The following is a 57,671-nucleotide window of genomic DNA, read 5'->3' as shown; positions in this document are numbered from 1 at the left end:
GGCGGTGGCGTCAGCTCAAGTCTGTTCAGTGCAAAAATCGCAATTAAGCTGCCAAGCGAAATGGAAATTGAAGATGTCGCTAATGAGCTTGAAGCATTGAGTGAAGATACCCGAGTTATTATAGAAGACTAGTAACCGACTCCGTCTCCCATGAAAAAGAGCAGCCTAAGCTGCTCTTTTTCATTGATATGGTGCAGAAAAGCAGAACGCTTATTTTACGGACCATTGAGATAGTGAACGTTTAAAATCTGAATAATCAAACTCGTTCAGTTTTTGAATCTCGCCATTTGAACGCTCACAGTAAACCGAAGGCATACGCAAACCGTTAAACCAGTTTAGTTTCACCATGGTATAGCCAGCGCTGTCGAGAATATGCAAACGCTGACCGATTTCTAGTGGCTGTTCAAAATTAGCTACACAGAACTGGTCACCAGCAAGGCATGAGCATGAACCAATCACATACTCATGCACACCATTCTCTGAAGCTTCCAGAATAGACGCTGGTTCGTTGTAAATCAGCGTATCAAGACGGTGCGCTTCTGTCGCTGAGTCCACAATAGCCGTTTTCTTCACGTTCTCAACGATATCTACCACAGTAACCACTAGGTCTGTCGTCTTCGTGATGATCGCTTCGCCCGGTTCTAAGTACATTTGCACACCGTGCTTTTCAGAGAAGGCTTTAAGAGCAAGACCCAACTTCTCAATATCGTAGCCAGGCCAGGTAAAGAATACACCTCCGCCCATGCTTACCCAGTCCAGCTTGTTCAGATACTCACCAAACTGTTCTGAGATAGAATCCAGTAAACCGATAAACGCATCCACATCTTTGTTTTCACAGTTCATGTGGAACATCACGCCATCAATATCGTCAAATACTTCAGCTTTGATATGATCAGCTTGTACACCAAGACGTGAGAACTGACGTGCAGGGTTTGCTAAATCCTGACCAGCGTAACTCACACCCGGATTGAGGCGCAGACCAATCGACGCTTTACCTTCTACGATATGACGATGAGCAGCAAGCTGAGACTGAGAGTTAAAGATCATCTTGTCACAGATATCAGCAACTTCACGTACGTCATCTTCACTGTAACCCACGCTGTATGCGTGAGTTTCACCGCCGAAAGTTTCGTAGCCAAGCTTGACTTCGAATGGGCCGGAACTGGTTGTCCCATCCAGGTAAGGTTTGATGATGTCAAAAACACCCCAAGTTGAGAAACACTTCAGTGCCAGCACCAGCTTCACGCCAGAAATCTCTTTTAGCTGTTTCGCTTTCTCTAGGTTCTCTATTAGTTTGTCTTCATTAATCATGAAGTACGGAGTTTTTAGTTCACTGTGTTGCATTTTAATACCTTGAGTCCCCTCGCCTAAACGAGGGCTCGATAAAATCGAACAAAGCCGACGCATTCGCATCGGCTTAGATTTAAGTTAATTCCAGGTTGCTACGAGCTTAGCTACTCATTTTTTAAGCTCGTGGATAACTGGTAACTCTTGAGCTGGTTCCAACTCCTGAACATGCCAGTCCAAGCCGATAGAAGGCATGGTTTCCAGGAACGGATCCGGATCTAGCTGTTCCATGTTGAACACACCTTTATCCGCCCACTTACCACGGAAGAACTGAAGTGCTGCTGTGATCGCCGGTACACCTGTAGTGTATGAGATTGCTTGGTGCTCTACATCTTCGTATGCAACTTCGTGGTCTGCATTATTGTAGATGAACACACTGCGCTCTTTACCGTCTTTCTTACCTTGAACCCATGTACCGATACAAGTCAGGCCTGTATAGCCAGGTGCCAGAGAAGTTGGATCTGGTAGCAACGCTTTTAGCACGTGTAGTGGCTGAACAACTGTGCCATCGTGCAGTGTCAACGGATCAGGGCTCAATAGACCGATATCACGCATTACGTTGAAGTAATTCAGGTAACGATCACCAAATCCCATCCAGAACTCAATGCGTTTAGCTGGGATGAATTCTTTCATTGAACGAACTTCATCGTGCGCCATTGAGTACACTTTGTGCGTACCGCAGTTAGGGAAATCAAACTCAAGCATACGAGAGTGGCAAGGTACTTGTTTCCACTCACCATTTTCCCAGTAGAAAGAGTCGCCCTGAATCTCTAGCATGTTGGTTTCCGGGTCAAAGTTTGTCGCAAACTTCTTACCGTGGTCACCAGCATTCACGTCCATTACGTCGATAGTGTCGATTTCATCGAACAGATGCTTCACCGCGTACGCTGCGAATACAGATACTACGCCTGGATCGAAACCTGCGCCTAGGATACCTGTGATGCCCGCTTCTGCGAACTTTTCGCGGTAGCCCCACTGCCAGTCATAAGCTTGTGGTACCTGCTGACCTTCAGAACATAAGTCAACCGCTACTGATGTATCTAAGTAAGAAACTTTAGCTTGGTAACACGCTTCCATGATTGGCATGTTTACCCATGGAGGACCTGCGTTAATAACCAGGTCAGGCTTCACTTCTTTAATCAGAGCAACAAGAGAATCTACGTCGTCAGCATTTACTGCTCTAGCTTCTAATTTCTTAGTTGAATCTTTCAGATTGTTTTTCTTCTGAATTGATTCGATGATTTTCTCACACTTACCTACGGTACGTGATGCGATTGTGATATCACCCAGAACGTCGTTGTTTTGTGCTGCTTTGTGTGCAACTACCCAGCCAACGCCGCCTGCACCAATCTGTAGAATTGCCATAGTTTTCCGTTACCTTTGTTAAACTAGCTCAACTGCTAGCATATGGATTTTTGAGAGCAACGATTCAAAGTCCGATGTCGTCAGACACGGGTTTAAAATCGTAAATTTAAGCGCGGTTTTACCGTCAACAATGGTCTCTCCCAATACTGCGGTTCCACGAGTCAGCGCCTCTAAACGCAACGCTTTATTCAGTTCATCAAGATCTGCTGATTCGTGTGTAGCACGGAACAGCACTGTCGATAATGATGGTTCCGCTAACAACTCAAAGTGGTCGTTATCACGGATCATATCTGCTACTTCCAGAGTCTGGTTTAGCAGATGGTCATACATATCACCTAAGGCTCTCGGCCCTACGCTCTGCATGGTCATAAACACTTTTAAAGCATCAAAGCGTTTAGTAGTCGCGATAGACTTATCAACCAGGTTTGGTAATTCGTCATGTTCGCGGTTCAAGTAATCTGCATGATGCAGCAGGAACTTAAAGTTCGATTTGTCATTGACAAGAAGAGCACCACAGCTGATTGTCTGGTAGAACAATTTGTGGAAGTCAACGCTGATAGACTGAGCACGTTCAACACCTTTCAGGCGTGCTTTTTGGCTGCTCAGGATCAACGCGCCACCGTAAGCGCCGTCAACATGCATCCACATGTCATGTTTTGCTGCCATGTCTGCAATAAAGTCTAGATCATCAATAGCGCCATGATCAGTCGTACCCGCCGTACCAACGATAGCAAATGGAATTAAACCTTCTGCTTTTGCTTGTGTTAGCACGTCATCCAACTTTGTCACGTCCATCGTGCCATCTGGATTCGCATCAACGGTCATTACTGCTTTTTCGCCAAGACCCATCCACGATGCTGACTTTTGAACCGTAAAGTGTGATTTCTTAGAACACACAATACGCAGTTTGTCCGCATACTCAGGAAGACCGAGTTTCTGGATTGAGTGAGCACTTAGCTTATCTGCGATCCAGTCACGCGCCAGCATTAAGCCCATTTGGTTACTTTGCGTACCGCCGCTAGTGAAGATGCCGTCAGCTTGCGCACCCAGTTCGTACTTATCGCACAACCAGTTCACGACTTTTTGTTCAACATAAGTCGCAGATGACGCCTGATCCCAAGAGTCCATCGACTGGTTCAGAGCTGCAATCATAGCTTCTGCAGCAATCGCTGGCATCAGCGGTGGAGTGTGTAAATGCGCAATGCAGTCTGGGTGCTGAGTGAAGATAGCGTTCTTTGCTACCAGTTCTGCTGCGTCATCGATTACCGATTTAAGAGGCGCGTTTTTGTTGTCTAGATCGACAGCATTGATCGCCGCTTCTAACGCTTTAGGATCCATACCTGAATATGGCGCACTAACCTGCTCAAACACAGATTTCATTGCCGCTGTCGTATGGTTCATTACTGACGCAAATTCAGCACTGCCGTATTCACCAGTGTGAACAAAGTGCTTTTTCCACTCTTCTTGTGGTGCTGCTTCAACGTGGCTACCACCAGCAGCAATGATCGCGTCTTCAAGCACGCGCAGAGCGAAATCAATTTGTTCAAACGAGATGATAAGTGGTGGAAGGAAACGAATCACAGAGCCGTCACGACCCCCCTTCTCTACCATCAAACCACGCTCTAGTGCTGCGCGTTGAATCGCTAGCGTCAGTTGACCGTCAGAAGCAGGCTCGCCGAATTTGTTCGATTCGCCGTTAGGGTTCTTGATTTCAACGCCCAGCATCAGACCTTTACCACGAACTTCCGCGATACAGTCCACACGCTTTTGGATGCCTTCCAAACCGAAACGTAGGTATTGGCCAGCTATATTAGCGTGCTCAACAAGGTTGTCACGTTGGATGATTTCAAGTGCTTTAGCACCACTTACCATTGCTAACTGGTTGCCACGGAAAGTGCCTGTGTGCTCACCTGGCTTCCATGTATCATGCTGTTTATTAATAACAAGAAGCGACATTGGCATACCACCACCGATCGCTTTAGACAAACACAATACGTCTGGAACGATGCCTGATTCTTCGAAAGCAAAGTTATAGCCAGTTTTACCAACACCACATTGAATTTCATCGAATATCAGCAGAATACCGTGATCATCACAGATACGGCGCAGCTCACGTAGCCAGAATGCTGGGGCTGGGATTACACCGCCCTCGCCTTGTACTGGTTCAACAAAAATTGCAGCAGGCTTCATGATGCCCGCTTCATCATCATTTAGCAGACGTTCGATGTAACGGATACTCGCTTTGGCGCCTTCATCACCACCGAGACCAAACGGACAACGTAAGTTGTACGGGAACGGCATGAAGTGCACATCTGACATAAGCCCAGTACGGCGAGCTTTAGTACCCAGGTTGCCCATCATACCCATCGTGCCGTTAGTCATACCATGGTAAGCACCACGGAACGCAAACACGGTATTACGGCCTGTTGTCTGTTTCGCTAGTTTGATCGCAGCTTCCACGGCATCAGCACCAGATGGACCACAGAACTGAATAACACAGTTGTCACCCAACTCTTGAGGAAGAAACGACTTTACAGACTGGATAAAGTTAGTTTTTGCTGATGTTGCAATATCTAGCGTCTGATAAGGCAAACCTGAGTCCAGTTGGTCTTTTAACGCTTGATTGATTTCTGGGTGGTTGTAACCCAAAGCCAGCGTACCCGCACCAGCAAGACAATCTAGAAAGATCTGACCGCGAGTGTCTTCTACCAGGCAGCCAAATGCTTGTTTGATAGCAATTGGCAAGCGACGAGGATAAGAACGAACCTCAGATTCGTGCTGAGCCTGATCAAGTAATACTTGGTCTGGTGTCAGGTCATACGTTCCCTCAACAACAGGAACCTGTGATGAAAAAGTGTTTGCGATAGTATTATCGACTTCAAAGGCGGTGGTCATGCTAGGTAATACCTTGAATTATAAAATAATTTCATCCTGATTTAATAATCTAATGATTTATACTGCAGGAGAAATAAGTAAACCTCCGTATTTGCCATAGCTTGAATGACAAATACAGAAAATCCTGTCACAACATTCGTGACTTCTATATGCGCTGGATGCGCTGAGACGTAATCAAGGTTCCGTAATGCACCCGTTTTGTAAAACAGGACATTTCGGTAATATGAAGCTGATTAGTGTGTGTTTATTCAAAGGTTTCAATGTTGGGTTTCCCATTAATATGCTGCGCTTACAGCATTAGTATCCCGTCTACCAACAAAAGGCTTTGTTGGTACCTACCCTACGTAGTGTCACAATCAGCCTGAATGTTCACTACGCGTATCCCCCAGAGATCACACGTTATAAATTACGCTCCGAGATTGCGCGCGAATTTATCACAAAATAAAATCCTCTGGCAACGATTTTTAATCATTGATTTGCTTATTAAGTGGGCTGATTACTAACTTTTCCTGTAACCGATGATCACATGAGGTTTAGGTTTCAGTATAGAGGCTATAAATTGGTCGCTCCAACCGCTTCGGCAGGTAAGTCCGGCAGACAAAATCTTATACAAATCGTAAATAACCCACCTATCACTCTAACTTATTAAAATACTTAATAATTGTTTTAAGAGGCTAGAATTTATAACGCGTAAGAAACGAAAAAGACGTGACCTCAACCTTACCAAGATTGTGTTCTAACCACTGAGCTTCGGTCATTTGGAATGGTAGTGACTCTTACAACATTAAATTATGCCAATCGCAGTAAATAAGTGTTCAGAAATAGCGGAGGAAAATGCTTGAGAACAAGGCACAATTTTTCGATAAGTAGTTATTCTGCAATCAAACTTCTTTATAGACGAAAAGGTAACGCGGTTATCGAGTATTTAACAAGCTAGAATGACCACTTACCTACTACGATTGATATTACATTAAGCACAAATACAAAAACCCAGCACGTGAATGCTGGGTTTTATGTTTGGAGCGACACACGAGGTTCCCTATCCATTAACAAAAAGGCGTGACCTCAACCCTGGCAAGGCTGCGCTCTATCAACTGCGCTTTGACAAATGAAATGGGTAGGACTCTTGCGCCATTAAAATTTCAGCATGCAAAAACACAAAAACCCAGCACGTGAATGCTGGGTTTTAATGTTTGGAGCGACACACGAGGTTCGAACTCGTGACCTCAACCTTGGCAAGGTTGCGCTCTACCAACTGAGCTAGTGTCGCAATAATAAGATGGTGCCCCGGGCCGGACTTGAACCGGCACAGCGCGAACGCCGAGGGATTTTAAATCCCTTGTGTCTACCAATTCCACCACCAGGGCACACAAATATTCTTTGTGATGCCTTTACAGAAAAGTAAAACACCATCTGATACCGCTTAACGCCATATCTTTAAATTTTGGAGCGACACACGAGGTTCGAACTCGTGACCTCAACCTTGGCAAGGTTGCGCTCTACCAACTGAGCTAGTGTCGCATTTATTCTCTAAAAGAATAATGGAGGCGCCTCCCGGAGTCGAACCGAGGTCCACGGATTTGCAATCCGCTGCATAGCCACTCTGCCAAGGCGCCTCATTGCAAGAAAATTTTCTTTTCTTACCACCCTTTTGAGCCGTGCTCTCTTGGGTACGGGATGCATTCTACGGATTCGAGCTAACGAGTCAATACTATTTTTACTTTTTTAAATCGTTTGACTAGAAATTGTGCGAAAGACGGCAAGTTGCTTAGTTTTAATACTAAAAAACGCTCAAATACACTTGTTTATCATGAAATTTTGACTACTTGCCTGCTATAGAAACCGGACAGCCGACCTATATCAACCGTCCATAATTACGTTATTCCCTTCAGCAGTTAGGAAAAGGAAAGAAAAACAAGAGCCAAGTCACATTTATCTATCTTTCAGAATCCGCATAAAAATAAACAGGAGAAATAAAAAAAGCAGGAGAAATAAAAAAAGCAGGCTTGGTTAGCCTGCTTCTTATAAAAGAGTTCTTAATGATGTTCTTCGTTGAGCAAATCGTCTTTTGCTGCAGCAAGATATTGAAACATCGACCAATAGGTTAGGAAGGTCGCAATGTAAAGCGCTGCAAAACCGATCCAAATCATCCAGTCATCATAACGCCAGATCAACACCCACAACGCAAACATCTGAGAGACAGTCTTTACTTTACCGACCCAAGACACTGCTACACTGGCGCGCTTGCCAATTTCTGCCATCCATTCACGCAAAGCAGAAATAATGATTTCACGAGCAATCATAGTGACGGCAGGTATCGTAACCCAAATAGTATGATAATGCTCAGTGATAAGGATTAACGCTGTTGCAACCAGTACTTTATCAGCAACCGGATCAATAAACGCACCAAAACGCGAGGTTTGATCAAGTTTTCGAGCCAACATACCGTCTAGCCAATCGGTAAAACCCGCCACCCAAAACACCATTGCTGCAGCGAATGGTGCCCATGAATAAGGCAGGTAAAAGATGACCATAAAAACTGGAATTAAGAACAGCCTAAGAAGAGACAGAATGTTCGGGATATTCAATCGCATTTTATTATTCTCTTAAACATTGCGTGCTAATGTTGCGGGATTTTCCTTATTCTTTCAATGCTTGGAAAATAATTTCTGCTAAAGAGTGACTAATACCCGGCACTTTGGTTATTTCTTCTACACTTGCACGTTTAAGTTCCTGTAATCCACCCATATATTTTAGCAAAGCTTGTCTCCGCTTAGGACCAACTCCTTCGATCCCCTCTAATGGGCTCGTGCGTCGTGTTTTACCACGTTTCGCTCTGTGTCCAGCGATTGCATGATTATGACTCTCGTCACGAATATGCTGAATCAGGTGAAGCGCAGGAGCATCACTAGGCAGATTAAACTCATCACCATCTACAGTAATTAAGGTCTCAAGTCCGGGTTTACGGGTAACCCCTTTCGCGATCCCTATCATTGCAGGTCGTTTCGGCCAGTCTCCCCAATAGTGAGAGATAATTTCATGTGCTCGGTTTAACTGCCCCTTACCGCCATCAATGAAGATGATATCGGGAATTTTCTCCACATCCAGCTGCTTTGAATACCGGCGCTCCAGTGCTTGTCCCATTGCGGCATAATCATCACCACCCGTAATACCCGTGATGTTGTAACGACGATATTCCTGTTTTACCGGACCTTCATTATTAAACACCACACACGATGCTATTGTGCTTTCTCCCATTGTATGGGAAATATCAAAACACTCCATCCGGGCGATCGAATCCATAGACAATGTTTCCCGCAGAGCATGAAAACGCTGATTGATGGTCATCTTGTGATTGATTTTAGTGGTTATCGCCGTAAGTGCATTCGTATTCGAGAGTTTTAGATAACGCCCTCGCACTCCGGTTGGCGAAGTGTGGAAATGAACCTTACGTCCGGCCACTTCACTCAATGCCTTTTGAATCGGGTCAACATCCGCAGCCAACTCCTGATTAAAAATAACCCTGGCTGGAATAGTACGTGCTTCGTTGTGGCTCAAGTAATACTGAGTTAAGAAGCTATCAAAAACCTCTTGCTGGCTGGTGTTCTGTGGGATTTTAGGAAAATGGCTGCGGCTACCAAGCACCTTACCCTGGCGAATCATCAAAATGTGGACACAAGCGATACCACTTTCCTGCGCAAATCCCAATACATCCATGTCGTCCATACTGTCTTCAGATACATACTGCTGTTCCTGAACTCGACGTATTGCCTGAATTTGGTCACGAAACTTCGCCGCATCTTCAAAACGTAACTGCTGACTGGCATGTTCCATTTTTTCAATCAGTTGCTTTAGTACTTGCTGGTCTTTGCCTTGTAAAAATAGCCGGACAAAGCCTACTAACTCTTCGTATGCTTCATCGGAGATGATTGAACTTACACAAGGTGCAGCGCAACGTCCGATCTGATACATCAGACATGGTCGAGTCCGGTTGGAATAAACAGTGTCTTCACATTGACGTACAGGAAATATTTTTTGCAGTAAATGCAAGGTTTCGCGTACAGCACCCGAGTCAGGATAAGGGCCAAAGTACTCGCCTTTGCGTTTTTTAGCGCCCCTGTGCATCGATAGTCGCGGATGTTTGTGACCGCTTATAAAGATGTAAGGATACGACTTATCATCACGCAGAAGTACGTTGTACTTGGGTAAGTATTGCTTGATGTAATTATGCTCAAGAATAAGAGCTTCTGTCTCGGTATGCGTTACCGTGACATCTATTTTGGCGATATTACTGACAAGTGCGCGCGTTTTCTCACTATCTACTTTTTTGCGGAAGTAACTTGATAAACGCTTCTGAAGGTCTTTGGCTTTTCCGACATATATAACAACAGCTTCGGCGTTGTACATTCTGTAAACGCCGGGCTGATGTGTAACTGTCTTGAGAAAGGAAGCCGAATCAAAGGGAGGATTCACACTAAAGGGTCTCAGTGTCCAGCATTCCATGGCGAATCGCTAAGTGTGTTAACTCAACGTCGCCGTTAATGTCCAACTTGTTAAACAGTCTATAGCGATAGCTGTTCACGGTTTTTGGACTTAGATTAAGTTGCTCAGAAATATCGGTTACTTTCTGGCCTTTCGTGATCATTAACATGATCTGTAATTCACGTTCTGATAAATCTTTAAACGGGTTTTCAGAGGCCGGAGAAAATTGACTCAATGCCATCTGTTGCGCAATCTCTGGTGAGATATAACGCTGCCCGCTGTTTACTACGCGAATAGCATTAACCATTTCATCTGGCCCTGCGCCTTTGGTCAAATAACCAGAAGCACCTGCCTGCATCACTTTAGTAGGAAACGGATTTTCAGTATGTACGGTCAGTACAATGATTTTCACATCTGGGTTTACGCGAAGAATCTTTTTAGTGGCTTCCAAGCCACCGATTCCAGGCATATTCATGTCCATCAAAATGACGTCAGCATGATTACTGCGACACCATTTTACTGCCTCTTCACCGCTGTCAGCTTCTCCTGCTACGTTCATTCCACGGACGTCTTCAATAATACGTCGTATCCCTGTGCGAACCAGCTCGTGATCATCTACAAGGAAAACATTTATCAAGCTTGTATCTCCACACTTTCTATTGGTTCTGCACCCACATGTTGCACAATGTGGATATCAGTATGACTGCCCAATACTACCGTATTTGGCAAAAAATTGCTTTCTATGAATATGTGCTCAAACGCAAACTTTAGCAAGAACTTATTCACAAACTACGTTATTAGCAATACAGAACCGAATGATAATTAGACTTAATTAACTACATTAATTTCAAGAAATCAAGCAACTAGATTTCATATTGTTCAGAGTAGCTCAGTATCAGGTCTAAAACGCTCAATCCGTAGTCGATCACACACATTTTTGATCTTGGTATATAAACCAGCGAATAAAACAAGAATACATACTCCTCGTTTTCTTCCTCTCTCATAGTGCTAGAATACGAACCCTAAGATATGAATAAGGTTTTTCTCATTTGAACATCCAGCAAGGCTTCCTACTTACTCGCCAGGCAAGAGACATCAAAGGTCAAACACAAATTGAGCTTTGGTTATCGACACAAGCTGGACCAACTCAACTTCTTATCAATGGGGAAAAGCCTGTTTTCTTCATCGCACAAGACAATGTGGCACAAGCAAAACTGCTTGCTCAATCCAATAACGTCTGTGTTGATTTTCGTGAGTTAGAGATTAAAACGTTCGAACAAACTCCCCTCGCTGCTTGTTATACACAACTCACCCGAGAGTCTGTTGCCTTTCAAAGTACTCTGACTCATCACGACATCGTGACTTATGAGGGAGATATCCGCCTAGCTGATCGCTATTTGATGGAGCGCTTTATCCGAGGCAGTATTGAGTTCACCGGCTACCAGCAAAACGCCAATGGGTATCAGCGTATTCAAAGTGCAAAATGCCGCTCCGGAGATTACGAGCCTGAACTGCATGTTGTCTCTCTGGATATAGAATGCTCAGAAAAAGGAATTCTCTATTCTATCGGCTTAGATAGCCCAAAGGACTCTCGAGTCATTATGATTGGTGAGCCTGAGGAAGCAGAGACGCCAATCCAGTGGGTAAAAGACGAGAGAGCTTTGCTAGACGCTTTAATAATGTGGTTTAAGCAGTTTGACCCGGACGTAGTCGTCGGCTGGAACGTTATCGACTTCGATTTCCGTTTGCTGCACAAACGAGCAGAGTGGCACACCATGAAGCTCAAGCTAGGAAGAGCCGATCAAGCGAGCTTCTTTCGCAGTTCATCACTGAGCCAGCAAGGCTTTATCTCTATTCCGGGACGAGTTGTGATGGATGGTATCGATACACTCAAAACCGCGACTTACCACTTTCGCTCTTGGTCATTAGAATCCGTTTCCCAGGAACTGTTAGGCGAAGGAAAACAAATTCACAACGTGCATGACCGTATGGATGAAATCAACCGCATGTATCGTTCTGATAAACCTTCTTTAGCTAAATACAACCTGCAAGATTGTGTCCTGGTAAATAAGATTTTTGAGCACACACACCTACTCGCTTTTGCAATAGAACGCTCACGATTAACGGGCGTAGAACTGGACCGAGTTGGGGGCTCAGTAGCCGCATTCACTAATCTCTATTTACCACAGATCCATCGTGCTGGTTACGCCGCCCCAAACTTACACCCGGAAAACTGGATTGCTAGCCCAGGCGGTTACGTGATGGATTCGATTCCGAACCTTTACGATTCAGTCTTAGTCCTGGACTTTAAAAGCCTGTACCCGTCAATCATTCGCTCCTTTTTGATTGATCCAATGGGGCTTGTAGAAGGACTTTTGCTTAAGATTGGCAAAGAAGACAATCAAGCAGTCCCCGGATTTCGTGGCGGCCAGTTTCACCGCACTAAGCACTTCTTGCCAGAGATGATTGAAAAACTTTGGGCAGCTCGTGATGTGGCTAAGCAAAACAACGAAAAAGCTTTTTCTCAGGCAATTAAGATCATCATGAACTCGTTCTACGGCGTATTAGGATCGTCAGGTTGTCGGTTCTTTGATACACGCCTCGCGTCCAGTATTACTATGCGCGGGCACGAGATCATGAAGCAAACAAAAGTGCTGATTGAAGAGCAAGGTTATCAGGTAATTTACGGTGATACTGACTCGACCTTTGTGTCATTAAATCGCAGTTATAGTCAGGCTGAAGCAGATACCGTTGGTAATCAGCTGGTTGAATACATTAATAACTGGTGGCAAGAACATCTTCGCTCCAAATATAACCTTACTTCAATGCTTGAAATCGAATACGAGACGCACTATCGCAAATTCCTGATGCCTACTATCCGCGGAGCAGAAACAGGGTCGAAAAAGCGTTACGCCGGATTGATTGGAGAAGGAGAACAAGAACGCATCATCTTTAAAGGATTGGAGAGTGCTCGTACTGACTGGACACCACTAGCACAGAAATTCCAAAACAAACTTTATGGCATGATCTTTCATGGTGAAGACCCGAGTGAGTATGTTCGGGAAATGGTTGAGAAAACCAACAGCGGTGAGTTTGATGACCAACTGATTTATCAGAAACGTCTGCGCCGTAAGTTACATGAGTACCAAAAGAATATCCCACCACAGGTGCGTGCTGCGCGGTTAGCAGACGAAATCAATGCCAAGCTTGGCCGCCCATTACAGTACCAGAACCGCGGCCGAATTGAGTATGTAATTACCGTCAACGGACCAGAGCCCCATGAGTACCGCAATAGCCCAATCGACTATCAGCATTATGTTGATAAGCAGCTAAAGCCGGTTGCAGATGCTATTTTACCGTTTATCGGCACCGATTTTGAGACACTGTCAGCACCGCAGATGGGCTTGTTTTAACGGCCAGCTTAGCCAATGCGAAACTCTGTCTTTTGATACTGTTTTAGCAGCCAGTTACCAAAAGCGTCCAATAAGCCAATCACAGAGCGTTTGGGAATCAGACGCCCCGACAACAGAATCTCTAGGCGCTCAATCTCCAATTGCTTTTCAGGATGATAGTTCAAAAACACCTGACCACATTCAATTGGATCATCAAACCAACGCTTGTCGCGGTGCATAATCAGTGAATAGGAAGCGCGCAGCAACTTTTTGGCAATAACAGTTTGAGCTTGAATCTGCTCCTCAGCATTTTTTGCCTGTGCGATTTTATTACGATAGACAGAGAGCCACTCTTCTACATCCATGTTCCAGTGCTTGGCTATTTCCCAGCTCGGAACATAGTCTCCGAAGCAGTCCGCCAGATCATCGCCACAAATACACACACAGCAGTGTTTGAGCATAAAGCCCCAGGTAAAAATACTATCGAGATTGGCGACTTCTCTAACTAGTGCAGTGCGCACTGAGACGCCGGTTACTTGCGGATGCCCTTTCTTCGCCCGCCATCTGATGGTGTTTAACAACGTGGCCCGATTTGACTCAAATGGCGCTTTGGTGACAACCACTAAATCGAGGTTCGATTTACCAGACACCGCCGTTTTTCGAGCGACGCTGCCATAAACGTACACACTATGTAAGTTCTGCCCCAGCCCGCCTTTCAAGCACAAAAGCACTTCTCTGATTAGTGGTTCAAACTCAGCTTGAAAAGGCTGCTTACGGTCGATAACAGGGAGAGCCATTGGAATTAACACGATCTCGGCATTAAGAATCAAGGATAATATGATCCACTAGCAAGGAAATTGGATCAAGCCTAAAAACGCACTGATTAATGAGCATTAGGGTAGTTTTCACCAATGAATTTTGATGCCAGGCGACTAACTTGAGGTTATAATCAGCGAGTTTTGCTTAATAAGTGTGAATAGGAAAATACAATGCCAAAGGCAAGTGAAATCAAAAAAGGCTTCGCAATCGAGTCTAATGGTAAAACTCTTCTAGTTAAAGACATCGAAGTAACCACTCCAGGTGGTCGCGGCGGCGCTAAAATCTACAAAATGCGTTGTACTGATCTAACAACAGGTGCACGCGTAGACGAGCGTTACAAGTCTGATGACGTTGTAGAAACCGTTGAGATGAACAAGCGTGCAGTTATGTACTCTTATGCAGACGGCGATGAGCACATCTTCATGGATAACGAAGACTACTCACAATACACATTTAAACACAGTGATGTAGAAGATGACCTGCTGTTCATCAACGAAGATACTCAAGGTATTCACGTTATCCTGGTAGACGGTTCTCCTGTAGGTCTGGAGTTACCTTCTTCTGTTGAGCTGGTAATTGAAGAGACTGACCCGTCAATCAAAGGCGCATCAGCTTCTGCACGTACTAAACCAGCTCGCTTTGCTTCTGGCCTTGTTGTTCAGGTTCCGGAATACATTGCAACAGGTGACCGCGTGATTATCAACACTGCTGAACGTAAATACATGAGCCGAGCATAAGCATGTCTGATTTGATTTCTTACGACGACGTTATCGACGCAGCGTACGACATTTTTCTTGAAATGGCTCCGGATAACCTGGAACCTGCTGATGTGATTCTGTTTACCGCTCAGTTCGAAGATCGTGGAGCTGCAGAGCTTGTCGAAACCGGTGAAGACTGGGTTGAGCATGTGGGCTTCGAGATCGACAAAGAAGTGTATGCAGAAGTCAGAATCGGCCTGGTAAACGAGGAAAATGACGTACTTGATGACGTATTCGCTCGTATGCTAATCAGCCGAGACCCAGAACATAAGTTCTGTCATATGCTTTGGAAGCGCGACTAACGCCTTCCTAACCTGAGAATGAAAATGCCAGCTTTCGTAGCTGGCGTTTTTTTACTTGCTAAACTAGTTTTACTTACCGACTCTGAACTACGTTTCAGATAAGAAAAAGGCTTGCCATTCGGCAAGCCTTTCTAATTTTCTAACACCAGTTAACAATACTTGCTATCTGTGTTTGTTACGAACGCCTTGTTCACCAGCACTTTTCTTTGGCTTACGGCGACTAGGGTTGTTACTGCGGCCTTTAGGTGTATTTACACGCTCTTCGTGGCGCTTAACTGCACGACGAATTTTTTGGCTGCGAGCACGCTCACGCTTACGTGAAGTGTTGTCTTTGTTAAGGTCAAGCATGGTCTCTTTCTCTGGACGAAGTTCTACAAGCTCACGCAAGTAGTTCACTTCTTTCAGATCCAGTTCCATCCAACCGCCACGAGGCAATTTCTTGTCGAGGAAGATATCACCGTAGCGAACACGTTTCAGGCGGCTTACCGTACAGTCTTGTGATTCCCACAGACGACGAACCTCGCGGTTACGGCCTTCATTGATTACAACGTAAAACGTGTGGTTCATACCTTCACCACCCGCATATACAACGTCCTCAAAGCGAGCCATACCATCTTCCAGCTCAACGCCTTTTACTAGATTACGAACTTTTTGTTCAGTTACTTCACCGAACACGCGTACTAGGTATTCACGCTCAACTTGACGACTTGGGTGCATTAGACGGTTTGCCAGTTCACCATCCGTAGTGAAAAGCAACAGACCTGAAGTATTCGCATCCAGACGACCTACTGAAATCCAACGCGAGCCACGAATCTTTGGCAGGCGATCAAAAACGGTACGACGACCCTCTGGATCGTGACGAGTACACAGTTCACCTTCTGGCTTGTAGTATGCAAGCACACGACAGATCACTTCTTCCTGTATCTTCGCAGATACAATATGACCGTCGATACGAATGACACTGCTCTCATCTTCAAGTCTCTCACCAAGTTTAGCTACTACACCGTTCACGCTTACGCGGTTAGATTTAATTAAAGATTCAATCTCACGACGAGAACCGTGACCAGCACGTGCTAATACTTTTTGTAACTTTTCGCTCATTTATCTACCTATGTGTCGTCTTCACAGACGTCTAGACCAGAATTGGTCTGCAATATGCTGACACCCACTTTGATGGGATTTTTTCGGTCGAACATTATAAGTTATTCTCGAGGTTAATGTAAGCTAAATCATCTCTAATATCTGCGTTCAATTTTCCGTGTAATACTGGCACTTTTTCCCCACTTTTCTCCTACTCCAAACGAGATACTTGCCGCAACAACCACACTAATATAGGTCACCGCCTCCCAATAAGACTTTGCTTAAGCTGATAAAATCATTCCGTTTTTTCAAGCAATAATCTATTAGCTTGCTCGCGACGATAATCAAATAAAAGGAATACGAAATGTCGAAGACAGCACATAACCTCAAGTGGATATTTGGTACGTCTGAAGATGACAATATGACTGGAACACAGGGTTCTGAAACGACCGACATCTTTTTAGGGTTTGGTGGGAACGATAAGTTTGTAGGTTTTGGGGGCAATGACTATATTTTCGGCGGCAGAGGAGACGATACACTACTCGGCGGTAGAGGAAATGACTTGATTTCAGGTGGGTCCGGAGATGATTTCTTGTCGGGTGGATTAGGAAATGATTCACTATTTGGTGGATTCGGAGACGACGTCATTTTTGATTATTCAGGTAATAATTTTATCAATGGAGGCTGGGGAAACGACACCATTGTTATCGGAGATGGCCAATCCGTTTTAAGCGGTGGATACGGAGAAGATTCATTTGTGTTTACCAACCGCCTGCCTATTAATGTTACTGAGCTGCAGGTTCCTATTAATGATATTGATGTGAAAGCGGAAATTTTGGACTTCAACATCTTCGCCGATAAATTAGTTTTCGATTTAGGAAGAGACTCAGATGGAGATGGTATTCGCGACACTTTCTTGGATTCGTCAGATGAGCTTACCCTTTCATACAATGATCTTGGCTGGGCCGTTTTTTCTAGCGACGAGTACAATGTTGAAGTGACATTAAACGGAGTGAGTTCAGGTTATATCAATTACGCCGATCAACATGGCATCGACTTGTTCGAATTTTCATAGTTTGATATTTTCTCTGAGCTTAACGCAAAAGGAGGCACAGTGCCTCCTCAATCACCTACAACAATGTTTCTTATTCGAAAGGTGCAGGATCACCAGAACCAAGACGAGCCACTACCGGTTCTCCTTCACTGAAATCGATAACGGTTGTTGGTTGCTCACCTAAGTAACCGCCGTTCAGTATCACGTCAACAGCATGCTCAAGTTTGTCACGAATATCTTCCGGATCGGATTCAGTGATATCACTATTCGGCAAGATCAATGACGTAGACATCAGTGGTTCGCCCAATGCCTCTAACAGATCAAGCGCGATCTTGTTATCAGGCACACGGATACCAATGGTCTTACGTTTTGCATTCATCAAACGACGAGGGACTTCTTTCGTACCTTTGAAGATAAATGTGTAAGGCCCCGGTGTATTGTTTTTCAGTAATCTAAAGGCACTGTTGTCCACTCTTGCATAAAGCGAAAGTTCTGATAAATCACGACACAACAAAGTGAAGTTGTGCTTATCGTCCAAACGACGAATCTGACAGATACGTTCTAACGCCTGTTTATTCTCCAGCTGACAGCCAAGTGCGTAACCCGAATCGGTTGGATATACCACGACACCGCCGTTGCGAATGATTGCTACTGCTTGAGTGATCAAGCGAGCCTGTGGGTTTTCTGGATGAACATAAAAAAACTGGCTCATTATTATTCCTCATTATCGAACCTCTCGGCTCTATATTTTATGGAGTCATATCGTTATGGGGCCTATGCTTCGTTGCTGCTCAACGAAGGATCAATACCCCAATCTTTCCAAACTGGTTCTACGCCTGCTGGCAACCAGAGGTTTCTCCCCAGCTCCATCCAAGGAGACGGGTAATGAAAGTCGCTGCCTTGGGACGCTAATAGTTTGTATTGTATAGCATAATCGGCAAGGTTGCGCCTTTCTTGTTGTGCTTGTTGTGGTTGAGCAACTTCCATTGCGTCGCCATTAGCTTCGACGAATGCAGCCAGAAGACGCTTAACCCATTTAGCAGTCAATTGATAGCGTCCCGGATGTGCTAATACCGCTTGGCCACCAGCGGCGTGTATTGCATCTACGGCGTCTTTCATAGAACACCAGTTTGGTGGCACATAACCCGGGTTGTTACGCGTTAAATACTTTTTGAACACCATTTGCATGTTTTTGGCAAAACCATTATCTACCAGCCACTTAGCAAAATGTGCGCGGGTAATAGGCGCATCGCCCGCAATTTGTTGTACTTCTTCCAACACACCTTCACGGGTCGCTTTCTCCAAACGAGAGGCAATAAGTTCTGAGCGAACCACACGATGTTGTTTTTGTTGCTTGATCAACGTCTTTAACGCAGAGGCATCCGGATCGATATTCAAACCTACGATATGGATATCTTTGTTTTGCCATACCGTTGATATTTCGATGCCGTTAATGATTTTTATTGGTAACTGATTATCTTGCACATACTGTTTCGCCGGTGCTAAACCATCGACGGTGTCATGATCTGTAATCGCCAAAACTTCGATATCAAAACTCAGTGCCCTATCCACTAAATCTTTCGGTTCCAGCCGGCCATCAGAGGCAGTGGTGTGACTATGTAAATCTATTCTCATATTTTTTATCGTTTTAATGCTGTTTTGGGGTTGACTTTTTACCTCCGCACTAGTTAACTAGTACGCAAATACAGAACATTTAATTCAAGGCTCACTATGTTACAAGAACTGAACCAAAACCAGAAAGCGAAAGTTGCGGTTTGTCTTAATAAGACAAACTCGACAGACGTTGCTTGGTGGCGCACTTGGACAAGTTCTTGGTGGGCAAACGTGTACTTCTAGTTTAGAGAATTAAACGTTGTAAAGCCCGCTGTCAGAGCGGGCTTTTTTATTTTATCGCTCTTTTTACGCATAACTGCTTAAACATAATCGCATATCGTAAACTCTTAAGTAGGACAACTACTTGCTTTATGTAACTATGTGCAGCAGGAAGATTAATACAGCTATAAGGAGGTCTTGTGAACAAGGCCATTGAAATCAAGAATATTGGACAACTGGAAGTATTAACAACTTCTGTTCCTTACACTCAAGACCCGACGCGCTTGTTTCACACCCTATGTGAAAACAAGACCGATAGCTTACTTCTGGAATCTGCTGAGATCGATTCTAAACAAGATTTGAAATCTCTTTTGATCGTTGATTCGGCAGTGCGAATTGTTTGCCTGAACCATACTGTAAGCATGCATGCTTTAACCGATAATGGTAAGAATTTACTCGCACATCTGCGCAATAACATTCGAGAAGAAGTTCCTGCCCAGTTTGACGGTGAAACCCTCACATTAGAGTTCGAACAGCCATGCAACACTATCGATGAGGACTCTCGATTACGTGAGGCCTCTTCATTCGATGCTCTGCGTTTGGTTCAGCACAGCTTCAATCTTTCAGATAAAGATAAGCATGCGATTTTCATCGGTGGCTTATTCGCTTACGACCTGGTAGCGAACTTCGAACCTTTGGGTAATGCCGAAGCAACTAACCAATGCCCTGACTACGTTTTTTATGTCGCTGAAACCCTGCTTGTCGTTGATCATCAAACAGAATCCTGCAACCTGCAAGCCACGCTTTTTGTCGATAACTTACAAAAAGAAACGTTAGAGAATCGTATTGCAGAAATCTATTCGCAATGCGTTGCCCCTAAGCATTTACCAAGTGCAACGAAACTCGATAATGTAGAAGTACAGCCAAGTATTTCTGACCAAAATTTCTGCCAGATTGTTCGGGACTTGAAAGAGTACGTGGTGAAAGGCGATATTTTCCAGGTTGTTCCTTCGCGCCGCTTTACTCTTCCTTGCCCTTCTCCGTTAGCCGCTTATAAAGAGCTTAAAAAGAGCAACCCAAGTCCATATATGTTCTATATGCAGGACGAGTTATTCACCCTGTTCGGTGCTTCACCGGAAAGTGCCCTCAAGTATGATACCGACACGAATCAAGTTGAGATCTATCCTATCGCTGGTACTCGTCGTCGTGGTAAACGTCCAGATGGCGAAATCGATTTTGACCTGGATAGCCGTATCGAGCTTGAACTGCGCACCGACATGAAAGAAAACGCTGAGCACATGATGTTAGTAGACCTCGCACGTAATGATGTAGCACGTATCGCTCAAGCAGGAACTCGTCACGTAGCCGACTTACTTAAAGTCGACCGTTACAGCCATGTAATGCACCTGGTTTCCAGAGTTGTTGGCCAGTTGCGAGGAGATTTAGACGCTCTGCATGCGTACCAGGCTTGCATGAACATGGGCACATTAACCGGCGCACCAAAAATTCGCGCCATGCAGCTGATTCGTGACGTAGAAGGCGTAAGACGCGGCAGTTACGGCGGCGCTGTCGGTTATCTGACCGGAGAAGGTACACTCGATGCCTGTATCGTGATCCGATCCGCTTACGTTGAAAACGGTATCGCTCAAGTACAGGCTGGTGCTGGCGTGGTGTTCGATTCCGATCCTCAGGCGGAAGCCGACGAAACCCGAGGCAAGGCGCAAGCCGTTATTTCTGCTATTCAAGCAGCACATTCTCAACCTACAAAGAATGAGGAGTAGCAGACTATGGCTAACATTGTATTTATCGATAACTTTGATTCTTTCACTTACAACCTAGTCGATCAATTTCGCTCACTTGGTCATTCCGTCACCATATACCGGAATAACATCCCGGCAGAAAGCATTGAACAAGCCGTCAATGAGCTTCAAAACCCGGTGGTTCTTCTTTCTCCGGGACCGGGAGTTCCGTCAGAAGCGGGGTCAATGCCAGAACTGATTCAGCGCATCAAAGGTAAAGTACCGATGATTGGAGTTTGTCTTGGTCATCAAGCCATTGTTGAAGCATATGGCGGTACAGTTGCAGGAGCCGGTGAAATCATTCACGGCAAAGTTTCTATGATGGAGCACCAAAATCACGCCACTTACGCTAACTTACCATCGCCACTGGCAATAGCCCGTTACCACTCTTTAGTAGCAACGAAGGTACCAGAGGAATTAACCGTAACTGCGGAAGTCGACGGCTTAACCATGTCAGTTGTACACGAGCGAGATAAAGTGTGCGGATTCCAGTTCCACCCAGAATCAATTATGACCACGTATGGGGCAACCTTATTAGCAAATGCTATTGAATGGGCTCTTGAGAACGGAAACCTTGATATAGAAACAATGGATAAAGCAAACAATGCATAAGGGAAACGGGAGAGAATTTATGGAAGCGATCATCAGCAAACTATATGAGCAAGAATCTCTGACTCAGGAAGAAAGCCAGACTCTGTTCGATACCATTATCCGTGGAGAACTTGACCCAATTTTGATGGCATCAGCCCTGACTGCACTAAAAATTAAAGGCGAGACGCCCGACGAAATTACAGGTGCGGCAAAAGCGCTGCTGGCAAATGCCAACCCGTTTCCCCGTCCTGAGTACGATTTTGCCGATATCGTCGGTACTGGTGGAGATGGCCATGACACCATCAATATCTCAACAACAGCAGCATTCGTAGCCGCAGCTTGTGGTCTGAAAGTTGCCAAACACGGTAACCGCAGCGTATCAAGCAAGTCAGGCTCTTCTGACCTGCTAGACTCTTTCGGTATTAACCTCGCAATGAGCCCGGAAGATACACGTAAAGCCGTCGATGACATCGGTGTCGCCTTCCTGTTTGCACCGCAATACCATGGTGGTGTGCGCCATGCTATGCCAGTGCGTCAGACAATGAAAACGCGTACCATCTTTAATATTCTTGGCCCTTTGATTAACCCAGCTCGCCCTAACATCGAGCTAATGGGTGTTTACAGTGAAGAACTGGTTCGTCCTATTGCAGAAACCATGTTACAAATGGGTATGAAGCGCGCAGCAGTAGTACACGGCAGCGGACTTGATGAAGTCGCTATCCATGGCCCAACTACGGTAGCCGAGATTAAAGATGGCCAGATCATAGAATACACTCTGACGCCAGAAGACTTCGGTTTAAAAACGCACCCGCTTGAAGCAATTAAAGGCGGAGCTCCGGAAGAGAACAAAGCAATCATCACCAATATACTGACCGGAAAAGGAACGGATGCCCAACTTGGTGCTGTCGCAGCCAACGTTGCATTGCTTATGCGTCTTTTCGGCCACGAAGATTTAAAAGCCAATACGCAACAAGCCATCGAGGCAATGAACTCAGGTAAGGCTTATCAATTGGTACAGAAACTAGCCGATTACGCTTAAGGAAAAGATCAAGATGACGGATTTAAACACTCAAAAAGCTGACAACCTTTCTGAGCACGTATCAAAAAAAGAAGCTGAAATGGCAGAAGTGTTGGCTAAAATTGTCCGCGATAAATATCAGTGGGTTGCAGAACGCAAAGCCTCTCAGCATTTGAGTACTTTCCAGCCTGATTTAGAATCTTCGGATCGCAGTTTCTACGATGCTCTAAAGGGTGATAAAACCGTCTTCATCACTGAGTGTAAAAAAGCGTCACCATCTAAAGGGCTGATCAGAGACCATTTCGATCTGGATTACATCGCTTCGGTTTACAATAACCATGCTGATGCAATTTCGGTCTTAACTGACGAAAAATACTTCCAGGGTAGTTTTGAATTTATTCCGCAAGTACGCAGTCAGGTTAAACAACCTGTGCTTTGTAAAGATTTTATGGTGGACACCTACCAGGTTTACTTAGCTCGCCATTACGGCGCTGATGCTGTTCTTCTGATGCTTTCTGTACTTAATGATGAAGAGTACAAAGCGCTGGCAGAAGCCGCACACAGCCTCAATATGGGGATCCTCACAGAAGTAAGTAACGAAGAAGAGCTTCATCGTGCGGTAGAGCTAGGTGCTCTTGTTATTGGTATCAACAACCGTAACTTACGCGACCTAAGTACTGACTTAAACCGCACCAAAGAGCTGGCACCGACGATCAGGACTCTCGCTCCAGAGGCTACTGTTATCTCAGAATCGGGTATTTACACCCATCAGCAAGTTCGCGATCTGGCGAAGTACGCAGACGGGTTCCTTATTGGCAGTTCATTGATGTCTGAAGAGAACCTGGAGCTTGCGGTTCGTAAGGTAACGCTTGGCGAAAATAAGGTCTGTGGTCTAACACACCCTGATGACGCAGCCAAAGCATATAAAGCTGGCGCAGTATTTGGTGGTCTGATCTTTGTAGAACAATCTAAACGCGCCGTCGATTTAGAAACGGCCCGTTTAACAATGAGCGGTGCGCCACTTCAATACGTTGGTGTTTTCCAAAACCATGAGATTGATTTTGTGGCTGCGATAGTCACATCACTTGGCTTAAAAGCGGTTCAGTTACACGGTGCTGAAGATCAAAACTACGTCAACCAGTTAAAAGCAGAGCTCCCTGTGGGCGTCGAAATCTGGAAGGCTTACGGCGTGCAGAGTAAACAACCTGCACTACTGACCGAAAATGTGACGCGTCATTTACTTGATGCCCAGGTCGGTAATCAAACCGGCGGTACTGGAATAGTCTTCGACTGGTCTTTAATTGGCGACCCGAGCCAAATCATGCTGGCCGGAGGTATCTCTCCTGAAAATGCTCAACAAGCAGCGACATTAGGCTGTTTAGGATTAGATTTAAACTCTGGTGTAGAGAGCGCACCAGGCAAAAAAGATATGCAGAAGTTGCAAGCCGCATTTAACGCTATTCGCAACTACTAATTAAGAGATTGAGAAGGATTATCACGATGGCAAAACTGAATGCCTACTTTGGCGAATATGGCGGTCAGTACGTTCCGCAAATTTTGGTTCCGGCGTTGGAGCAACTAGAGCAAGCGTTTATTGACGCACAAGAAGATCCGGAATTCCGCAGTGAGTTCATGACACTACTACAAGAATACGCAGGTCGCCCTACCGCGCTGACACTGACTCGTAACCTGACCAAAGGCACGAAAACCAAACTCTACCTAAAACGAGAAGATTTACTTCATGGCGGTGCGCACAAAACCAACCAAGTACTTGGTCAGGCACTACTGGCAAAACGCATGGGTAAAAACGAAATCATCGCTGAAACTGGAGCTGGTCAGCATGGCGTAGCAACTGCATTGGCGTGTGCCCTGCTTGGTCTGAAATGTCGCGTTTACATGGGTGCAAAAGACGTAGAACGCCAGAGCCCGAACGTATTCCGAATGAAACTCATGGGTGCAGAAGTTATTCCGGTACACTCTGGTTCTGCAACGCTTAAAGATGCATGTAATGAAGCACTCCGTGATTGGTCTGCAACATACGAAGATGCTCACTACCTGCTTGGTACTGCCGCAGGCCCTCACCCGTTCCCGACCATTGTTCGCGAGTTCCAGCGCATGATCGGTGAAGAAACTAAAAACCAGATCCTTGCGCGCGAAGGCCGCCTGCCAGATGCGGTTATTGCTTGTGTAGGCGGTGGTTCTAACGCGATTGGCATGTTCGCAGATTTTATCGACGACGAAAGTGTTCGTCTTATTGGTGTTGAGCCAGCTGGTAAAGGTATTGATACCGACCAACACGGTGCGCCACTCAAACATGGTAAAACTGGTATTTTCTTCGGTATGAAAGCGCCGTTAATGCAAGATGCAGACGGACAGGTGGAAGAGTCCTACTCTGTTTCTGCAGGACTGGACTTCCCTTCCGTAGGTCCTCAGCATGCGTACCTGAACTCGATTGGCAGAGCAGAATACGCCAGTGTGACCGACGACGAAGCTCTTGATGCATTCCAGGAGATCGCACGCAGCGAAGGTATTATTGCCGCACTTGAATCCTCCCATGCCCTTGCTCACGCACTGCATATGGCACGTGAAAACCCTGATAAAGAGCAGCTTTTGGTGGTTAACCTATCTGGCCGTGGTGACAAAGACATCTTCACCGTACACGCCATCTTAGAAGAAAAAGGAGTAATCTAATGAGTCGTTATGAGAAGATGTTTGCTCGCCTGAACGAGAAAAACCAAGGCGCGTTTGTACCGTTCGTAACAGTTTGTGATCCAGATGCAGAGCAATCCTACAAAATTATGGAAACCCTCGTTGAATCGGGTGCCGATGCTCTAGAACTGGGAATCCCGTTTTCAGATCCGCTGGCAGATGGTCCAACTATCCAAGGTGCAAATATTCGTGCATTGAATTCAGGAGCGACACCAGATGTTTGCTTTGAGCAAATTGGTAAGATCCGCGAAAAATATCCCGAGCTTCCAATCGGCCTGCTGATGTACGCGAATCTGGTTTTCTCGCGCGGTATCGAGAACTTCTATGAACGCTGTGCTCAGGCGGGTATCGACTCTGTACTTATTGCAGACGTACCCACTAATGAGAGTGCAGAGTTTGTTGCCGCCGCGGAGAAGTTTGGTATCCACCCAATTTTCATCGCTCCGCCAACGGCAAGTGATGAAACGCTGAAACAAGTCGCCGACCTCAGCGGAGGTTACACTTATCTGCTATCTCGTGCAGGCGTAACTGGAGCGGAAACCAAAGCCAATATGCCTGTGGGTCAGCTGCTGGAAAGACTGAATCAATTTGATGCGCCACCAGCCCTGCTCGGCTTTGGCATCTCTGAGCCGTCACAAGTCAAACAAGCGATAGAGTCCGGTGCAGCAGGCGCAATTTCTGGTTCCGCTGTAGTCAAAATTATTGAGACAAATGTGGACCAGCCACAAACAATGCTCGATAAACTCGGTGAGTTTGTTTCCGCGATGAAAGCAGCGACTCAGAAGTAGCATCGATAAACATACTAAGGAAACGCCCACTAATCACAGATTAATGGGCGTTTTTATTTAAGACTTATATTCACCTTCTCCGCCAATCTCTGCCTTATAGATTCCGATCACAATTTAGTAACATTTACAGATCCAATCTAGTTGGTACCTAGAGAGCATCTATTTATAAAGTGTTAAAATAGACCAGATTAAAGTGCTTCAATTAGGTTTCGACATGGAAGAGATAAAAAAGTTGTTGCGTCAATGCCCCGTGCTATCAGGATTCCCTGAAGAAGGCATCAACGACGCAGTACAGATTGCAAGAACTCGACATTTCGATGAAAAAGCGCTCATCTGCAGTAAAGGAGATAAACATTCCTCCCTAATGGTCATCGCTAAAGGTGCAGTAAGAGTTAACTCTATAAGCACCAAGGGAAAAGAAGTCACGTTAATGATTTTTGATACAGGCGGCTGGTTCGGAGACAATGTGTTTTCTCCAGGCATGCCGAGAATCTTTGGAGCAACAGCTCACTCTGATGTAACCCTATTAGATTTCCCCGGCGATAAATTTCGTCAGTTACTGGCTAAGTACCCACAAAGTTACCCTGTAATACTAGATCTACTAAGCCGAAGACTTTGGTCCGCGATCTCCGTAATTGAAGATGATGCAATCCGAGGCATTGAAGAGCGTATCGGTCGAAGATTGTTATTGCTTGCATCGTATCAGACAAACCAGCCAATTAACGCAGACCCTTGTGTTGTCCGTGTAACGCGAGAACACATCGCAAACATGATGGGCCTAACGCGTCAGAGTGTGCACAAGGTATTAAAAAAGCTTGAAGAGATGGGAATACTCCACCTTAGTTATGGAAGCATTACAATTCCAAACCCTTTGGAGATGGAAGAGTATCTGAAGAGACTGGAATAGCCATCAGACAACGAATTGAGTAAAAAGATGACCCATTCATCTCATTCCAAACTAAAAAGCCAGCTAATAATTAGCTGGCTTTATATACCCAAATAACCTCACACTTCTTTAAGCGACTTTGAGTTCTGCTTTCAGCTCACGCTTCAGAATCTTGCCGGTAGCACTCATCGGCAACTGTTCGCGAATTTCCACAAAACGCGGGTACTTAAAGGCAGCTAACTGTTCACGTCCCCACTTTTGAAGCTCTGCGGCTTCAATGTCTTGGCTTGGTTTAAGCACAACGTATGCTTTGATTTCTTCACCATATTCTTGATGCGGGATACCAATCACCGCAACCATCGCGACTGCAGGGTGTGTCATGAATACTTCTTCAATCTCACGTGGGTAAACGTTAAAGCCACCACGGATAATCAGGTCTTTAATTCGATCCACAATATATAAGTTACCTGCTTCATCGAAGCGGCCAACATCACCTGTATAGAACCAGTCATTTTTCAATACAGCTTCTGTCACTTCAGGACGACCCAAGTAGCCTTTCATCACATTGTGACCACGCACAATGATTTCTCCCTCTTCCCCAACTGGTACAGGATTCCCTTCAAGGTCGACAAGTTTAACTTCGACGCCTTGAACTGGCTGACCAACCGAGCCAGGAACTCGCTCTTGATCCAGGTGGTTAAAGCAGGCGATAGGACTGGTTTCAGACAAGCCGTAACCTTCCAAAATCGGGATGTTAAATTTCTCTTCAAACGCACGGAACACTTCCGTCGGCAAAGACGATCCGCCGCTTACCGCAACTCGAAGAGAAGAAATATCGTAATCATGTTCTGCATGTAGAATACCGATGTACATCGTTGGTACACCAGCAAAAATAGTCACTTTGTGTTTTTCAATCAATTCAAGAATAAGCTTCGGCTCGAATCTAGGTACTAACACTAGAGTCGCACCGCTCAAAACACTTGCATTTAGGTGAACAGTCTGACCAAAAGTGTGGAACAAAGGCAACGTCACCAAATGAACATCGTCAGCTTGAGCCGCCATAATGTTTTGCCCGACAAGCGCGTTCATAACGATATTTTGTTGCGATAGTTCAGCACCCTTTGGCATTCCTGTCGTACCAGACGTATACAGTACAACACAAGTGTCATCTGCGTTACGTGGTACGTAATCAGCAAGAGGCTCAACATCGCGAATAAAGCTATTAAGAGTAGGTACACTACCCCACTCCATTTCCGTTTGCGACATAGTCATCACAACCATGTTTTCACACGACTCAACTTCCTTAAAAGCTTTCACACCTTCTTTCGCCATCGGCAGCTCTGGCGTACCTTCAAAGCAGAAGTAAAATTTAGCATCTGAGTCTTCTAGGTGATACTTGATTTCTCTTGCTTTTAAAAGCACGTTCAGCGGTACGGCAACTGCGCCAGCCTTCTGAATTGCGAAATAAATGAACGCAAAGAAAGGAAGATTAGGACAAGACAATGCTACTCGATCACCCGGCTTAACACCGCTGTTGATCAAAGACGTCGCAATTTTGCCTGCGATTGCATCAAATTGAGAATAAGAAATTTCCAAATCACCGCATATCAACGCTGTCTTATCAGGCTTACTGGCAGCATTTCGCTGCAGTGCAGCAGCAAGATTCATCATAATGACTTCACCTCTAGATTATTGGCATTCACGTTGCTTTTAAGGATTCAACAACAAAATATTAACGAAATAGTGGCTTTATACGGCTCTTCAGGTCTTCAAACCCGCCACTTGTTAACATTATATTTACAAGACTTACACCCTCAAGAATGTAAAATATTTTACATTCACTTAACTCAAATAACTAAAGTGTGAGCTTGCATCCTAATTATTTTCTGAATTATCAAGCAGCAGCCATGACCAAGCCAAGACAAACAACAAAACAATCTGTTAACAAATTTTTAATCTCAAAACATCCACTTCATTAACCAAATTAATAAAAAACCCGACAAAATATTGAAAGAGCAAATGGCAATCGTTTGCTATCGTGCAATAAATTAGCTTTCGTCAATGAAATATCGATCTTTTCATCAATAACCCCAGTCCGGTTATTGCCAATTGTGAATGATACGTGTAAAAAGCAATGTTGAAATTATTCTCCAAGAAATATTGAGAGATTGGTGAGTAATTTTAGGATTTTACATTTTATTAGCACAGAGGTTATGGAAGTGTTAAAAGAGAAGAGTTTACTAAACAACATTGGCGTGCAAGTCGTCATCGCAATGATCGTGGGTACAGCCGCTGGTGCCCTAATGGGTCACGACGCAACAGTATTCGCGCCACTAGGTGCTATCTTTATCAATTTAATCAAGATGCTAGTAATCCCATTGGTTGCTGTCGCTCTGATTTCCGGAGCTGCTGGTCTTGGTAACAGCCAATCTGCTGGTAAAGTTGGCTTAGTTACACTCGGCTATTTTGGTCTGACATCCGCTCTGGCAGTGGCACTTGCCCTGATTATGGGTGAAGTATTCCAACCGGGCATGGGCATCGACGTCTCTGGCGTAGAAGGTATGTTCTCGGCTGAGTACGCTTCTAAAGGTGAACTACCTACTTTCTGGGCCACCATTACTGGTATGATCCCGACTAACGTTTTCCAGTCACTGAACGAAGCAAACATCCTACAGATCTTGGTATTCTGTATGTTCTTCGGTATCGCGATTTCTCAACAAGCTAAAGAACGACGTGAACCAATTCTCAATGGCGTGAACTGCATCGTTGACGCGATGGTTTGGATGATTAACAAGGTAATGATTATTGCACCTATCGGTGTATTCGGCCTGATGGCTGAAGCAGTTGGTACGTTTGGTTTTGGCGCACTAATGGTCGTGTTCAAACTGTTCGTTGTCTACACTGCAGCAATCCTGATTTTTGGCTTCGTTGTATACCCTGCAATGGTTCATATCTTCACTAAGACATCTGCGAAGAAATTCATTTCTTCAATGAAGAAGCCACAAGCAGTCGCTCTTTCTACAGCATCTTCAATGGCAACCCTGCCTGTAACGATGGATACGTGTGAGAAAGACCTTGGTGTCAGAAACTCAACAGCTTCGTTCGTTCTGCCTCTGGGTGCAACGATCAACATGTCTGGTAACGCGATCTACTACGGCTTAGTAGCAATCTTCTTCGCACAGCTGTTTAATATCGACTTAGGCATGGGCGCTTACATCGCTATTATCGTGACTTCTACACTTGGCGCAGTCGGTCAGGCTGGTGTTCCTGGACCATCGTTCCTGGTTGTTGCAGTTCTGCTTGCAGCAGGTATCCCAATTGAAGGTCTGCCTCTTCTGTTTGCTCTTGACCGTATCTTCGACATGATTCGTACCGCACTTAACATTACCGGTGATGCAGCATGTGCAGTTATTGTTGATTCTCTGGTAGAAGAAGAAGTTCAAGTTGAACAAGAAGTTGAACTGAATAAGCAAGAAGCTTAAGCGTTTCTCTGAAATAAAAATCGGCCTCAATATTTGAGGCCGATTTTTTTATATCTAAATAGCTACGTATGTCTAGGGTCTGTTTATCTTTCGTGGTTAATTTTTGTTCGAGATAAAAGCGTTTTAATCGCGGCGAGAGGTTTGTAGCCTAGTCATTCTAAGCAAAAACCTCTCAACAAAGAGTAAAACGCTTTTAGCCGAACCCTTCGGGCAGCGTTTGTGGCTCCTTTCTACTGCGTTATCAGCTTATCAGGTAGAATAACTACATTTCAAAGCCTCTGCCTTGTATAAAGAACCCACAAACTTCTGCAAAAATCAGCTCGAAAGGTCAACAGACCCTAGCTATATCTCTGAACAACCCCACTCCGGATAGTTCTTACGGATATAAGCATTGAGTTCTTTCTCCGCCAATGAGTAATGTCTTACGTCATTTTTAGAACCATCTCCATGAATCGAAAATACCATTCCTGCGCCGACCGTTACATTGGTAAAACGGTCGATAATGATGAAAGAGCCCGTCTGTGGCAACAAAGCATATTCATCAACAGCAACTTTATCTGTAAGCGAAACCGCAGCCAGAGCTATCTCGTTTAACTCCAGAGATTCACTGTTTTCTGCATGGCACTTTAACGTATTAACATCTATCTTGTGTTCTAGGTTTGCGATGCGGCCTGCACAAGATTTTGTCGCAAACTTAAATATGTACTCTTTATGAGTGCGCAGTGGGTTGTCGTCCATCCAAACGATATGAGCACTCAATTTATCTGTCACTTCAGGCTCATGACCAACATGAACTAGCATATCTCCGCGTGAGACATCGATTTCATCATTTAATGTAATCGTGATCGCTTGCCCCGGATAAGCTATATCCAGTTCACCGTCATGAGTGTATATGGATTTTACTGTAGAAGATTTCCTCGATGGTAACGCTTTAACCTCATCACCTGGCTGAACAACACCAGAAGCTAGAGTTCCACAAAAACCCCGGAAATCGAGATTAGGACGATTGACGTACTGGACTGGGAATCGCATTAACTCTGAGTTCTTATCTTGATCCACTTTTACGGTTTCCAAAAGCTTCATCAAGGTCGCCCCTGGATACCAGTCCATGTTCTCACTCGGAGTCACTACATTATCGCCTTTAAGCGCAGAAATAGGCACAAAACGTATATCATCAATATTGAAGTTTTTTGCCATTTCACGGTAATCAGCTTTTATTTTCTGATAAACGTCCTGGCTGTATTCCATTAGATCCATTTTGTTAATAGCAACAATAATGTGCTTGATGCCAAGAAGAGAACAAATATAGCTATGGCGACGAGTTTGCGTCTGTATCCCATATCGAGCATCAACCATAACAATTGCCAAATCACAGGTAGAAGCGCCTGTTACCATATTACGGGTATATTGTTCATGCCCTGGGGTATCTGCGATGATAAATTTGCGTTTATCGGTAGAAAAATAACGATAGGCGACATCGATAGTAATACCCTGCTCACGCTCAGACTGAAGACCATCAACAAGCAGTGCCAAATCGAAAGCCTCGTCAGTTGTATTGAACTTCTGAGAATCTTTTTCAATTGCTGCCATCTGATCTTCATATATCAGCTTACTGTCAAACAAAAGCCGACCAATCAAAGTCGATTTACCATCATCCACGCTGCCGCAGGTAAGGAAACGAAGTAGATCTTTGTTCTCATGTACCTTTAGGTAAGCTTCAATATCTTTCGCAATCAAATCTGATGAATGTGACATTTTCATTCCTTGAATTTAAATGACAAAGTTAAGTTCCTGGTTTGTCTTGAATCAGGAGCTTTAGGGTCGATTGACCTAGTTAGAAGTAACCTTCTCTCTTTTTCTTTTCCATGGAGCCAGAGCTATCATGATCAATTGCCCGGCCTTGCCTTTCAGACGTTTTAGTCAGCAGCATTTCCTGAATAACCTCTGGCAACGTCGTAGCTTGCGACTCCACTGCACCGGTCAGTGGGTAGCAGCCTAATGTACGAAAACGAACCATCTTCTCTTCAATCACTTCTCCTTCTTCCAGCTCCATACGCTCATCATCCACCATGATCAGCATACCGTCGCGCTCAACCACTGGGCGCATTGCAGAAAGGTAAAGGCTCGGGATTTCGATATTTTCCAAGTAGATGTATTGCCAGATATCCAGTTCTGTCCAGTTTGAAAGCGGAAAGACTCGAATACTTTCCCCTTTGTTCACCTTGCCATTGTAGATATTCCATAGTTCTGGTCGCTGGTTTTTAGGATCCCAGCGGTGATGTTCATCCCGGAACGAATACACACGCTCTTTTGCCCGCGATTTTTCCTCATCACGACGTGCACCACCAAAGGCGGCATCAAAGCCATGTTTGTCTAACGCTTGCTTTAGACCCTGAGTTTTCATGATATCGGTATGGGTAGAGCTACCATGAATGAACGGACTAATGCCCATTGCGATTCCTTCAGGGTTTTGGTGAACGATCAACTCCATGCCCAATTTCTGCGCCATATAGTCGCGGAACTTGATCATTTCTTTAAACTTCCACGTCGTATCAATATGCATTAAAGGAAATGGCGGTGTGCCCGGAGCGAAAGCTTTTTTTGCTAAGTGCAGCATCACTGAAGAATCTTTACCTACCGAGTAAAGCATTACCGGATTATCAAATTCGGCTGCGACTTCGCGTATGATATGAATTGACTCAGATTCTAATTGCTTCAAATGAGTCATACGTTCTTGAGAAATTTTCATTCCTATCAATTCCATCTGTTGTCTTTTCCAATAAGAACTTCGTTAAATTTCGCTTCTTTCATACTTTCTTCAATCAAGAAAAGCTGCAATGAATAAAAGCTGCAATGAGTAAACGCATTTAGTGAATATTCTTCCCCCTCAAACTCCATATAGTATAGCTAAGCCAAATACAGTAATAACGCCAAATACAATACTTATGGGTAACCCAACCTTCAAAAAATCAGTGAGTTGATACTGTCCGGCGTTGTAGACCATTAAGTTGGTCTGATAGCCGTAAGGGCTGATAAAGCTGGCACTCGCGCCGAAAGCCACGGCCATAACATAACTGATAGGCTCAACTCCCAGACTGGTAGCTAATCCCATAGCAACAGGAAACATTAATGCCGCTGCTGCGTTATTTGTAACTAACTCGGTTAGCCACCACGTTAAAATATAAACAACGCATAACCCAATGAATGGAGTAAAAAAGGTCTGATACTTTTTGATCACCATATCAATGAGATCAGTCGCATCTGTATTGTTGAGTGCGTAAGAAAGAAGTATAGCAGACGATATAATTAACCAGATTTGTACCGGTAACCGGTGCAGGATCTCATTGGGTTTCAGAGTGCCGCTTAACAGCAACACACCTAAAAATAGTAACAGGCCTTTAAATAATGAAACGGCCTCTATCGCGGAAAGAAAAATGGCCAACAAAAATCCCGTAACCGCCAGCCACTCTTTCCAGCGATTTAACGTTCGTTCAGTCTCTACACCACTAACGAAGAAAAAATTCTTATTAATATTGTGCCGGGATTTAAAGTCTTCACCGACAGCGAGAACGAGGTTATCACCGGGCTTCAGAACTACTTCACCCAGTTTTCCTGATATGTTTTCGCCATCTCGTTTTATCGCGACTACCGCGGCGTCGAACAACGCCCTGAACCCTACTCGCTTTAGCGTCTTGCCAACCAGTGAACTGTCAGGACGAACAATTACTTCCGATAAATTGTCCAGCGGTAATCCATTTTGATTAGCGAAAGATTCAAGGCCTGAGAAATGGTTCAGTAACGTTACTTTTTTAATATCTCCACTGAACAACAATCTGTCACCAACCTGAATAATTTCTGATGGCACAACCGGTGATATGAGCTGTTTACCTCTTTGCAGTTGGACTAAAAACAGTGAGTCGAGGTTTCTCAGACCATTTTCTTCGATAGAACGTCCGATAAGAGCAGAGCCCTCCACCACCTTGGTATCAATAAAGTAATCATCAATCACTTTTAACTGTTGAGGACGATCTGGAAGATACTTGCTAAACACAAATAACGTGATTCCGCATCCCAGTACGAGCAGGCTTCCTATCAGTGTGAAATCGAAGAAATTTAAGGCAGGCATACCAGCCTCTACAACCATCGAATTGACGATCAGGTTGGTTGATGTCCCGACCAAAGTTAGCGTTCCACCTAAGATAGCAGAGTAAGAAAGTGGTATAAGGAGCTTGCTGGCTGAATGGTGGGTATTAGAACGGATTGGAGCCAGCATGGCGGAAACAACGGCGGTGTTATTTAAAACTGCTGACGATAACGAGCTAAAAACAAACAAATTAAGCCATGAAGCTCGGTAGCTGGGCTTAATTACAAAATTAGCCACCAACCGCAAGAGTTTGGTTTTTTCCAGAGCCAGCGAACAAACCATTAATAACACAAGTGTCAGTATCCCCTGATTGGCGAAGCTCTTTACTACCTGTTCATTTGTGACAAAGCCACTTGAGAACAGTACTAGCAACAAGGTTCCAAATACTGCTTCAGGCCTGGACTGAAACTTAATCAACCCAACGATTGTCAATATGAACAAGCCAATCACAATATAGGCTGACTGGTACGTTTCTATATTCATATAAGGATTTAAGACTTGTATGTTTTTAGCTCACTAAAATTGAAAAACTTCAGCACCATCACCTCGAGCTAGAGCCTGATATCTAGATTTGATTCCTGCCTCGGAAATTGCCATCGGTTATTATTCATGTTCGGTAATCCTCACCCTCTAAGAAAATGATTAGTTTAGTTTTGAAGTTTTGTCAGAAACCTCGGATAAAAGGTGGTATCAGGATCATAAACCGCCGCACTCAATATGAATATAGCAGCATACAGAGTCACTGCTTTATTAAGTTGCGCCAAGCAAAAGTACAGGTGTCAATTTTTGTCAAACTTTCTTATTAGGCAAGCCTGAACACCCAAACTGATGGCGTAGATTACCTAACGTGTCATAAGGCGCTTATAAAACATAAAAAGTCGGAACTGGGTTGCTGTATGAATCTAAAGTTGCCTTTAGCTCCTAACTCCATTACAGAACGGTATATTCAAAAAAATCAAATAGTTGCATATGATTAGATTCGTCATATAATTAATAACCACCTGCTGCCGTGTTTAGTTTTTCTTAGCTATAGAGTCGTTAGCTGCGTCGGTAGAATTGCCAATATGCGGGGCATAAAATCTCAAACTTTTTTCTTATTTCTCAAACTCAAAGAGAAACACCATGCTCTACAAGTTAGACTTTAATTTACTGGTGAAACAGAATGTTTGATGTTGGTATAGCAGGCCTGCTTTACCCGAAAGCAATTACATTATATATCACTCTAGCCACCGTTCTGATGTGGCTGCTGTACTATTGCCATCGCCTGAAAGACAGGAAAGAGAGAGTTTGGGGCACGCACCATGCACCCTACATCGCTTACACTTCATGTATCATCATCTGGATTGGCAGTAATGCCTATTTCCATACCGATCTACTAATGATTCTTGGCTCAGACAATGCCGTATTGATGGCCAGGTTAGCGAACCTCGCTTCTTTCTTCTCCTTCGCCTTTGCTTACTACTTTTCATGTCAGCTGCTCGCGGAACAAAACAAAATCCCGGTGGAAAGATGGCAGAATCTGATATTTATCCTGCTATCTGTATATTCCCTATTTATTAACTTACGCTGGGGGCTTACAGTTGCAAATGTCGTTATCAGCGCACCGAGTGAATTTGTCATTAAGTTTGGTTCGCATACCGTTTACTTCTTTAGTGCTGCATTAATTCTGATTGTATTAACCCTTATCAATCTTTTTCGTATGCGGGCCAATTGCAGTAAGCTCGCTTTGGCGAAGAACAACTATATGATTGCCGGGATCCTGGTATTCATGTTTTCAACTACCGCCGTTCATTTGGGGTTAACGTACTTCTTTAATGACTTTTCATTAACCTGGCTACCACCAGCACTCTCCGTAAGTGAAATGTTTTTTGTCGGTTACGCTTTGCTGACTTCTCGCTTCTATAGCCTGAGATACCTTATCTATTTAACACTTACAGCTCTCACTACCTGCGCCATATATGTTGTACCACTCGGGGCACTATTGATCCCTGTTTCAAGTAGTAATCAATGGACTGTTGCTATGCCAGTTTGTCTGCTGGTGGGAGTCACGTGGCTATGGGTGTTTCGACGTGTCAGTCATTTGGTTAGCTACTGTATTTACTTTCATAAGTACACTCCGGTACAGCAGATTCTTGCCTTGGAGAATGAATTTAAGACTTCAATCGATGACGCGATGAATAAGCTGGCTACATTGCTCAAGATTCCCAAGAATCAGTTACAGCTGGTAAGCAGTAATAATTCTGAGTGCCTTTACGAAGACTACCTGCATTCAAACGAAACCGTTCTTCTGGTAGATGAGCTGTCTGAAGATCTCAACTATGCCTCCGAAAGTATCAGCTCATTGAGAGAGCTCTATCGACAAATGTGCTCTAATGAGACGGCATTGGTGATCCCCCTGTTTGGTCAGAGCAAAGATGTCTCAGAGCTACTTATTTCCTCACATAAGAAAGACAATCAACTGTTCTCAAACGAAGAAATTTCAGCCTTACAAAAACTAATGACCCTGGTACAAAGCACAGTTGAGGCAGACAGAAAAATTAGCCAACGTCGAGCCCTTGCCCACTCAATCGCTCATGAAATGCGTAACCCCTTAACTCAGGTACAGTTACTGTTTGAAGAGCTTGCCCAGCATATTGATTCGGGAGCATCGCTAGAGACCCTCAAACGAGACTTAAATAAAGGACAAGCCGCAGTTCAAAGAGGGCGTCAACTAATCGATATCATATTGAGAGAAGTCAGTGATACGTCCCCAGCTCAAGAGCCTCTTGCAATGACTTCTGTGCACAGCGCAGTTACTCATGCGGTTAATCGTTATGGTTTCGAAAACGAAAAGATAATAGAAAGGATCAAACTCCCTCAGCAGCAGGATTTTGTAGCTAATCTCAATGAGACGCTATTTAGCTTTGTCATTTTCAATCTGATTCGCAATGCGGTTTACTACTTTGATTCATACCCTTCCAGTCGCATTGAGATCACCTCTAAAACCGGAACCTACGAAAACTGTTTGATCTTCCGAGATACCGGCCCCGGTATAGACACTAATATCCTAAATAAGATCTTCGATGACTTCTTTTCCTATCAGAAAAGTGGTGGTACTGGCTTAGGTCTGAGCTACTGCCAACGCGTAATGCGTTCATTCGGCGGTCAAATTGAGTGCCAATCGGTTAAGGGAGAGTTCTCTGAATTTTATCTTTACTTTCCTGTTGTTACTAATGCGCCGACAGTGGAATCGTTAAGATCTGAGGATGAGGCGTGGCATACCCCGCAAGTTGATATATCAAGAATGCATGCTCGTCATGAGGTATTGAAGGTAGACACACCCACAGTGCTTGTCGTTGATGATAAAGAAGCACAGCGTACATTAGTTGAACTGTACCTCAAGAAGCTTGGCGTCAATAGCTTACAGGCAAAAAATGGCGCAGCCGCCATTGAGATTGTTAAATCACACGAAATAGATTTGATCTTAATGGATATACAGATGCCGGTGATGAACGGTTTCGAAGCGAGCCGTCGCATCAGGCAAATCGCGCCCGATACTATAATCATCGCTTTTTCAGGAGAGTCAGGAAGCAAAGAGTTAAAACAAATATCGACACTGATGGATGACCGCTTACACAAACCGACCAACTTAGCGGCCCTAAGTAACGCCCTGGATAATTGGCTTTATCAAGACAACCGCGCACCGTCAGAGTCATTGCAAGTTGGCGCTAATTAACGCTCCGGCTAGGAAAGGATAAAAAACACACATACCCAAGCGTTGATTTATCGCCTAAAATTCAACTAAGGTCACAACAGATTTACACTGTTTTAGCGGCAATTTTTGTATCCAATTGTCTCGAAGTATTCACATTGTGTGAGATTCCGCTAGACTGTCTGCAACTCAACAACCAGGTAATATTCTGCGTCATGAAGCAAATTCTTGATTTTATTCCACTCATTGTCTTCTTTGCCCTGTACAAGATGTACGACATTTATGTTGCGACCGGGGCACTTATCGTCGCGACAGCCATTCAGATTGTGCTGACATTTGCGCTTTACAAAAAAGTGGAAAAAATGCAGTTAATCACATTCTTGATGGTTGCGGTATTCGGCGGCATGACAATATTCCTCCATGATGACAACTTCATAAAATGGAAAGTGACTATCGTGTATATGGTGTTCGCTATCGGCCTTGCAGTGAGCCATGCGATGGGTAAATCCGCAATTAAAGGTATGTTGGGTAAAGAGATTTCTCTTCCAGAGCATGTCTGGACAAAAATTAACTGGGCTTGGGTAGGTTTTTTCTCCTTCTGCGCCGGGTTAAACATTTATGTCGCGTACGAGTTGCCACTGGATGTGTGGGTGAACTTTAAAGTATTTGGCCTGTTAATTGCGACGTTCGCCTTTATGATCGCGACAGGTTTCTACATATATAAATACATACCTAAAGAAGAGAAAAATAACTCATCCGATGTGTCAGTAGATGAATAACATCTCAGCTTTGTTATAATCCTATTATTAACAGCGACCTTCGGGTCGCTGTTTTGTTATTATTTGCAACTGATTTTTGCTCTTCTTTAAGAGTTGCTGATTTAGGATGTCACAATGAGCCAAGAATTTAACTCTCCAAAAGGCCAACTTCTTCTTCGTACCCTCGCCATGCCTGCAGACACTAACGCTAACGGCGACATCTTTGGTGGCTGGATAATGTCTCAGCTTGATTTAGCTGGCGCAATTCTCGCAAAAGAAATCTCCTCAGGTCGTGTAGTAACCGTATCTGTGTCCAGTATTACTTTTAAAAAACCGGTGAGCGTTGGTGATGTTGTCTGTTGCTATGGCGTTTGCAGCAAGATTGGCCGCACCTCAATGAGTGTTGATCTGGAAGTATGGGTTAAACCAGTAAAAGTAGACGGCGTCGAAGATCGCTTTATGGTATGTGACGCTACCTTTAACTATGTCGCAATCGACAGTGAAGGTAAGCCTCGCCCGGTTTCGAAATAGCTTCTTTGTGTTCTAATTGCAGGAAAAATCTCACAATTCCGACTGTTAGCTTGTGAGAGACTCAAAAAAGTCGTTAAATGAGAACATCAACCGACCAATTAAGGAACTATGCTATGTGGTACGTCATCTTTTCTCAGGATATCGAGAACTCACTAGAAAAGCGCATGAGCGTTCGCCCTCAACACCTTGAGCGCCTGCAAAAACTTCAGGACGAAGGTCGCCTTTTGACGGCAGGTCCAATGCCAGCAATTGATTCTGATAACCCGGGAGAAGCGGGATTTACCGGCTCCACTGTCATAGCAGAGTTTGATTCTTTGGAAGATGCGAAAGCGTGGGCAGAGCAAGACCCTTATGTATCTGCCGGCGTTTACGAAAATGTGATCGTAAAACCGTTCAAAAAAGTGTTTTAATCTATGAAAAAATTACTGTGTTTTTTCCTGGCAATCGGAGCTCTGGCGGGTTGTTCGTCCAGCGGTGACAAACAACGTGAGCTAGAACTAATGGCATCTAACCGCGCAGGCATGCTTTCTGCCGGGTTACCATTAGAGCAAGGACCACTGCAAATCATGCGAGTTTCTTCTAACAAAAATGTTATAGAAATGATGATGATTTATAACGAGGGTGCTCTAGGTGCAAAACCGGTAAAGCAGGTGATTGGTTCCAGCATCTACACCTACTGCCACACGCCGGATATCCGACAACAGCTCGAGGTGGGTTTGCTGTATCGCATTATGGTTCGCAACTCTCGCGGCCAGCTTGTAGCAGACGAACTTATTTCTGAGCAAACCTGTAACCAGTAAGCACAGTAGCTTCTAAACATAGTCGCTCATTAATAATCGTCAGTCGATATAGCACGAACTCCGGTTAAGTAAAACTAAACAACCAAGATGCAAAAAGCAGGGATTCAATCCCTGCTTTTTATTTACCTGTTATTCAATTTATTCCAGTTCGGCACGCAGCTTTTTCGCTGCGGAGACTAAGTTTGCTAATGCAGCTTCTGTCTCTGCCCAGTTGCGCGTTTTCAATCCGCAATCCGGGTTTACCCATAAACGCTGCACCGGAATCTTTTGCGCCGCTTTCTTAATTAAACCTTCAATCCACTCTTCCGACGGTATGTTTGGCGAGTGAATATCGTACACACCAGGGCCTATTGCATTCGGGTAATTAAACTCTTCAAACGCCTTGAGCAATTCCATATTCGAACGTGATGTTTCTATCGTAATCACGTCCGCATCCAGTGCAGCAACAGAATCGATGATTTCATTGAACTCGCTGTAACACATGTGAGTGTGAATTTGAGTTTCTGGTTTTGCACTTGCTGCCGAAATCTTGAATGCATTCACCGCCCAGTCTAAATACGCTTTGTGGTCACGCTGTTTAAGTGGTAAGCCTTCACGTATCGCAGGCTCGTCAATCTGAATAATGTTGATACCAGCTTCTTGTAAATCCGACACCTCATCACGAAGTGCGAGTGCCAATTGTTGTGCGATTTCCTTCTGGGTAATGTCTTCACGTGGGAAGGTCCAACATAAAATAGTCACCGGCCCTGTCAGCATCCCTTTCATTTGTTTACTTGTCAGAGACTGGGCGTACGTCGACCACTCAACCGTGATTGGTTTTTCACGTTCGATATCCGCGACCACAATTGCTGGTTTCACACAACGTGAACCATAGCTCTGTACCCAACCAAATTTGGTCGTCTGGAAACCGGCAAGATTCTCAGCGAAGTATTCCACCATGTCATTTCGCTCTGCCTCGCCATGTACCAATACATCTAAGTCGAGTGCTTCCTGTCGTTTCACCGCATCTTCGATATGCCCTTTCAGCGCCTGAATATAATCAGACTCAGAAAGCTGACCTGAACGGTAGGCACTTCGCTGAACACGGATCTCGCCAGTCTGAGGGAATGAACCAATGGTTGTGGTTGGTAACAGAGGCAACCCTAACACTTCTGCCTGATGAGCCGCACGCTCTGCATAGGCCGCATTGCGCTGTGTAAGGGACACAGTGATCCCCTTGATACGCGCCTGCACCTGAGGCTTATTAACATGAGTCGCTGTTTTGCGCGCTTTAATTGGTTGGCTGTAAGTATCACACGCCAGAATAGCATTTTGGTCGCCATCTAAAGCTTTACCCAATAGCGCAATTTCTGTCACTTTCTGCTTAGCAAAGGCAAACCAGCTTCTCACTTCTTCGTTAAGCGTTGTTTCAAGATCAAGATCTACTGGGCTGTGCAGTAAAGAACATGAACTCGCAACCCAAAGCTTATCACCTAACTGCTCTTTGACAGGCTGCAATCGTTCTAGCTGTGCGCTTAAATCAGAGCGCCAAACATTACGCCCGTTTACAACACCAGCAGAAAGAACCCAGCCTTGTGGTAACTTAGCTACCACCTCATCTAACTGCTCAGGAGCCGCTGATAAATCCACATGTAAACCGTCAACCGGTAACTGAACTATTTTGTTTAACGTGTCCGTGACTGAGTCGAAATAAGTGGTCAGCAGAACTTTAACGTCACTTCGGATCACCTGGTAAGCGAGTTTAAACGCGTCTGCCCATTCACTTTCCAGCTCAAGCGAAAGAATCGGCTCATCGATTTGCACCCATTCAACGCCCTGACTGGCCAGCTTAGCTAAAATAGCCTGATACGCCGTGAGCAATCTTGGTAGTAATGTGAGTCGATCAAAGCCCTCTTCAACCTCTTTACCCAAGTATAGGTAGCTGAGTGGACCTAACAGAACGGGCTTCACCTTGTGCCCTGCTTTCAACGCCTCGTTCACTTCTTCAAACAGCTGAGGCCAGCTCACTTCAAACGTATCACTTTTACTGAATTCCGGAACGATATAGTGATAGTTAGTATTGAACCACTTCGTCATATCAGAAGCCGCAGAACCAGAGCAGCCACAACCAGCCTGAGACTGACCGCGCCCCACTTTAAATAACGTGTCCAAGTCAGGGAAACCAGTATCATGTCGCTTGGGTACATGCCCCAACAGCAGCGTTGTTGTAAGGACGTGATCGTACCAGGCAAAGTCGCCAGCAGTTGCAAAGCCAAGACCCGCATCAGACTGGACTTGCCAGTTCTTCGCTCGTAAGTCCGATCCAACTTGTTTCAGCTGAGCCTGATCAATCTCACCGCGCCAGTATTTTTCTAATGCAAATTTCAGTTCACGCTTTTCCCCGATGCGCGGATAGCCAAGTATGTGAGTTATTGTTGCCATTTCCCTGTTCCTTATTCAGTTTGTTTGGGTCAGAACATCTAAAACAAATCATTAAGATGTCTGGATGGCTAAACTATCTCTCTCTGTACAAAATTGAGCAAGGTTCAAATATTCAACTTGTTTATTAAAAAAATTCATAATGAAGGGGGGAAGGCGAAATAATCCTAGATCTTAAATAGTGGACGTCTAGACGTTTACATATCCACAATTTAGAGTTAAGTTAAGTAAAGTTCATGGTGAGCATTAAAGGATGAAAGAGATTCATGATAGAGCTAAAACATTTGCGTACCATCACCTCGCTTAGAGACACTGGCTCATTGACAGCAACGGCTACCGCGTTGCACTTAACGCAATCGGCGCTCTCACACCAAATCAAAGATCTCGAATCTCGTATTGGCGGGCAGCTATTCCTCAGAAAAACCCGTCCGGTCAAGTTCACGTCGGAAGGAGAGATTCTGTTGCGTCTGGCAGAAGATATCTTGCCCAAACTGGCAAAGGCGGAGAATGAACTGGCAAGTCTGAAGGAAGACGTCAATGGCCGATTACACATGGCTATCGAGTGTCACTCCTGCTTCCAGTGGCTGATGCCGGCCATTAAAGAGTATCAGCTCGCATGGCCAAGTGTGACACTGGACTTTTCATCCGGCTTCGGCTTCGAACCGTTACCCGCCCTGCTCGCCGGAGAACTGGATCTCGTCATTACTTCCGATATTCAGCCACGCTCAGAAGTGCATTACGAGCCATTGTTTGATTTTGAAATGCGCCTGATCACTGCTACAACTCATCCTCTGGCTGATAAAGCGCTTATTGAGCCAAACGATCTGGCTGACCAGACCATGCTTTCTTATCCGGTGCAAAAACAACGTCTGGACGTGGTGAAACATTTCTTACAACCTGCAGGAGTGGAGCCTGCAAAGTGGAAACAGGCAGACAATACGTTAATGCTGGTACAAATGGTATCCGCAGGATTAGGTGTGGCAGCACTGCCAAACTGGGCAATTTCGGAGTTCTCACGCCAAGGGCTGATTACTAGTAAACCGTTTGGCAACGGCTTATGGCGTCGTCTGTTTGCTGCGGTTCGTAACTCTGAGAAGGATAAACGTTATTTACAAGCTTTCTTTGCCACCGCTAAGCAGCAATGCAAAAGCCACCTTGAAGGAATCAAGATGGCTTAAATTTGATGATAAATGAAACGCAGCGTACAAACTTTATTAACCTCAGCTCGGGATAAGAAAGTCCAAAGAACTCGAAGTTTCACACAATTAATTAAGCTTGTGAGTCAGCGCTGCTATTTTAGATGGATAACAAGGCAAAATCATAAGTCAATAGCGAGTCTATTGCGGTGATTTTAACGCTGTTAGGCGCTAAAAGAGCTGTGCTGACTGGCTTAAATTATCCTGGGCTGAGGTTATTATTAGTACGCTTTGAACTGATTTGTGAGAGGGTCGTACTGGTAGCCAAGCATATCCAACTTACCTACTACCGACTCTGTATCCATTTCGTATGTCGACACCAGCTCATCAAAACTGTCACACTCTAAGCGTAGTTTTTCGTTGACGATGCCTAACAGAATAGTGCTATCCAGATTACCTACGTTGCTTAAATCCATCGCGACACTCCTTTTTATTACACCTATAACCTCAGATGCTCGGTTATATATACAGGGTAGACTTAATTTCGCGATTTTACAGTGAGTCCATTGGAAATCATGAACCCACTTCGAGATGTTAGGCTGTCAGCGTAAACAGACTTTGTAGGCTGGTCATGGAAGCAAGAGCGAGCAGAAAAGCAATGGTCAGCTGCAGTTTTGTCGGTGCTTTATGAGTAAAGATATGCCAGCACCAAGCGACAATCGAAGAGACCAACATAACTAAGGCTATCAGTATCGGCTGAGTTGCCGCCCTTAAAGCCACTTCATCAAGCTGGTATGACGAAAACAGCGTTGCGATCACTAATAGCATCCCGGAGATAATGCCTGTCACAGGTAAAATCCGGTGAAAAGCTTGCAATCGGCTGCGTGCAATCGTAAGTAGCAACTGAGAAAAAGACGCCCCTAAGAAAAAAATCATGAGTGCCATAGCAGCGGCTGCCGGCCAGTTAGGCTGTTCAAAAATTTGGATAACAACATAGGCGAATGCCAGGCCATTGGCTAAGTGCAGTACCCAAAGTGGTCCTTTCTCACGCGTTTTCTTAGTCTGAACCTGAGAGTAGAAATAGAAAATGGCAAACACGACCATAAAGGCTTCAATACGAAGTGATGCGACTGCCAGCCACATTACACCGATAGCAGGTAACATTTTATGAAGACGACCCCGCTGCCCAGGACAGATATCGCCCTTGATTAACAGTAAAGTCAGCAGCGCCTGCGCGCCAAATAACATAGGTGGAAAGGTAACCAGCAATTGTTGAATCATGTTGAGTGCAAGCTCTAAGTCGTTTGGGATGGCGATAATAGCAAATCACCCATCACCAAACCACCATAGGCTCGTCGAAACCTTAATAACCATAAGCCTTTCAAGGTGATATGAGATAAAAAATCATCAATGTTTTACTCAACGTTCAGCGATCCAAATAAATCTCGATGAACTAAGCTTGAATAGACAAGTTTGGTATAGATACCTGATCATCAAATCGCTATAATTCGCGCTCCCTGGAACAGAGAGCAAAATATGACCAACAACATCACTCCTATTCATGAGTACAAAAAATACTGGGCCGAGTGTTTTGGTACGGCACCCTTCTTGCCGACCAGCCGCAAAGAGATGGATGCCCTAGGATGGGATAGCTGTGACATTATCATTGTTACCGGGGATGCCTATGTCGATCACCCGAGCTTTGGTATGGCTATCATTGGTCGTCTGTTAGAAGCTCAAGGTTTCCGCGTTGGTATCATTGCTCAGCCTGAGTGGCAAAATAAAGATGCATTCATGCAGCTTGGCAAACCAAATCTGTTCTTCGGGATCACTGCGGGTAACATGGACTCCATGATCAACCGTTACACCGCGGATAAAAAACTTCGTCACGACGACGCGTACACGCCAAACAATGAAGGTGGTAAGCGCCCTGACCGCGCTACACTGGTTTACTCTCAGCGTTGTCGTGAAGCCTACAAAGAAGTGCCTATTGTACTTGGTGGTATTGAAGCCAGCTTGCGACGCGTTGCGCACTACGACTACTGGTCAGATAAAGTACGTCGCTCTGTACTGTTCGATGCTAAAGCAGACATTCTGCTGTTTGGTAACGCAGAGCGTGCTCTGGTTGAAGTGGCGCACCGCCTGGCGGATGGCGAAGATATTTCAACCATGACCAACGTCCGTGGTACTGCGGTTAATCTGTCGGCAGAGCCAGAAAACTACACCATTATTGATTCGTCTCGTATCGAAAAACCTCGTAAAGAGGCGTTCGTGCCTAAGAACCCTTATGAGGTAGAAACGCAGTGCGAGACTAAAAAGATGAACCAGCAGCGGCACAGCCGATTACTATTCGTCCTTCGCGTCATGATGCAGCAACCACAGCGGTGCGCCTGCCTCATTTCGAAAAACTGAATAACGACCGCATTCTGTATGCGCACGCAAGTCGAGTTATGCACTTGGAGACCAACCCGTATTCAGGTCGTGCATTGATTCAGCGTCACGGTGACCGCGAGCTTTGGGTAAACCAGGCTCCTATCCCATTGACAACTGAAGAGATGGATTTTGTCTTCGATTTACCTTATGCGCGTGTTCCTCACCCGATGTACGGTAAAGCGAAGATCCCTGCATATGACATGATTAAAACCTCGGTCAACATCATGCGCGGCTGTTTTGGTGGTTGTTCTTTCTGTTCGATTACCGAGCATGAAGGCCGCATCATTCAAAACCGTTCTCAAGAATCGATCATCAACGAGATCGAAGAAATTCGCGACAAAGTTCCAGGTTTTACAGGCACAATTTCCGATCTTGGAGGCCCAACCGCGAACATGTACCGCTTAGGATGTAAAGATCCAAAAGCAGAGGCGAACTGTCGTCGCCCTTCTTGTGTATTCCCGGGGATCTGTAACAAGCTGAATACAGACCACAAACACACCATCGATTTGTACCGCGCGGCACGTAAAGTGGAAGGCGTGAAGAAGGTCATGGTAGCTTCAGGTGTGCGTTACGACCTTGCAATCGAATCACCGGAATACGTGAAAGAACTGGTAACTCACCACGTTGGCGGTTATCTGAAGATTGCACCAGAGCACACTGAAAAAGGTCCTCTCGATCTGATGATGAAGCCGGGCATGGGTACGTACGATCGCTTTAAAGAGATGTTCGAGAAGTACAGTGCAGAAGCGGGTAAGAAACAGTACCTGATCCCTTACTTTATCTCTGCTCACCCAGGCACTGAAGACGAAGACATGCTGAATCTTGCGCTCTGGCTTAAGAAGAACAACTTCGAGTGTGATCAGGTTCAGAACTTCTACCCATCACCGATGTGTAACGCAACGTCGATGTACTACTCAGAGACTAACCCTCTTAAACGTGTGAAGTACAAACAGCGTGAAGAGGTTCCGGTAGCTAAAGGCGAACGTCAGCGTCGCCTGCACAAAGCGCTACTTCGATACCATGATCCGGCGAACTGGCCAATGATCCGTGAAGCGTTGATCAGCATGGGTAAAAAACATCTGATCGGTGATAAGTCTACCTGCCTGGTACCGGCTGAAGATGTGGATACACAAACACCCGCTCAACGCCGCAAGTCTGGTCGTCACGGTGCAAACCGCTTTGCGACTAAACACACCAAGAACCAACCTGGTTTCGGCGGGCACCTTGAAAAACGTTCAGAAGGCGGGAATCGCGACGGTAAACCTACCGGTAACCGTAATGGCTCCGGAAAAGGACAAGGTCAACGTGCTAATAACGGCCAGCGTTCAGACGGTTCAAACTCCAATCGCCCAAATAGCGCTAGACCACAAGGTCAGGGTCGTCCACAGGCTCAGGGTAAACCGGCGGGTCAGCGCAAGCCTAAGCGTCGATAACCTCCATACTGTCTAAAGCTTTTCAAGGGCTCCGGAAGCAATTCTGGAGCCCTTTTATTTTGCGTGTTACGCTTTTAATCAGTCACTTATTTTCAAAGAAGCAACATTTTAGTTCGCTGTAGATTGACAACTTTTTCACGCTCCGGGTGAATAATGTACGTTAAGGGCAACCTTCAACCTTGCCGAAATCGGATAACAATAAATGAAACGTGTACTTTTAGTAGAAGATAATCGAGAAATAGCGGGAATGTTGTTCGACTATTTTGAGTGTGCCGGGATGCAGCTTGATTACGCGGACAACGGTGAATTAGGCTTAAAACTCGCGTTAGATAACTCTTTCGACATCATTTTGCTCGATTTGATGCTGCCACGTATGGATGGTTTAACGCTTTGTAACAAACTGCGAGATGCAGGAAACAATACCCCGGTATTAATGCTTACCGCACTCGATAGCCGTGACGACATGTTAAAAGGATTTGCCCACGGTGCAGATGACTATCTGACCAAACCTTTTGACCTGGATATTCTTGAAGCCCGCATGACCGCTCTTATTAAACGTTATCGCGGTACCGTTGCGTCCAGTCAGCTCAAATATGGTGAGGTCACTATCGACCAAAAATCCCATAAGGCTTTTCGTCAGGACAAACAACTTGCTCTCAATCCTACGACTTACACGATTCTCGAGATGCTGGTACAGGCTGCACCAGAGATCGTCACTAGGGAAGAGATCGCTTTTCGTTTATGGCAAGAAAACGAACCAAATAACGATGTGCTAAGAAGCCATATCTATCAGCTTCGCGGCCAACTGGATAAGCCATTCCGGGAGCAACTGCTCATAACCATTCCTAAAGTTGGCTTCCGTTTGGAGCCGGGGGCATGATCCGTCGCCTGCTTGGTAATACGCAGAGTATGGCCGGCCGCCTTGAGCTGTTTTTCCTGATGGTTTCGGTTGTAATAGGTTTACTCTGTTTTGCTCTGGTAAGTGGCTCACTGCTGTGGTCAGAAGATCGGGTTGGAGAGCGACGAATCATCATCGACAAAAATGTTGCTATTGAACATTTTCAACAGTCTCCTGAGGAGAGTGTAGTAAAGCTAGACCTGCTGACAACGGCATACAGCGAGATTGAGCTGATCCCTGAATATTACCGTCGTTACCTGCAAGATAAGCACTATTTTCTCGGTGAAGTGGGCGAAGAACCCAACACCCGCATGATTTACATGAGTACTTACACACAAGATGGTGTCGCGCGCCCTATCGTCTTGATTTCACAGATCGACGAAATTGAAATAACTTGGAGCGAATTCTTTTACGTTATCGGACTGGTACTTGCGGTTGTTCTCGTTCTGTTATTTGTCTTCGGTAGTCTATTAAGCCGCTTGTCACAGCGATTGATCGAACCGATTAACGCATTAAAAGCTCAGCTCGACGAACATCAGGGTGATACAACCAAGAAGTTTGTTGTACCGCGAGGTTCTGCACAGGAGTTTGAAACGCTGGCATCTCAGCTCAATGAATACCGAAACGAGATCAATCAGGTCATTAAACGTGAGCAAGCATTCGCGCGTTACGCCAGCCATGAACTCCGAACTCCACTGACAGTCATGAAAGGGTCCAGTAGTCTGCTGGCCAGAAACTCCAGTACGCCCTTTCAAGAGAGACAGATCAGCCGCATTCAGGATGCCACACAACAAATGTCGACCATGGTCGATGCACTGCTTGGTTTAGTTCGTTATGAGCGAAACAAGGACGATAGCCCTGAACGTAAAATATCGGATCAAGAGTTACACCACATCATTTCTCTTAGTCAGGCACAAGCCGATGAAAAAGCGCTTGAATTTGCAGTTAAGGTGTCCGGAAATCCACTTACGAGTGCGACAACCGCTGTGCTGAACATTGTACTGAGTAATCTTATTCGCAATAGTATAGCCGCGACATCAAAAGGCAAAATTTATATAGAAATGACCGACTCTTGCTTGTCAGTGCGGGATGAAGGAGAAGGTTTTTCTTCCGGCCCGGATGCGGACGGACATGGCCTGGGGTTAATGATCGTAGATGATTTATGTCAGCGCTACGGCTGGCAGTTTACAATAGATACGCATTCTGCTGGTGGGTGTGAAGCCATCATCAATTTAGCAACCGAGCATACCAGCAATAATTAACCATACAAAAATAAAGTTCTTTTATTACCCCCTACTTTTGTTCTGCATGTTTAGGCGGTAAACTGTGCCACCTTTTTAATGACTAGGGTGACACGGTTTACTTCGTCATAACAACATGAAACTCTCAGAAAGCCCAATCACTCAGCACAGCTTTAATGATCAAAAGTTTTATCTAAAACGTGATGACCTTCTTCACTCTCACTTTTCTGGGAATAAAGCGCGTAAGTTCATGATGTTGCTGGAGGAGCAGAACCCACACATTACAACCCTGATCAGTTACGGGTCAGCACAGTCCAATGCCATGTATTCTCTGGCAGCGCTCGCACAAATAAAAGGCTGGTCATTTGAGTTCTATGTCCATCACATCCCTTCATGGTTGAAAAATGCACCTATCGGTAACTATCGCGGTGCTCTTGACCTGGATATGAAAATAACCGCAATGCGGGACGTCGGCAGCGATCTTCACCCAAGTCAGTACATTACGGATATTCGCGGGTTAGACAGTTCAACCCTGCTTATCCCCGAAGGTGGGCGCGCACATATTGCTGAAGAAGGCGTTAAACAACTCTCACGGGAGATTCTGGAATGGACACGTTTTAACACCAAAGAGCAGTTTACTGTAGCACTCCCTTCTGGCACTGGTACTACAGCATTGTATCTGCATAAGCATTTAAGTCCTCATGGCATTGAAGTGCTGACCTGTCCATGTGTCGGCGACAAAAACTACCTGGTAGAACAGTTCAATATGCTTGACGAGCTGAGCCATCCGACGATTTTATCCGTACGCGATAAGCATCATTTCGGCCGCTTGTATAAGGAAGATTATGAAACCTGGAAATCCCTTTGCCAGCAAACAGACCTGGAATTCGATCTCCTTTATGATCCATACATGTGGCAATGTTTAGCGCCTTGGTTGGAGGAGAATCCGGATAAGACTTTGCTCTATATTCACCAGGGAGGATTACTTGGCAACGAGTCTATGCTGCCAAGGTATCAGCGAGAGTTTGATTAAACCAAGCGGTGTTACTTAACCTGAGTTCGGTTTACTTAACCTCGCTCGGGATAAGGAAGTCTATATAAATTTATCTTTCATATAGTTAGTCAAACCAGTGAGTCAGTGCAGCAATTTTAGATGGATAACAAGGAAAAATCACAAGTCAATAGCGAGTCTATTACGGTGATTTTAACGCTGTTAGGCGCTAAAAGAGTTGTGCTGACTGGCTTAAATTATCCCGAGCTGAGGTTACTTAATCAGCGTCAGAATATCTTTAAATTCTGGTGCTCGGCAGTCTTCCACCATTTCGTACAAACACATTTCTAATCCGGTCAAAGCAACACCATTTGCAGTTAACTTGGCCAAAGCAAGCGCTTTATTCGCTGCTGCCCGAGAAGAAACACAATCGGTGACCAGCTCAACCCTATAACCAGACTGACGCAGAGAGAGTGCCGTTTGGTAAACACAAATATGCGCCTCAATCCCGCACACTAGCCAAGTATCAACGTTGGCATTTTTCACTGCTAGCTGAAATCTCTCTTCTTTGCAGCCATCAAAGGTATATTTAGTGATTGGTAAATGGTCTTTTTCTAACACTTCTCGTATTGGATCTGCCGTCAGCCCTAGTCTTTCCGGATTTTGTTCCAGCCACAGTACCGGAAGTTTCAGTGCTTTTGCTCCCTTTACCAGCTTGGTGATATTCTCAATTAACACATCACTTTCGTGCATTAATGTCGCGAGTTTGCCTTGTACGTCAACGACGATCAAACCCGTGTTGTCTTTCGATAACATTCTTATCTCCTCTGCTTGGTAGTTGCCGAAAATTGAATCCAGCTTAGTCTCAATAATCGCTCATTATCCGCTACGAACGGAGCATACAGCATCCAAAGGCTAGGCTTGCTCACACTATTAAGTTCAGACTTAGATATATTTGAACCTAGCGCTGAATAATTCTATCAATAACAAGGCATTATTTAGCAGAAGATGTAGAAGTAATTTAATTCACAAACCACATATCTGCACAATCTTGTAATTCTTCACTGATTGCAGGAAACACGGCATGTGCTTTCATCACCTAAATAGTTTTCAAACAACAGAGTTGCATCCGATTCTTCAACATGGCGAATTGCCACATGTTCAGATTCTATTCTCATAACTATTCAGCCCTGATATACCTTCGGCTTCCAGATTTGCATGAAGTTTTCTACCGGTTCGATAGGACCGAATCCGAACTGCTCGTACAGGCCATGAGCATCGCGGGTTGCTAACATCATACGACGTAACCCTTGTAGTTCACTGTGCGAAACAACCTCCGATATCAACCATTTGCTTACTCCCTTACCTCTGTATTCCTCGACAATAAACACATCGGCGAGGTAAGCGAAAGTTGCCCGATCGGTAACTACTCTGGCAAAGCCAACTTGTTGATTTGATTCATCGAAGACAGCAAAACATAATGAGTTACGCAGCGCTTTTTCGAGAAGTTCTTTTGGAATCCCTTGCGCCCAGTAACTGTTTGAAATGAATTGATAGATAACATTTAAATCCATCTCGTCTAACGAGGTTGTAATACGAAATCCCTGCACAGTGACACCTGTTGATTGGTTAAATTTTTTCAGCGACACAAATAAGCGAATCAGAATCAGGGTCAAACTCTTGTTGCGACCACGAGCGATATTTTGCGATGACTCTGAACCCAGAACACTCAAGAAACGATTATATTTCACCCAACGAACGGTATTTCAAATCGATGCTAGATGGGACACATCTTCCATCTTCTAAATGGCGTTCCTTTTTCAAATACATGATGCTAGTCTCCTGATCATAACGAGCGCACATTCCCATGAATTTCACCTCTCCGAAAGCAGGTGATAAATAGGTTTGCCACAGTGCCATTTCATCATCAATACATAGGTTCTCCGGTGTTGGTAGTCTGGTATCAAAGACAAACCGCCCTCCTTGTCTGAGATGTATTGATAATGAATCCAACACTCCTCTCAGCATGTCATCCTCTAAAAATGCCTGGAAAGCGTTTCCTGTCATGATCGCGAGGTCGAACTGTTTTCCCAAGGAAAATTGCGTCGCATCCTGATGAAAAAATCTTAAGTTATCTCTTCCTATAGCCTAACGCTCAGCGTCTTCTAACATACCTTTGGAGATATCAATACCAACAGTACATTTAAGATTCTCAGAGACTGGAATAGTGACAATGCCAGAGCCACAACAAACATCTAATAAGCTATGTGCATGGATGACCTGAATTTGTCTTTTTATGAATTCGATATCTTCGTCATAGTGCTGGGAATATTGGGCATCGTATTCGATGCCCGAGGAGAACTCCGTTAAATCTTGTGTCTTCAAAAATAATCCTTACAGGTGCTATTAGCTTGAGCATTTTTCAGCTTATGCTTTTCTTCAGCTCCAGCATCAAATACCGACATACGTAACCTACGCCGGAGACATAGCCAATTACATTTTCTAAAGACACCACTTCTAATCCTGCTTGCTTACAAAATTGCTCAACTTCGCTTTCAGTATAAGCGGTATGAACCACGGTACCGCTGTACGTATTGCGGGGAAGATCTTGCCCTTCTGGATCATGATATTGGAAGCTGATGAAACAACGGCCGTCAGTACTTAATGTTCTTGCAATACATTGCAGCAATTGTTGCGGTTGAGATAGGAACTCGGTGAAGCCCAGTGCAGTAATAAGATCAAAAGTCTGCTCAAAGAGCGGTGAAAATGGTTCATCAAGGTTATGAACCGCAACACTTTGATAAACGTTTGTTTTCCTTGCTTTATCGACCATTTTGGATGAGATATCCAAACCATGCATGATGACATCTGGGTAGTGCATTTTAACAATGTTCCCGATACAGCCAGTCGCACACGCTAAATCCAATGCTGAACCTTGCTCAATACTTACGCTTTTCAGTTTACTGGTTAGCCAGCGTGGACCTACATAATGACTGTCATTCACCAACTTTTGATAACGATCCGACACTTCGTCATACATTTTAGCTACGTCCATGATTTCCTCCTTGATATCCCGAACGCCTTTATGAACTGTAACACGCGATACGCAACCAAGCACCCATCAAGATATCAAATGTAGATGTAACTCAATTAATTAGATATTCAAAGTAAATGAATAGGATTGCAGCCAACTTTTCACTTTCCGGTCGGTTCGTCGAGGCATCTCCGGAAAGAAATCCTCTAAAGCATTGTTTGCTTTTAAACATCAATAGACAAATTGGTGTTTTTATTTTATTTCGACACAGTCATTAAATATATAGCAAGCAAGACTCTTCTTATTATGAAGAGTATAAGATACTACTATTTTAATATTTTTTAACAAACAATAGCGGCTGTATATAATAACATTATTTAAATGTACATATAAAATTAGTGACCTATTAATATTTATATAAATAAAAACATCTTTTATTTATATCATTCTATAATTAAATTGCTCTAATTCTCATGTTGTATTAACTTGAGGTTCAATTTATGAAACTAACCCCTTATTTAACAACTCTAATCTCGGTTAGCTGCACCTTTGGCGTATTTGCAGCAGACGATTCACAAGCACTATTAGAAGATGCACTGAGTGCTGCTCCTCCGACAATTCGCGATAAAGTAACGGTGATGGACTGGAACAATAACGTGCTTCAGCAAGGCAGTAGTCAGTACACCTGCTTTCCGACACCTCCTCAGTTAGAGGGTACCGCTCCGATGTGTATGGATGGTCCTTGGATGGAATGGGCTGATGCGTGGATGAATAAGAAACCTTTCCAGGCTAAAGCGTTGGGTATTTCTTATATGCTAGCGGGTGATGGTGGCGCTAGTAACACCGACCCTTATGCTGAAGGGAAAACAGATGATAATCAATGGATTGTCGAAGGCCCGCACTTAATGATCATAACCCCGGATCAAACGTTACTCGATTCTTTACCGACCGACCCAGAATATGGTGGTCCTTATGTGATGTGGAAAGGTACACCATATGCTCATATTATGGTTCCTGTCGGTGCCAGAAAATAACTTACGAACATTGGTATAAATCCGATATTGCTAAGGTGGAATATCGGATTTATTCAAATGAGTTAACTCGCTAACCAAATTCTCGCTAATATTCCCATTGGTGTTGAAATTCCAGTGGTAACGGAATCTATTTCACCATTTTTTAAAACATAAATGGTTGGTGTCACGCTTATTTTCCAATCTTGCATAATTTTGCTTTTAGGGTCATTGATATTATTAAACTGATAATCTTTAGCACGCATAAATTGTTCAACGCGATGATTATTTCCTGAAGAACCGGAAACAGCGACTACAGTATAATAATCACTTAGCCAATTGACACTCGGGCTAACGAAACTGCATGCAGGACACCATACTGCCCAAAAGTAGATAACGACTGGCTCTTCATGACTTTTTTCAATCACATCCACATACTGCCCGTTATCCATTAACGCCCTTAACGGAGGTGCTTCCTTTATAGGCAGATTGATTGTGCGATACCAGTCCAATACAACGGAAATAACGCTCACAATAAGTATGATTGGCACAATTTGGCCAAGTAAACGTCCCCGCGACTTACTCTCATTCTTATCAGTCATCAAATGCTTCCTCCGCTCGCTTGTTTGATCGCATTAACGACCTCATCCTCAGTTAGAATGACAGGCAGAGGAATACCGTTTGGCGCACCAGGACCATAAACAATATTGAAAGGTACGCCATAACGTCCATATTGACGTAAGAAGTCGGTCACCGTGCTTTCAGGGTGAGTCCAATCGCCTTTTATTGTCGCGGTGGTTGGGCTTTTCAACAGCGAGTAAACAGGATCCTGCAAAATCACCCCTATCTTGTTCGCTTTACAGGTAACGCACCAATCGGCTGTCACATCAACAAAGACAACACGTCCGTTTGAGATATGAGATTCAATCGCTGCATTCGACAATCTCTGCCATGCCAGATCTTCCGGAAGCGCCGTCGCCCATTGACTTGCCGTTACACTCCCGAGAAGCAATCCACCAGCGATTAAAACAATCGAGGCTGAGCCTGTAACTGCCAGTACTTTTTCTCCGTAAACCCTTTTGACTCGTGCCATGATAAAAATGAACGCGAACAAACCAACCGATATCACCCAGAACAATGGCAAATGGTTAGCCAGCAGTGAGAGCAGCCAAATGCTCGTTGCCAGCATCATCACACCAAAAGCAACTTTAACCACACTCATCCACTTACCCGGTTTAGGTAATTTCAGGGCGATATTCGGGAAGATAGCCACGAGTATCCAAGGCAATGCCATACCTAACGCCAAGGCAGTAAAGATCGCAAACAGCGTTAACACATCAGCTCCTAGCGCAAAGGCGACCGCAGTACCTAAAAATGGCGCAGAGCACGGAGTAGCAAGCAAAGTCGCAAACATCCCCTGGACGTAGTGCCCGGCAAGAGAGTTGCTCCCTTTTGAGGCGAGCCATGTATTCGCTCCTGAAGATAGCCGAACTTCAAACAGTCCAAGCATGTTGGCACCAAAGAGCCCCGTTACAAATACCATCAGGCCAAGAAACCAGGAACTCTGAAACTGTATGCCCCACCCAATGGCGTTGCCGGTAATTTTAAGCACAACAATAAAGCCCGCCAGAATCCAGAACGAAGTAAGAATCCCTAGCGAAGAGGCTATAAACTGAGCTCGGACTTGGTGACGTTCAACTCCACGAACCGCAACAATATGGCTTAACTTCATCCCTAAAACCGGTAACACACAAGGCATGATGTTAAGGATTAAACCGCCTAACAGAGCAAACAAAAACACTCTCGCTAAAGACAAGTCGGGTAATGAACCGACTATTGCTTCCGCTTTTGCCAGAGTGACCTCTTCTGCAAGTATGTTGTCATCTTTAATACTGACAAAGACGTTCTGTTCATTCAGGTCTACCTCTCCCAGCCACGTATTCACTTTATAGCTGGCAGTAAGGACATTCCCATCCTGATACATCCCCTCTAACTTGAAACTGTAGTCACGAATTGCATCCTCGACGCCATCCACTAGCACTTGCGGGTTATGCCACCCTTGCGAGTTCGTCAGTTTAACTTGCAGTTTCGATTGACTCGCATCCCAGCTTGTCTGCGTGACAGTAATAAATGGTGACGGTTGAGGAACGTTACTTATCGCTTGTGCGTAACTAAACATCACCTCTTCATTCACTCGTAAGTCTGAAGGCAGAAAGGTCATCTGAATCGGATAATCCGTCAGTACACATATTGTGGTGCAGGAAGACAAGGTTAAAACCGCATCAATACTGACAGGGTTTGACATGTCTTCTATATGCAGCGTCATCGGGAACAAGGTATCCCCCTTGTAGCCCAGCGTTTCAAGACCCAGCAGTCTGAACTTTTGCGGGTATGGCCACAGCCAATCCACTTTGTTTAAATTCTGTGAGTTTTGCCAGTCAATAGAAGGCGCAACGCCACCTTCTCCGGGCGAACGCCAGTAAGTTTTCCAGTCTTCTGATAGCTTGACGTCCAGATAGCCGGTAACGGTTTTAGCTTTTAGGTCTTGAAGAC

48 protein-coding genes, 4 tRNA genes, 2 pseudogenes and 1 other annotated feature (2 of these 55 only partly in view) are annotated in these 57,671 nt (G+C 44.6%); of the genes and pseudogenes, 25 read left to right on the top strand and 29 right to left on the bottom strand.

The annotated features are described in order from the left end of the window. Window positions 1–132, top strand: partial view of an ACT domain-containing protein gene (locus KHN79_RS05535; protein ID WP_182008104.1) — the 3' portion only. The gene continues 381 nt to the left of window position 1, outside the view; 132 of the gene's 513 nt are visible here — the last part of the coding sequence; its start codon lies beyond the left edge, outside the window; the stop codon is at window positions 130–132. A 78-nt stretch (window positions 133–210) separates the two neighbouring features. Here KHN79_RS05535 and nspC read toward each other — a convergent pair whose 3' ends face one another. From nspC to uvrY, 10 genes are all read right to left on the bottom strand, one after another. Further along, complete coding sequence (nspC, locus tag KHN79_RS05530; RefSeq protein WP_182008105.1) at window positions 211–1,344, bottom strand: carboxynorspermidine decarboxylase; 1,134 nt, start codon at window positions 1,342–1,344, stop codon at window positions 211–213. Window positions 1,345–1,458: 114 nt separating this feature from the next. Then, window positions 1,459–2,712, bottom strand: a complete 1,254-nt coding sequence (locus tag KHN79_RS05525) for a carboxynorspermidine synthase (RefSeq protein WP_182008106.1) — start codon at window positions 2,710–2,712, stop codon at window positions 1,459–1,461. 18 nt (window positions 2,713–2,730) lie between these two features. Continuing rightward, on the bottom strand, window positions 2,731–5,607 hold the full coding sequence (locus tag KHN79_RS05520; protein ID WP_182008107.1) for a pyridoxal phosphate-dependent class III aminotransferase: 2,877 nt from the start codon (window positions 5,605–5,607) through the stop codon (window positions 2,731–2,733). 1,194 nt (window positions 5,608–6,801) lie between these two features. Continuing rightward, a tRNA-Gly gene (locus KHN79_RS05515) sits at window positions 6,802–6,877 on the bottom strand. Window positions 6,878–6,887: 10 nt separating this feature from the next. Next, window positions 6,888–6,974, bottom strand: a tRNA-Leu gene (locus KHN79_RS05510). Between the two features lie 78 nt (window positions 6,975–7,052). Then, window positions 7,053–7,128: transfer RNA gene (locus KHN79_RS05505), tRNA-Gly, on the bottom strand. Between the two features lie 21 nt (window positions 7,129–7,149). Further along, window positions 7,150–7,223 (bottom strand) — tRNA-Cys (locus tag KHN79_RS05500). A gap of 420 nt (window positions 7,224–7,643) precedes the next feature. After that, window positions 7,644–8,201 carry a CDP-diacylglycerol--glycerol-3-phosphate 3-phosphatidyltransferase gene (gene pgsA, locus KHN79_RS05495; RefSeq protein ID WP_182008108.1) on the bottom strand — a complete coding sequence of 186 codons (558 nt, stop codon included), beginning with the start codon at window positions 8,199–8,201 and terminating at the stop codon, window positions 7,644–7,646. A gap of 46 nt (window positions 8,202–8,247) precedes the next feature. Next, window positions 8,248–10,080 carry an excinuclease ABC subunit UvrC gene (uvrC, locus tag KHN79_RS05490; RefSeq protein WP_182008296.1) on the bottom strand — a complete coding sequence of 611 codons (1,833 nt, stop codon included), beginning with the start codon at window positions 10,078–10,080 and terminating at the stop codon, window positions 8,248–8,250. A 1-nt stretch (window position 10,081) separates the two neighbouring features. Next, the gene (gene uvrY / locus KHN79_RS05485) at window positions 10,082–10,726 is read right to left on the bottom strand and encodes a UvrY/SirA/GacA family response regulator transcription factor (protein WP_182008109.1); all 645 of its coding nucleotides are present in this window, start codon (window positions 10,724–10,726) and stop codon (window positions 10,082–10,084) included. Window positions 10,727–11,138: 412 nt separating this feature from the next. On the opposite strand from uvrY, the gene KHN79_RS05480 reads away from it, so the two are divergent. Then, window positions 11,139–13,502, top strand: a complete 2,364-nt coding sequence (locus tag KHN79_RS05480) for a DNA polymerase II (RefSeq protein WP_182008110.1) — start codon at window positions 11,139–11,141, stop codon at window positions 13,500–13,502. Window positions 13,503–13,510: 8 nt separating this feature from the next. Here the strand turns inward: KHN79_RS05480 and KHN79_RS05475 are convergent, their stop codons facing one another. Beyond that, a complete protein-coding gene (locus KHN79_RS05475; RefSeq protein WP_182008297.1) occupies window positions 13,511–14,278 on the bottom strand; it encodes a nucleotidyltransferase domain-containing protein in 768 nt (255 codons plus the stop codon). Between the two features lie 192 nt (window positions 14,279–14,470). Here KHN79_RS05475 and yeiP point away from each other — a divergent pair, with 192 nt between their 5' ends. Further along, window positions 14,471–15,037, top strand: coding sequence for an elongation factor P-like protein YeiP (gene yeiP, locus KHN79_RS05470; protein ID WP_182008111.1), 567 nt, complete (start codon window positions 14,471–14,473; stop codon window positions 15,035–15,037). 2 nt (window positions 15,038–15,039) lie between these two features. Further along, entirely contained in the window at window positions 15,040–15,360 is a 321-nt protein-coding gene (locus KHN79_RS05465) for an HI1450 family dsDNA-mimic protein (RefSeq protein ID WP_182008112.1), read from the top strand. Window positions 15,361–15,522: 162 nt separating this feature from the next. Here KHN79_RS05465 and rluB read toward each other — a convergent pair whose 3' ends face one another. Continuing rightward, entirely contained in the window at window positions 15,523–16,461 is a 939-nt protein-coding gene (rluB, locus tag KHN79_RS05460; protein WP_182008113.1) for a 23S rRNA pseudouridine(2605) synthase RluB, read from the bottom strand. A 343-nt stretch (window positions 16,462–16,804) separates the two neighbouring features. Here rluB and KHN79_RS05455 point away from each other — a divergent pair, with 343 nt between their 5' ends. After that, entirely contained in the window at window positions 16,805–17,515 is a 711-nt protein-coding gene (locus tag KHN79_RS05455; protein ID WP_182008114.1) for a calcium-binding protein, read from the top strand. 70 nt (window positions 17,516–17,585) lie between these two features. Here KHN79_RS05455 and KHN79_RS05450 read toward each other — a convergent pair whose 3' ends face one another. Next, the gene (locus tag KHN79_RS05450) at window positions 17,586–18,206 is read right to left on the bottom strand and encodes an L-threonylcarbamoyladenylate synthase (protein ID WP_182008115.1); all 621 of its coding nucleotides are present in this window, start codon (window positions 18,204–18,206) and stop codon (window positions 17,586–17,588) included. A 62-nt stretch (window positions 18,207–18,268) separates the two neighbouring features. Further along, window positions 18,269–19,129: a PHP domain-containing protein gene (locus KHN79_RS05445; protein ID WP_182008116.1), complete on the bottom strand. Its 861-nt coding sequence runs from the start codon at window positions 19,127–19,129 to the stop codon at window positions 18,269–18,271. 96 nt (window positions 19,130–19,225) lie between these two features. On the opposite strand from KHN79_RS05445, the gene KHN79_RS05440 reads away from it, so the two are divergent. From KHN79_RS05440 to KHN79_RS05405, 8 genes are all read left to right on the top strand, one after another. After that, window positions 19,226–19,351, top strand: coding sequence for a Trp operon leader peptide (locus KHN79_RS05440; RefSeq protein WP_182008117.1), 126 nt, complete (start codon window positions 19,226–19,228; stop codon window positions 19,349–19,351). After that, window positions 19,298–19,401 (top strand) — a sequence feature (Trp leader region). Its footprint overlaps the gene before it by 54 nt. A gap of 126 nt (window positions 19,402–19,527) precedes the next feature. Beyond that, the gene (locus KHN79_RS05435; protein ID WP_182008118.1) at window positions 19,528–21,108 is read left to right on the top strand and encodes an anthranilate synthase component 1; all 1,581 of its coding nucleotides are present in this window, start codon (window positions 19,528–19,530) and stop codon (window positions 21,106–21,108) included. A gap of 6 nt (window positions 21,109–21,114) precedes the next feature. Further along, window positions 21,115–21,738, top strand: coding sequence for an aminodeoxychorismate/anthranilate synthase component II (locus KHN79_RS05430; RefSeq protein ID WP_182008119.1), 624 nt, complete (start codon window positions 21,115–21,117; stop codon window positions 21,736–21,738). A 19-nt stretch (window positions 21,739–21,757) separates the two neighbouring features. Further along, window positions 21,758–22,756 (top strand): anthranilate phosphoribosyltransferase, encoded by a 999-nt coding sequence (gene trpD / locus KHN79_RS05425; RefSeq protein WP_182008120.1) that lies wholly within the window; start codon window positions 21,758–21,760, stop codon window positions 22,754–22,756. A gap of 13 nt (window positions 22,757–22,769) precedes the next feature. Beyond that, the gene (gene trpCF / locus KHN79_RS05420) at window positions 22,770–24,209 is read left to right on the top strand and encodes a bifunctional indole-3-glycerol-phosphate synthase TrpC/phosphoribosylanthranilate isomerase TrpF (RefSeq protein ID WP_182008121.1); all 1,440 of its coding nucleotides are present in this window, start codon (window positions 22,770–22,772) and stop codon (window positions 24,207–24,209) included. 26 nt (window positions 24,210–24,235) lie between these two features. Further along, complete coding sequence (gene trpB / locus KHN79_RS05415; protein ID WP_182008122.1) at window positions 24,236–25,426, top strand: tryptophan synthase subunit beta; 1,191 nt, start codon at window positions 24,236–24,238, stop codon at window positions 25,424–25,426. Then, the gene (gene trpA / locus KHN79_RS05410) at window positions 25,426–26,232 is read left to right on the top strand and encodes a tryptophan synthase subunit alpha (RefSeq protein WP_182008123.1); all 807 of its coding nucleotides are present in this window, start codon (window positions 25,426–25,428) and stop codon (window positions 26,230–26,232) included. Before trpB ends, trpA begins: the two co-directional genes overlap by 1 nt. 214 nt (window positions 26,233–26,446) lie before the next feature. Continuing rightward, the gene (locus KHN79_RS05405; protein WP_182008124.1) at window positions 26,447–27,139 is read left to right on the top strand and encodes a Crp/Fnr family transcriptional regulator; all 693 of its coding nucleotides are present in this window, start codon (window positions 26,447–26,449) and stop codon (window positions 27,137–27,139) included. Between the two features lie 108 nt (window positions 27,140–27,247). Here KHN79_RS05405 and KHN79_RS05400 read toward each other — a convergent pair whose 3' ends face one another. Continuing rightward, window positions 27,248–28,789, bottom strand: coding sequence for a long-chain fatty acid--CoA ligase (locus KHN79_RS05400; RefSeq protein WP_182008125.1), 1,542 nt, complete (start codon window positions 28,787–28,789; stop codon window positions 27,248–27,250). Between the two features lie 542 nt (window positions 28,790–29,331). Between KHN79_RS05400 and KHN79_RS05395 the strand changes: the two genes are divergently transcribed. Next, the gene (locus KHN79_RS05395) at window positions 29,332–30,600 is read left to right on the top strand and encodes a dicarboxylate/amino acid:cation symporter (RefSeq protein WP_182008126.1); all 1,269 of its coding nucleotides are present in this window, start codon (window positions 29,332–29,334) and stop codon (window positions 30,598–30,600) included. Between the two features lie 342 nt (window positions 30,601–30,942). Here KHN79_RS05395 and cysN read toward each other — a convergent pair whose 3' ends face one another. From cysN to KHN79_RS05380, 3 genes are all read right to left on the bottom strand, one after another. After that, window positions 30,943–32,355, bottom strand: coding sequence for a sulfate adenylyltransferase subunit CysN (cysN, locus tag KHN79_RS05390; RefSeq protein ID WP_182008127.1), 1,413 nt, complete (start codon window positions 32,353–32,355; stop codon window positions 30,943–30,945). A gap of 79 nt (window positions 32,356–32,434) precedes the next feature. Continuing rightward, window positions 32,435–33,343, bottom strand: coding sequence for a sulfate adenylyltransferase subunit CysD (cysD, locus tag KHN79_RS05385; protein WP_211907272.1), 909 nt, complete (start codon window positions 33,341–33,343; stop codon window positions 32,435–32,437). A gap of 144 nt (window positions 33,344–33,487) precedes the next feature. After that, window positions 33,488–35,227 (bottom strand): SLC13 family permease, encoded by a 1,740-nt coding sequence (locus KHN79_RS05380; RefSeq protein ID WP_182008129.1) that lies wholly within the window; start codon window positions 35,225–35,227, stop codon window positions 33,488–33,490. A gap of 679 nt (window positions 35,228–35,906) precedes the next feature. Between KHN79_RS05380 and KHN79_RS05375 the strand changes: the two genes are divergently transcribed. The 5 genes from KHN79_RS05375 (at window position 35,907) to KHN79_RS05355 (ending at window position 40,524) form a co-directional block, all read left to right on the top strand. Then, window positions 35,907–38,459: a hybrid sensor histidine kinase/response regulator gene (locus KHN79_RS05375; protein ID WP_182008130.1), complete on the top strand. Its 2,553-nt coding sequence runs from the start codon at window positions 35,907–35,909 to the stop codon at window positions 38,457–38,459. 191 nt (window positions 38,460–38,650) lie between these two features. Next, a complete protein-coding gene (locus KHN79_RS05370) occupies window positions 38,651–39,214 on the top strand; it encodes a septation protein A (protein ID WP_182008131.1) in 564 nt (187 codons plus the stop codon). A 114-nt stretch (window positions 39,215–39,328) separates the two neighbouring features. Beyond that, window positions 39,329–39,724, top strand: coding sequence for an acyl-CoA thioester hydrolase YciA (gene yciA / locus KHN79_RS05365; RefSeq protein WP_182008132.1), 396 nt, complete (start codon window positions 39,329–39,331; stop codon window positions 39,722–39,724). 113 nt (window positions 39,725–39,837) lie between these two features. Beyond that, complete coding sequence (locus tag KHN79_RS05360) at window positions 39,838–40,134, top strand: YciI family protein (protein WP_182008133.1); 297 nt, start codon at window positions 39,838–39,840, stop codon at window positions 40,132–40,134. Between the two features lie 3 nt (window positions 40,135–40,137). Then, window positions 40,138–40,524, top strand: a complete 387-nt coding sequence (locus KHN79_RS05355) for a GspS/AspS pilotin family protein (RefSeq protein WP_182008134.1) — start codon at window positions 40,138–40,140, stop codon at window positions 40,522–40,524. A gap of 138 nt (window positions 40,525–40,662) precedes the next feature. Here KHN79_RS05355 and metE read toward each other — a convergent pair whose 3' ends face one another. After that, complete coding sequence (metE, locus tag KHN79_RS05350; RefSeq protein ID WP_182008135.1) at window positions 40,663–42,945, bottom strand: 5-methyltetrahydropteroyltriglutamate--homocysteine S-methyltransferase; 2,283 nt, start codon at window positions 42,943–42,945, stop codon at window positions 40,663–40,665. 263 nt (window positions 42,946–43,208) lie between these two features. Between metE and metR the strand changes: the two genes are divergently transcribed. Next, a complete protein-coding gene (gene metR, locus KHN79_RS05345; RefSeq protein WP_182008136.1) occupies window positions 43,209–44,120 on the top strand; it encodes an HTH-type transcriptional regulator MetR in 912 nt (303 codons plus the stop codon). A gap of 239 nt (window positions 44,121–44,359) precedes the next feature. Here metR and KHN79_RS05340 read toward each other — a convergent pair whose 3' ends face one another. Together KHN79_RS05340 and KHN79_RS05335 are read right to left on the bottom strand one after the other, a co-directional pair. After that, window positions 44,360–44,554: a DUF4250 domain-containing protein gene (locus KHN79_RS05340; protein ID WP_182008137.1), complete on the bottom strand. Its 195-nt coding sequence runs from the start codon at window positions 44,552–44,554 to the stop codon at window positions 44,360–44,362. Between the two features lie 118 nt (window positions 44,555–44,672). Further along, the gene (locus tag KHN79_RS05335) at window positions 44,673–45,359 is read right to left on the bottom strand and encodes a hypothetical protein (protein WP_182008138.1); all 687 of its coding nucleotides are present in this window, start codon (window positions 45,357–45,359) and stop codon (window positions 44,673–44,675) included. 255 nt (window positions 45,360–45,614) lie between these two features. Between KHN79_RS05335 and KHN79_RS05330 the strand changes: the two are divergent. The 4 genes and pseudogenes from KHN79_RS05330 to KHN79_RS05315 all read left to right on the top strand — a co-directional run bounded on the left by KHN79_RS05330 (window position 45,615) and on the right by KHN79_RS05315 (window position 51,116). Next, a pseudogene (locus tag KHN79_RS05330) lies at window positions 45,615–47,944 on the top strand (YgiQ family radical SAM protein). A gap of 202 nt (window positions 47,945–48,146) precedes the next feature. After that, the gene (locus KHN79_RS05325; protein ID WP_182008140.1) at window positions 48,147–48,824 is read left to right on the top strand and encodes a response regulator transcription factor; all 678 of its coding nucleotides are present in this window, start codon (window positions 48,147–48,149) and stop codon (window positions 48,822–48,824) included. Beyond that, window positions 48,821–50,104 carry a HAMP domain-containing sensor histidine kinase gene (locus KHN79_RS05320; protein ID WP_182008141.1) on the top strand — a complete coding sequence of 428 codons (1,284 nt, stop codon included), beginning with the start codon at window positions 48,821–48,823 and terminating at the stop codon, window positions 50,102–50,104. The genes KHN79_RS05325 and KHN79_RS05320 overlap by 4 nt, the downstream gene beginning before the upstream one ends. A 115-nt stretch (window positions 50,105–50,219) precedes the next feature. Continuing rightward, on the top strand, window positions 50,220–51,116 hold the full coding sequence (locus KHN79_RS05315) for a 1-aminocyclopropane-1-carboxylate deaminase/D-cysteine desulfhydrase (RefSeq protein WP_182008142.1): 897 nt from the start codon (window positions 50,220–50,222) through the stop codon (window positions 51,114–51,116). Between the two features lie 231 nt (window positions 51,117–51,347). Here the strand turns inward: KHN79_RS05315 and KHN79_RS05310 are convergent, their stop codons facing one another. The 6 genes and pseudogenes from KHN79_RS05310 to KHN79_RS05290 all read right to left on the bottom strand — a co-directional run bounded on the left by KHN79_RS05310 (window position 51,348) and on the right by KHN79_RS05290 (window position 54,129). Then, window positions 51,348–51,890, bottom strand: coding sequence for an isochorismatase family protein (locus KHN79_RS05310; RefSeq protein WP_182008143.1), 543 nt, complete (start codon window positions 51,888–51,890; stop codon window positions 51,348–51,350). A gap of 275 nt (window positions 51,891–52,165) precedes the next feature. Beyond that, window positions 52,166–52,252: pseudogene (locus tag KHN79_RS05305) on the bottom strand (N-acetyltransferase); the annotation flags it as partial. Window positions 52,253–52,258: 6 nt separating this feature from the next. Next, window positions 52,259–52,684: a GNAT family N-acetyltransferase gene (locus KHN79_RS05300; protein WP_182008144.1), complete on the bottom strand. Its 426-nt coding sequence runs from the start codon at window positions 52,682–52,684 to the stop codon at window positions 52,259–52,261. Between the two features lie 130 nt (window positions 52,685–52,814). Next, the gene (locus KHN79_RS21580) at window positions 52,815–53,141 is read right to left on the bottom strand and encodes a hypothetical protein (RefSeq protein ID WP_244812607.1); all 327 of its coding nucleotides are present in this window, start codon (window positions 53,139–53,141) and stop codon (window positions 52,815–52,817) included. A gap of 81 nt (window positions 53,142–53,222) precedes the next feature. After that, a complete protein-coding gene (locus tag KHN79_RS21575; protein ID WP_244812605.1) occupies window positions 53,223–53,459 on the bottom strand; it encodes a class I SAM-dependent methyltransferase in 237 nt (78 codons plus the stop codon). Between the two features lie 37 nt (window positions 53,460–53,496). After that, window positions 53,497–54,129 (bottom strand): class I SAM-dependent methyltransferase, encoded by a 633-nt coding sequence (locus tag KHN79_RS05290; RefSeq protein WP_182008145.1) that lies wholly within the window; start codon window positions 54,127–54,129, stop codon window positions 53,497–53,499. A gap of 479 nt (window positions 54,130–54,608) precedes the next feature. Between KHN79_RS05290 and KHN79_RS05285 the strand changes: the two genes are divergently transcribed. Then, the gene (locus KHN79_RS05285) at window positions 54,609–55,142 is read left to right on the top strand and encodes a hypothetical protein (protein ID WP_182008146.1); all 534 of its coding nucleotides are present in this window, start codon (window positions 54,609–54,611) and stop codon (window positions 55,140–55,142) included. 62 nt (window positions 55,143–55,204) lie between these two features. On the opposite strand, the gene KHN79_RS05280 is transcribed toward KHN79_RS05285, so the two are convergent. Further along, complete coding sequence (locus tag KHN79_RS05280) at window positions 55,205–55,720, bottom strand: protein disulfide oxidoreductase (RefSeq protein ID WP_182008147.1); 516 nt, start codon at window positions 55,718–55,720, stop codon at window positions 55,205–55,207. After that, on the bottom strand, window positions 55,720–57,671 hold the 3' portion of the coding sequence (locus KHN79_RS05275; RefSeq protein WP_182008148.1) for a protein-disulfide reductase DsbD domain-containing protein. 157 nt of this gene lie beyond the right edge of the window; the window shows 1,952 of its 2,109 coding nt (coding positions 158–2,109); its start codon lies beyond the right edge, outside the window; it ends in the stop codon at window positions 55,720–55,722. Before KHN79_RS05275 ends, KHN79_RS05280 begins: the two co-directional genes overlap by 1 nt.

Origin of the sequence: Vibrio sp. B1FLJ16 (assembly GCF_905175385.1) — a bacterium.
GTDB lineage: Bacteria > Pseudomonadota > Gammaproteobacteria > Enterobacterales > Vibrionaceae > Vibrio.
The sequence above is the reverse complement of the archived record's forward strand: the minus strand, read 5'-3'. Positions and strand labels throughout refer to the sequence as shown.

Excerpts from the sequence above, each read along its gene's own strand:
- nspC (WP_182008105.1), bottom strand. The coding sequence starts at position 1,344 with ATGCAACACAGTGAACTAAAAACTCCGTACTTCATGATTAATGAAGAC.
- KHN79_RS05525 (WP_182008106.1), bottom strand. The coding sequence starts at position 2,712 with ATGGCAATTCTACAGATTGGTGCAGGCGGCGTTGGCTGGGTAGTTGCA.
- KHN79_RS05520 (WP_182008107.1), bottom strand. The coding sequence starts at position 5,607 with ATGACCACCGCCTTTGAAGTCGATAATACTATCGCAAACACTTTTTCA.
- pgsA (WP_182008108.1), bottom strand. The coding sequence starts at position 8,201 with ATGCGATTGAATATCCCGAACATTCTGTCTCTTCTTAGGCTGTTCTTA.
- KHN79_RS05475 (WP_182008297.1), bottom strand. The coding sequence starts at position 14,278 with ATGGCTCTCCCTGTTATCGACCGTAAGCAGCCTTTTCAAGCTGAGTTT.
- yeiP (WP_182008111.1), top strand. The coding sequence starts at position 14,471 with ATGCCAAAGGCAAGTGAAATCAAAAAAGGCTTCGCAATCGAGTCTAAT.
- KHN79_RS05465 (WP_182008112.1), top strand. The coding sequence starts at position 15,040 with ATGTCTGATTTGATTTCTTACGACGACGTTATCGACGCAGCGTACGAC.
- rluB (WP_182008113.1), bottom strand. The coding sequence starts at position 16,461 with ATGAGCGAAAAGTTACAAAAAGTATTAGCACGTGCTGGTCACGGTTCT.
- KHN79_RS05455 (WP_182008114.1), top strand. The coding sequence starts at position 16,805 with ATGTCGAAGACAGCACATAACCTCAAGTGGATATTTGGTACGTCTGAA.
- KHN79_RS05450 (WP_182008115.1), bottom strand. The coding sequence starts at position 18,206 with ATGAGCCAGTTTTTTTATGTTCATCCAGAAAACCCACAGGCTCGCTTG.
- KHN79_RS05445 (WP_182008116.1), bottom strand. The coding sequence starts at position 19,129 with ATGAGAATAGATTTACATAGTCACACCACTGCCTCTGATGGCCGGCTG.
- KHN79_RS05440 (WP_182008117.1), top strand. The coding sequence starts at position 19,226 with ATGTTACAAGAACTGAACCAAAACCAGAAAGCGAAAGTTGCGGTTTGT.
- KHN79_RS05430 (WP_182008119.1), top strand. The coding sequence starts at position 21,115 with ATGGCTAACATTGTATTTATCGATAACTTTGATTCTTTCACTTACAAC.
- trpD (WP_182008120.1), top strand. The coding sequence starts at position 21,758 with ATGGAAGCGATCATCAGCAAACTATATGAGCAAGAATCTCTGACTCAG.
- trpCF (WP_182008121.1), top strand. The coding sequence starts at position 22,770 with ATGACGGATTTAAACACTCAAAAAGCTGACAACCTTTCTGAGCACGTA.
- trpB (WP_182008122.1), top strand. The coding sequence starts at position 24,236 with ATGGCAAAACTGAATGCCTACTTTGGCGAATATGGCGGTCAGTACGTT.
- trpA (WP_182008123.1), top strand. The coding sequence starts at position 25,426 with ATGAGTCGTTATGAGAAGATGTTTGCTCGCCTGAACGAGAAAAACCAA.
- KHN79_RS05405 (WP_182008124.1), top strand. The coding sequence starts at position 26,447 with ATGGAAGAGATAAAAAAGTTGTTGCGTCAATGCCCCGTGCTATCAGGA.
- KHN79_RS05400 (WP_182008125.1), bottom strand. The coding sequence starts at position 28,789 with ATGATGAATCTTGCTGCTGCACTGCAGCGAAATGCTGCCAGTAAGCCT.
- KHN79_RS05395 (WP_182008126.1), top strand. The coding sequence starts at position 29,332 with ATGGAAGTGTTAAAAGAGAAGAGTTTACTAAACAACATTGGCGTGCAA.
- cysN (WP_182008127.1), bottom strand. The coding sequence starts at position 32,355 with ATGTCACATTCATCAGATTTGATTGCGAAAGATATTGAAGCTTACCTA.
- KHN79_RS05380 (WP_182008129.1), bottom strand. The coding sequence starts at position 35,227 with ATGAATATAGAAACGTACCAGTCAGCCTATATTGTGATTGGCTTGTTC.
- KHN79_RS05375 (WP_182008130.1), top strand. The coding sequence starts at position 35,907 with ATGTTTGATGTTGGTATAGCAGGCCTGCTTTACCCGAAAGCAATTACA.
- KHN79_RS05370 (WP_182008131.1), top strand. The coding sequence starts at position 38,651 with ATGAAGCAAATTCTTGATTTTATTCCACTCATTGTCTTCTTTGCCCTG.
- yciA (WP_182008132.1), top strand. The coding sequence starts at position 39,329 with ATGAGCCAAGAATTTAACTCTCCAAAAGGCCAACTTCTTCTTCGTACC.
- KHN79_RS05360 (WP_182008133.1), top strand. The coding sequence starts at position 39,838 with ATGTGGTACGTCATCTTTTCTCAGGATATCGAGAACTCACTAGAAAAG.
- KHN79_RS05355 (WP_182008134.1), top strand. The coding sequence starts at position 40,138 with ATGAAAAAATTACTGTGTTTTTTCCTGGCAATCGGAGCTCTGGCGGGT.
- metE (WP_182008135.1), bottom strand. The coding sequence starts at position 42,945 with ATGGCAACAATAACTCACATACTTGGCTATCCGCGCATCGGGGAAAAG.
- metR (WP_182008136.1), top strand. The coding sequence starts at position 43,209 with ATGATAGAGCTAAAACATTTGCGTACCATCACCTCGCTTAGAGACACT.
- KHN79_RS05340 (WP_182008137.1), bottom strand. The coding sequence starts at position 44,554 with ATGGATTTAAGCAACGTAGGTAATCTGGATAGCACTATTCTGTTAGGC.
- KHN79_RS05335 (WP_182008138.1), bottom strand. The coding sequence starts at position 45,359 with ATGATTCAACAATTGCTGGTTACCTTTCCACCTATGTTATTTGGCGCG.
- KHN79_RS05325 (WP_182008140.1), top strand. The coding sequence starts at position 48,147 with ATGAAACGTGTACTTTTAGTAGAAGATAATCGAGAAATAGCGGGAATG.
- KHN79_RS05320 (WP_182008141.1), top strand. The coding sequence starts at position 48,821 with ATGATCCGTCGCCTGCTTGGTAATACGCAGAGTATGGCCGGCCGCCTT.
- KHN79_RS05315 (WP_182008142.1), top strand. The coding sequence starts at position 50,220 with ATGAAACTCTCAGAAAGCCCAATCACTCAGCACAGCTTTAATGATCAA.
- KHN79_RS05310 (WP_182008143.1), bottom strand. The coding sequence starts at position 51,890 with ATGTTATCGAAAGACAACACGGGTTTGATCGTCGTTGACGTACAAGGC.
- KHN79_RS21580 (WP_244812607.1), bottom strand. The coding sequence starts at position 53,141 with ATGACAGGAAACGCTTTCCAGGCATTTTTAGAGGATGACATGCTGAGA.
- KHN79_RS05290 (WP_182008145.1), bottom strand. The coding sequence starts at position 54,129 with ATGGACGTAGCTAAAATGTATGACGAAGTGTCGGATCGTTATCAAAAG.
- KHN79_RS05285 (WP_182008146.1), top strand. The coding sequence starts at position 54,609 with ATGAAACTAACCCCTTATTTAACAACTCTAATCTCGGTTAGCTGCACC.
- KHN79_RS05280 (WP_182008147.1), bottom strand. The coding sequence starts at position 55,720 with ATGACTGATAAGAATGAGAGTAAGTCGCGGGGACGTTTACTTGGCCAA.